General features: G+C 63.6%; 54 protein-coding genes and 1 pseudogene (1 of these 55 only partly in view). 23 read left to right on the top strand and 32 right to left on the bottom strand.

The annotated features are described in order from the left end of the window. Window positions 1–198: 198 nt before the first annotated feature. The 11 genes and pseudogenes from N0B28_RS14335 to N0B28_RS14390 form a co-directional block, all read right to left on the bottom strand. Window positions 199–816 (bottom strand): hypothetical protein, encoded by a 618-nt coding sequence (locus N0B28_RS14335; protein ID WP_146095006.1) that lies wholly within the window; start codon window positions 814–816, stop codon window positions 199–201. 997 nt (window positions 817–1813) lie between these two features. After that, window positions 1814–2242 carry a DUF6756 family protein gene (locus N0B28_RS14340; protein ID WP_255001309.1) on the bottom strand — a complete coding sequence of 143 codons (429 nt, stop codon included), beginning with the start codon at window positions 2240–2242 and terminating at the stop codon, window positions 1814–1816. Window positions 2243–2399: 157 nt separating this feature from the next. Beyond that, window positions 2400–2621: a hypothetical protein gene (locus tag N0B28_RS14345; RefSeq protein WP_063611984.1), complete on the bottom strand. Its 222-nt coding sequence runs from the start codon at window positions 2619–2621 to the stop codon at window positions 2400–2402. A 67-nt stretch (window positions 2622–2688) separates the two neighbouring features. Next, the gene (locus N0B28_RS14350) at window positions 2689–3192 is read right to left on the bottom strand and encodes a hypothetical protein (RefSeq protein WP_275726970.1); all 504 of its coding nucleotides are present in this window, start codon (window positions 3190–3192) and stop codon (window positions 2689–2691) included. Between the two features lie 556 nt (window positions 3193–3748). Beyond that, entirely contained in the window at window positions 3749–4174 is a 426-nt protein-coding gene (locus tag N0B28_RS14360; RefSeq protein WP_058540068.1) for a hypothetical protein, read from the bottom strand. A gap of 326 nt (window positions 4175–4500) precedes the next feature. Continuing rightward, a pseudogene (locus N0B28_RS14365) lies at window positions 4501–5385 on the bottom strand (RHS repeat-associated core domain-containing protein); the annotation flags it as partial. A gap of 97 nt (window positions 5386–5482) precedes the next feature. Next, a complete protein-coding gene (locus tag N0B28_RS14370) occupies window positions 5483–6100 on the bottom strand; it encodes a hypothetical protein (protein WP_146095004.1) in 618 nt (205 codons plus the stop codon). Window positions 6101–6108: 8 nt separating this feature from the next. Further along, a complete protein-coding gene (locus N0B28_RS14375; RefSeq protein WP_275726972.1) occupies window positions 6109–10755 on the bottom strand; it encodes an RHS repeat-associated core domain-containing protein in 4647 nt (1548 codons plus the stop codon). A gap of 117 nt (window positions 10756–10872) precedes the next feature. Next, window positions 10873–11061 carry a hypothetical protein gene (locus tag N0B28_RS14380; RefSeq protein ID WP_275726974.1) on the bottom strand — a complete coding sequence of 63 codons (189 nt, stop codon included), beginning with the start codon at window positions 11059–11061 and terminating at the stop codon, window positions 10873–10875. 37 nt (window positions 11062–11098) lie between these two features. Beyond that, entirely contained in the window at window positions 11099–11710 is a 612-nt protein-coding gene (locus N0B28_RS14385; protein ID WP_275726977.1) for a hypothetical protein, read from the bottom strand. Between the two features lie 271 nt (window positions 11711–11981). Further along, entirely contained in the window at window positions 11982–12557 is a 576-nt protein-coding gene (locus N0B28_RS14390) for a hypothetical protein (protein WP_275726979.1), read from the bottom strand. A 325-nt stretch (window positions 12558–12882) separates the two neighbouring features. Here N0B28_RS14390 and N0B28_RS14395 point away from each other — a divergent pair, with 325 nt between their 5' ends. The 5 genes from N0B28_RS14395 (at window position 12883) to N0B28_RS14415 (ending at window position 19167) form a co-directional block, all read left to right on the top strand. Continuing rightward, window positions 12883–13191 carry a DUF3077 domain-containing protein gene (locus tag N0B28_RS14395; RefSeq protein WP_100634002.1) on the top strand — a complete coding sequence of 103 codons (309 nt, stop codon included), beginning with the start codon at window positions 12883–12885 and terminating at the stop codon, window positions 13189–13191. 150 nt (window positions 13192–13341) lie between these two features. Continuing rightward, window positions 13342–13872, top strand: a complete 531-nt coding sequence (locus tag N0B28_RS14400; protein ID WP_116055391.1) for a sigma-70 family RNA polymerase sigma factor — start codon at window positions 13342–13344, stop codon at window positions 13870–13872. After that, window positions 13869–14849, top strand: a complete 981-nt coding sequence (locus N0B28_RS14405) for a FecR family protein (RefSeq protein ID WP_275726983.1) — start codon at window positions 13869–13871, stop codon at window positions 14847–14849. Before N0B28_RS14400 ends, N0B28_RS14405 begins: the two co-directional genes overlap by 4 nt. 97 nt (window positions 14850–14946) lie before the next feature. Further along, the gene (locus N0B28_RS14410) at window positions 14947–17412 is read left to right on the top strand and encodes a TonB-dependent siderophore receptor (protein WP_082405741.1); all 2466 of its coding nucleotides are present in this window, start codon (window positions 14947–14949) and stop codon (window positions 17410–17412) included. Between the two features lie 1593 nt (window positions 17413–19005). Beyond that, a complete protein-coding gene (locus N0B28_RS14415; protein ID WP_078480115.1) occupies window positions 19006–19167 on the top strand; it encodes a DUF2986 domain-containing protein in 162 nt (53 codons plus the stop codon). A gap of 10 nt (window positions 19168–19177) precedes the next feature. Here N0B28_RS14415 and gcvA read toward each other — a convergent pair whose 3' ends face one another. Continuing rightward, window positions 19178–20065 carry a transcriptional regulator GcvA gene (gene gcvA / locus N0B28_RS14420; RefSeq protein WP_274096376.1) on the bottom strand — a complete coding sequence of 296 codons (888 nt, stop codon included), beginning with the start codon at window positions 20063–20065 and terminating at the stop codon, window positions 19178–19180. 129 nt (window positions 20066–20194) lie between these two features. Between gcvA and N0B28_RS14425 the strand changes: the two genes are divergently transcribed. Continuing rightward, window positions 20195–20830 (top strand): glutathione S-transferase family protein, encoded by a 636-nt coding sequence (locus N0B28_RS14425; protein ID WP_275726991.1) that lies wholly within the window; start codon window positions 20195–20197, stop codon window positions 20828–20830. Between the two features lie 22 nt (window positions 20831–20852). Further along, a complete protein-coding gene (locus N0B28_RS14430) occupies window positions 20853–21899 on the top strand; it encodes an LLM class oxidoreductase (protein ID WP_275726994.1) in 1047 nt (348 codons plus the stop codon). A gap of 3 nt (window positions 21900–21902) precedes the next feature. Here the strand turns inward: N0B28_RS14430 and N0B28_RS14435 are convergent, their stop codons facing one another. The 3 genes from N0B28_RS14435 to N0B28_RS14445 form a co-directional block, all read right to left on the bottom strand. Further along, window positions 21903–22553, bottom strand: a complete 651-nt coding sequence (locus tag N0B28_RS14435) for a hypothetical protein (RefSeq protein WP_275726996.1) — start codon at window positions 22551–22553, stop codon at window positions 21903–21905. Between the two features lie 42 nt (window positions 22554–22595). After that, window positions 22596–23327, bottom strand: coding sequence for a carbon-nitrogen hydrolase family protein (locus N0B28_RS14440; RefSeq protein ID WP_275726999.1), 732 nt, complete (start codon window positions 23325–23327; stop codon window positions 22596–22598). A gap of 138 nt (window positions 23328–23465) precedes the next feature. Then, entirely contained in the window at window positions 23466–23948 is a 483-nt protein-coding gene (locus N0B28_RS14445; RefSeq protein WP_043860522.1) for an Lrp/AsnC family transcriptional regulator, read from the bottom strand. 130 nt (window positions 23949–24078) lie between these two features. Here N0B28_RS14445 and N0B28_RS14450 point away from each other — a divergent pair, with 130 nt between their 5' ends. Beyond that, window positions 24079–25539 carry a transporter gene (locus N0B28_RS14450; RefSeq protein ID WP_275727005.1) on the top strand — a complete coding sequence of 487 codons (1461 nt, stop codon included), beginning with the start codon at window positions 24079–24081 and terminating at the stop codon, window positions 25537–25539. Here the strand turns inward: N0B28_RS14450 and N0B28_RS14455 are convergent, their stop codons facing one another. Then, window positions 25540–26349 (bottom strand): sulfite exporter TauE/SafE family protein, encoded by an 810-nt coding sequence (locus tag N0B28_RS14455; RefSeq protein WP_058540707.1) that lies wholly within the window; start codon window positions 26347–26349, stop codon window positions 25540–25542. Window positions 26350–26454: 105 nt separating this feature from the next. On the opposite strand from N0B28_RS14455, the gene N0B28_RS14460 reads away from it, so the two are divergent. Then, the gene (locus N0B28_RS14460) at window positions 26455–27252 is read left to right on the top strand and encodes a helix-turn-helix transcriptional regulator (protein WP_275727008.1); all 798 of its coding nucleotides are present in this window, start codon (window positions 26455–26457) and stop codon (window positions 27250–27252) included. A gap of 1 nt (window position 27253) precedes the next feature. Here N0B28_RS14460 and N0B28_RS14465 read toward each other — a convergent pair whose 3' ends face one another. Beyond that, window positions 27254–28138: a DMT family transporter gene (locus tag N0B28_RS14465; RefSeq protein WP_104573111.1), complete on the bottom strand. Its 885-nt coding sequence runs from the start codon at window positions 28136–28138 to the stop codon at window positions 27254–27256. A gap of 123 nt (window positions 28139–28261) precedes the next feature. On the opposite strand from N0B28_RS14465, the gene N0B28_RS14470 reads away from it, so the two are divergent. Next, the gene (locus tag N0B28_RS14470; RefSeq protein ID WP_054915334.1) at window positions 28262–28825 is read left to right on the top strand and encodes a helix-turn-helix domain-containing protein; all 564 of its coding nucleotides are present in this window, start codon (window positions 28262–28264) and stop codon (window positions 28823–28825) included. A gap of 38 nt (window positions 28826–28863) precedes the next feature. Beyond that, complete coding sequence (locus N0B28_RS14475) at window positions 28864–29361, top strand: hypothetical protein (RefSeq protein ID WP_043860528.1); 498 nt, start codon at window positions 28864–28866, stop codon at window positions 29359–29361. A 21-nt stretch (window positions 29362–29382) separates the two neighbouring features. Here the strand turns inward: N0B28_RS14475 and N0B28_RS14480 are convergent, their stop codons facing one another. Both N0B28_RS14480 and N0B28_RS14485 read right to left on the bottom strand, forming a co-directional pair. Further along, window positions 29383–29865, bottom strand: coding sequence for a MaoC family dehydratase (locus N0B28_RS14480; RefSeq protein ID WP_054915335.1), 483 nt, complete (start codon window positions 29863–29865; stop codon window positions 29383–29385). Window positions 29866–29901: 36 nt separating this feature from the next. Further along, entirely contained in the window at window positions 29902–30519 is a 618-nt protein-coding gene (locus tag N0B28_RS14485) for a LysE family translocator (RefSeq protein WP_043860545.1), read from the bottom strand. A 148-nt stretch (window positions 30520–30667) separates the two neighbouring features. On the opposite strand from N0B28_RS14485, the gene N0B28_RS14490 reads away from it, so the two are divergent. Beyond that, entirely contained in the window at window positions 30668–31120 is a 453-nt protein-coding gene (locus tag N0B28_RS14490; protein WP_043860530.1) for an Lrp/AsnC family transcriptional regulator, read from the top strand. 102 nt (window positions 31121–31222) lie between these two features. Then, window positions 31223–31843, top strand: a complete 621-nt coding sequence (locus N0B28_RS14495; protein WP_229589228.1) for an AraC family transcriptional regulator — start codon at window positions 31223–31225, stop codon at window positions 31841–31843. On the opposite strand, the gene N0B28_RS14500 is transcribed toward N0B28_RS14495, so the two are convergent. The 4 genes from N0B28_RS14500 to N0B28_RS14515 form a co-directional block, all read right to left on the bottom strand. Continuing rightward, complete coding sequence (locus tag N0B28_RS14500) at window positions 31826–32719, bottom strand: sterol desaturase family protein (RefSeq protein WP_078480122.1); 894 nt, start codon at window positions 32717–32719, stop codon at window positions 31826–31828. The genes N0B28_RS14495 and N0B28_RS14500 overlap by 18 nt on opposite strands. Window positions 32720–32817: 98 nt before the next feature. Then, window positions 32818–33348, bottom strand: coding sequence for a glyoxalase superfamily protein (locus N0B28_RS14505; RefSeq protein WP_275727025.1), 531 nt, complete (start codon window positions 33346–33348; stop codon window positions 32818–32820). A 178-nt stretch (window positions 33349–33526) separates the two neighbouring features. Continuing rightward, window positions 33527–34372: a TIGR03915 family putative DNA repair protein gene (locus N0B28_RS14510; RefSeq protein WP_123752525.1), complete on the bottom strand. Its 846-nt coding sequence runs from the start codon at window positions 34370–34372 to the stop codon at window positions 33527–33529. Next, the gene (locus tag N0B28_RS14515) at window positions 34369–35589 is read right to left on the bottom strand and encodes a putative DNA modification/repair radical SAM protein (RefSeq protein WP_054915341.1); all 1221 of its coding nucleotides are present in this window, start codon (window positions 35587–35589) and stop codon (window positions 34369–34371) included. The genes N0B28_RS14510 and N0B28_RS14515 overlap by 4 nt, the downstream gene beginning before the upstream one ends. A gap of 280 nt (window positions 35590–35869) precedes the next feature. On the opposite strand from N0B28_RS14515, the gene mrdA reads away from it, so the two are divergent. Beyond that, complete coding sequence (gene mrdA / locus N0B28_RS14520) at window positions 35870–37762, top strand: penicillin-binding protein 2 (protein ID WP_196932401.1); 1893 nt, start codon at window positions 35870–35872, stop codon at window positions 37760–37762. Between the two features lie 101 nt (window positions 37763–37863). Beyond that, entirely contained in the window at window positions 37864–38934 is a 1071-nt protein-coding gene (locus N0B28_RS14525) for a pyruvate dehydrogenase (RefSeq protein ID WP_275727033.1), read from the top strand. Here the strand turns inward: N0B28_RS14525 and N0B28_RS14530 are convergent. Beyond that, entirely contained in the window at window positions 38923–39369 is a 447-nt protein-coding gene (locus N0B28_RS14530; protein WP_043860537.1) for a MarR family transcriptional regulator, read from the bottom strand. The two genes, N0B28_RS14525 and N0B28_RS14530, sit on opposite strands and share 12 nt — an antisense overlap. A gap of 131 nt (window positions 39370–39500) precedes the next feature. Here N0B28_RS14530 and aceE point away from each other — a divergent pair, with 131 nt between their 5' ends. After that, window positions 39501–42173 (top strand): pyruvate dehydrogenase (acetyl-transferring), homodimeric type, encoded by a 2673-nt coding sequence (aceE, locus tag N0B28_RS14535; RefSeq protein ID WP_275727037.1) that lies wholly within the window; start codon window positions 39501–39503, stop codon window positions 42171–42173. 107 nt (window positions 42174–42280) lie between these two features. Here aceE and N0B28_RS14540 read toward each other — a convergent pair whose 3' ends face one another. Beyond that, window positions 42281–42598 (bottom strand): DUF2388 domain-containing protein, encoded by a 318-nt coding sequence (locus N0B28_RS14540; RefSeq protein ID WP_043860539.1) that lies wholly within the window; start codon window positions 42596–42598, stop codon window positions 42281–42283. 154 nt (window positions 42599–42752) lie between these two features. Here N0B28_RS14540 and N0B28_RS14545 point away from each other — a divergent pair, with 154 nt between their 5' ends. The 3 genes from N0B28_RS14545 to N0B28_RS14555 are packed head-to-tail and all read left to right on the top strand — an operon-like array spanning window position 42753 to window position 45652. Beyond that, window positions 42753–43811, top strand: coding sequence for an NAD(P)-dependent alcohol dehydrogenase (locus N0B28_RS14545; protein WP_058540721.1), 1059 nt, complete (start codon window positions 42753–42755; stop codon window positions 43809–43811). Between the two features lie 37 nt (window positions 43812–43848). Then, complete coding sequence (locus N0B28_RS14550; RefSeq protein ID WP_043860541.1) at window positions 43849–44472, top strand: glutathione S-transferase; 624 nt, start codon at window positions 43849–43851, stop codon at window positions 44470–44472. Next, window positions 44450–45652 carry an MFS transporter gene (locus N0B28_RS14555; RefSeq protein WP_078480128.1) on the top strand — a complete coding sequence of 401 codons (1203 nt, stop codon included), beginning with the start codon at window positions 44450–44452 and terminating at the stop codon, window positions 45650–45652. Before N0B28_RS14550 ends, N0B28_RS14555 begins: the two co-directional genes overlap by 23 nt. Before the next feature lie 279 nt (window positions 45653–45931). Here N0B28_RS14555 and N0B28_RS14560 read toward each other — a convergent pair whose 3' ends face one another. After that, the gene (locus tag N0B28_RS14560) at window positions 45932–46822 is read right to left on the bottom strand and encodes a DMT family transporter (protein ID WP_054915345.1); all 891 of its coding nucleotides are present in this window, start codon (window positions 46820–46822) and stop codon (window positions 45932–45934) included. A 105-nt stretch (window positions 46823–46927) separates the two neighbouring features. Here N0B28_RS14560 and N0B28_RS14565 point away from each other — a divergent pair, with 105 nt between their 5' ends. Further along, window positions 46928–48259 carry a PLP-dependent aminotransferase family protein gene (locus tag N0B28_RS14565; protein ID WP_054915346.1) on the top strand — a complete coding sequence of 444 codons (1332 nt, stop codon included), beginning with the start codon at window positions 46928–46930 and terminating at the stop codon, window positions 48257–48259. 10 nt (window positions 48260–48269) lie between these two features. On the opposite strand, the gene N0B28_RS14570 is transcribed toward N0B28_RS14565, so the two are convergent. From N0B28_RS14570 to N0B28_RS14580, 3 genes are all read right to left on the bottom strand, one after another. Beyond that, a complete protein-coding gene (locus N0B28_RS14570) occupies window positions 48270–50558 on the bottom strand; it encodes a TonB-dependent receptor (protein ID WP_275727044.1) in 2289 nt (762 codons plus the stop codon). An 81-nt stretch (window positions 50559–50639) separates the two neighbouring features. After that, window positions 50640–51758: an aryl-sulfate sulfotransferase gene (locus tag N0B28_RS14575; protein ID WP_043860506.1), complete on the bottom strand. Its 1119-nt coding sequence runs from the start codon at window positions 51756–51758 to the stop codon at window positions 50640–50642. Between the two features lie 66 nt (window positions 51759–51824). After that, entirely contained in the window at window positions 51825–52814 is a 990-nt protein-coding gene (locus tag N0B28_RS14580) for an ABC transporter substrate-binding protein (RefSeq protein WP_058540693.1), read from the bottom strand. A gap of 46 nt (window positions 52815–52860) precedes the next feature. On the opposite strand from N0B28_RS14580, the gene N0B28_RS14585 reads away from it, so the two are divergent. Both N0B28_RS14585 and N0B28_RS14590 read left to right on the top strand, forming a co-directional pair. Further along, on the top strand, window positions 52861–53988 hold the full coding sequence (locus N0B28_RS14585) for a helix-turn-helix domain-containing protein (protein ID WP_236171670.1): 1128 nt from the start codon (window positions 52861–52863) through the stop codon (window positions 53986–53988). 27 nt (window positions 53989–54015) lie between these two features. Next, window positions 54016–54492 (top strand): hypothetical protein, encoded by a 477-nt coding sequence (locus N0B28_RS14590; RefSeq protein WP_043860504.1) that lies wholly within the window; start codon window positions 54016–54018, stop codon window positions 54490–54492. 140 nt (window positions 54493–54632) lie between these two features. On the opposite strand, the gene N0B28_RS14595 is transcribed toward N0B28_RS14590, so the two are convergent. Beyond that, window positions 54633–55103: a hypothetical protein gene (locus tag N0B28_RS14595; RefSeq protein WP_054915351.1), complete on the bottom strand. Its 471-nt coding sequence runs from the start codon at window positions 55101–55103 to the stop codon at window positions 54633–54635. 113 nt (window positions 55104–55216) lie between these two features. Here N0B28_RS14595 and N0B28_RS14600 point away from each other — a divergent pair, with 113 nt between their 5' ends. Next, window positions 55217–55519, top strand: coding sequence for a hypothetical protein (locus N0B28_RS14600; RefSeq protein WP_275727047.1), 303 nt, complete (start codon window positions 55217–55219; stop codon window positions 55517–55519). On the opposite strand, the gene N0B28_RS14605 is transcribed toward N0B28_RS14600, so the two are convergent. After that, window positions 55516–55845, bottom strand: a complete 330-nt coding sequence (locus N0B28_RS14605) for a hypothetical protein (protein ID WP_043860501.1) — start codon at window positions 55843–55845, stop codon at window positions 55516–55518. The genes N0B28_RS14600 and N0B28_RS14605 overlap by 4 nt on opposite strands. A 72-nt stretch (window positions 55846–55917) precedes the next feature. Next, on the bottom strand, window positions 55918–56227 hold the final stretch of the coding sequence (locus tag N0B28_RS14610; protein ID WP_275727048.1) for a DUF72 domain-containing protein. It continues 416 nt past the right edge of the window; the window shows 310 of its 726 coding nt (coding positions 417–726); the start codon falls outside the window, past its right edge; it ends in the stop codon at window positions 55918–55920.

A 56227-nucleotide genomic window follows, 5' to 3' on the forward strand; every position in this document is an offset into this window, starting at 1 on the left:
CCAGTCCTACCTGCTTCGCCCAAGCCGACCACTCCTCATGCACCTCACCAGCGTGCTCGCCGCATTGACCGCCTGGATCAGCTTGCTATTGCCGGCATAGGCAAAGCGCTCGGTCTGCGGCTGGACACCCAGGCTGGCGGTACGTCCGGCCAGCCGTCCCATGGGGTCAAAACGTAGTTCATCACAACGATGGCCGCCCTACCAACAGGGCATTTCTCGCATATTTTCGATGAACACTAGGCGCCCTTCATCGCCTACTAAGTTTTCTAACTTAGTCAAGAAACCATCCATGTCTTGGGAGATCAAATAAAATGCCCCCCAGCCATGCTCTTGCGCACATTGAGAAATCCCAAAATATGCGCAAGAAGATAGCAGACTTTCATACAATGGTTCTTCAATCCAGCTGTCATCTTGCAGGAAGTGTGACAACTCAGAAGGCTTTGGCTTTTCAGTGTGCCTATAGCGGGAAAGAATGCTGTATTTTTTCATGGCTAGCACATGGCGCTCATGCGAGGCAACTAAACTGCTAAATGCGCCACCTTTATCTTTGAAGAAAAAATTCGGCATGCCTCCCTTGGGGAATACTCCTGGATGATCAACACTGCCTGAGCCGCGTAAGCAGTAACACTCTCCTAACAATTCATCTAAAATACTTTCAGCTACCTGATTCACATCGAACCCCAGCTTACCATTCGGATCACGCGCCATTACAGCAGAAAGCTCATCATTACCATTTGCCGGTAGTGAAGATATACGCTCATTGGCGTATTTTTTTAGATACTTAAATTCCGATCTGCAAATCAAAACTTCGAACATCCCAGCTACCCCGGATAAGTAAATACTATGACTTCGCCTTTCTTGTTTTTCGCGTGCACATGCGGCCCGTCGTGATGAGCAGGAAATCCTTCGCCTACCATATGAGGGTGCCCGTCTGGGTGATCAAAAACTAGCGGCTTAGCGCCTTCTTCCTTCCGTCCTAGCGTACTTCCTCTAGCGCACAGACATGCGTAATTTTTCCCCCTGCTTTCAGAATTAAGCTCGGCAACTAGAATATCCTGCCTATCGAGGCAAACATAAAATTGACCTGAAAACTCATGCGCCTTGTAGATTTAACACAAATAGTCGATGCCCGTCACGGCATGATCATTATTAGCGAGCGCGAATGGTTCATGTCCTGCTCAAGTTCACTTCATCCCTGCTGGTTATTCAGCTACGGCCCTCATTGAAATTTCACCTTCGACATGCTCCACCCGACTAGCCCTATTTCTGTTTATTTATCCACTCAGACATCTTCTCATGAATTCTACGAAGAATATCTGTGCTGCCAAAAATACAAAAACTTTGTGAGTTGTCGGATTTTCTATCCAGCAATGTAGTTTCGACTATCTCGCTTGCAGTGCCTTTAACCAGAAATGTTTTTTTGCTGTCTCCCTGAACGCCGCATGGGCATGCTTTGTCTATAAATTTTTCGGCTCGTTTGAATGTGTCCTCCCTAACTTTGAGATGCCTCTTTGCTTAGCTTGTCTTTCAATTCTGTGATTTTCAACTTTGCGCCCTCTGCTGTGAGTGGATTTTCTTTGTTCCAACTCACCGACTCTTCAAGGTTTTTCCTTGTGCTTGAATACGTCCCCTGTGTGCGGCCAAGCCTAAAGGATCAATCCATCCGACTGGGCTAACGACGTAACTATAGAGGTTCAGGCCGCCGTAATAGCTAATATCCAGAATGTGCCGCTTTGAGTATTTTTCTCGTTACGACCTCATTAAATAGATCGAAATTTCCTAAGCTCAACCACTAAATATAAATACACCTCAACTATAAACTCCCCCCTCTACAAACCAAGATCTCACCATGATCATTCTCAGCCAACATCCAAGAAATATTTTCATCGACCACGTAATACTCAAAAAAACGACAACTTTCAATAATGTCCTGAACTTTATTCAATGGAATAAAAAATACAAATTTTTCCTTGTTATCATCATCCACCACAAACCAAACTTTATCATTACCCGCGGGAAATATTTCAAGCAAGTTTTGATAGCCAGAATTGTCCGGAAAGCTATACACTTCCGGCTTACTGACCAGTGATAACCACCAAGCCCTAGGGGTTCCTGAGATGAATCTCTTTTCAATCAAAGAAGTAACTCTTTCTTTATCTTCGATTTCGTTAGGACTCAGCCCCTCTGAAACCAATGCAGCAGACAACTCTGACCTCAAATTTATTTCTTCACTCTCACACATAACTTTACCTACTTCTTATCAGGCCGGTGAGGATGTAGCTCCAGCCGGACAACATATTTTGCAAATCCTCAAAAGTGCTGTATTGCAGCGCACTCAAAACACCAGATGCTGTATGCATGCACTTTTAACAGAGTCTAGTCGCCCCCCAATAAACGCCTTAGCCCAACCAATCAACAACCCAACCCGACTCTGCAAAGTACTTTATCAAACTCTCTTTCGACTCAATCCAGTCATCAAACCCCACGCTGAAATCATATTTATTTGAGGTTAATACATAATAACCGTCCGTATCACCCAAATCAAAAATCACCTTAACATACAACCCCGCATCGTGACCGCTGACAACTTTACCGACTACGCCTAGAGGTGGCATCTTCATCATCACTCGCAAGTAAGTAACTTGCCCTCATTACACATAACGGGCGAGCAGAATCATCCCTGCCTGCCTAGTGCGGTTTTAGACTGAAATCTACTTGAGGCTCGTTATTTTCTTCGGATGAAAGCCCTATGGTAACGAATATCTCCCCCGTATCTTCAGCCAATATATATCGTGCCAAGGCATGCTCCGCGCCAAATTCTTTCAAAATCTTAGAGTTCCAGCTTTCAGATACTATTACAGCAACCTCCATGGTCTGATCAAACGAAAGCTTGTCGAATACGCCCGTTATCTCTAGCAGGTTCACCCAGAACTGAGTTTTACCAGGCGTGCTTTTCACATCTAAATGTTGTTGGTATAGCTCGGCATCAAACAACTCAACAACAAAAACCTTGCCATCTAGCATTTTGAACGCCGGCCATATAAGTCTAGCGAACCAAAGAATAAAATCGCCTGCAAGCTCGTGCGACTTATAAATTGAACACAAATAATCAACGCCCGTCACAACATGATCATTATTCGCTAACGCAAATGATTTATAATCATATGATTTGAAATGGTTTGACTCATTCACCTTTTGGAACCTCATGTGGGAGAGGTGCTAATACACGCCCCTGGTGGATAAGAACCCTACCATCTGGCGTGGACTCTTTTTTGCTTATTTAATATTCGGCCTAGGAATATTTCCGTGGTCTTTTCCCGACACACGGTACTGCTTCCACGTACCATCCCCATAGTGTGTCGTTTACTGGCCATCAGTCCGCAACTTGACTAACTCTATGATCAACATCAGGGCATAACTATCTCAACGTTGCACGCGGTGTTTTTTCGTTTACTGCAACCGCCCGACTAACTATTGGATGCTCGTTGCGCTACAACTTGATTAGCACCTCTCTCCCGACGTCTTCATTGCAATGCCATGTCTCGTATTGCAATGTTTACTGGCGGAGAAAAAACCCAATAACATCATGAGAAATTGTATTGCTTTGCGTGATGTACTTGTCATGATTTATCCTTTCGGCCCTTTGTGCTTCTCCTTCATTACATCGCCATATTCATTGAGGATTGCTCACCTGGCGGCTGCATTTCTTTTAGAAAATGCCAACTCCTAATGGAAACTTCCACACGCTCTATTTAGTATTGATTGAAGATTTGATTTTTTTCCTAGAAGCCTCCATATCATCAAAAACCGAGTCGACAATAGAAATTCCTTCTTCAGCAAGGAACCTATCGACTTCACGATCAATAACCCCTAAAAAAACACGATAACTAGCTTCGGCAAAAAAACGCCCCTGATAAAAAACAGAAAGCACTTCTCCTTTAATCTTAAATAATAACGCAAAAGATGAATCAACTCCGATAAATTCAAAAGACCTTGTGTTTTTCAATTCCACCAAGCCATCAATTAAGGAAGTAATTGACAAATATATCATCATCCGAAGTCTTGAATCTTCCTTGGAGTCTATACCTTGATCGCCAGAGGAAAGCCTCATATCCCCCATGTCAAATCCTTCTGGCTCACCGTCCTCCTCGGATCTCGAAATGTAGAACTCCATAACTATTAGCCTCCTCTAACAGGGGAAACCGTAATTGTCCTATTTCCATCATGAGAGTCGAATACACCACGAACCCGGTCGGTGCGACCATTTATTTTTATGCGCTTCTCATAGATTTGCATTCTGCTACTAGGATCAGAAACTCCGTTACCCTTTTTCACAAGACACTCACATGCCGTCTGAATTTGTTCTTGCGTTGTCCCCTCAGGAAACAGGTCGCCATGGCCCCCTGGATGGGTGCCACTCACATGCCGCTCATCAATATGTTGCCAGCCTTCTTTTCGATTGCCAGGATCAATACGAGGTTTAGCTACTTTTCGCCCCGCCAAACCCAATGGATCAACGCAATCCGTCGGATTTAGTGCGTATTGGTACAGGTTCAACCCACCCGAATAACTAATCGGGTCCTTGCTAACAAACCGTCCAATCCCAGGATCATAGTACCGATACTGGTTGTAATGCAGCCCAGTCTCCCGGTCGTGATACTGGCCCTGAAACCGTAGCGGGTTACTCAGCCCTACCTGCCTTGCCCAGCCCGACCGCTCCTCATGCACCTCCCCCACGCCTTGTACTGCCCCGCCCACGCCACCTCACCCTTGTGGTCGGTCAGCTCCATCGGCGTGCCGAGGTGATCGCACTGGTACCACGCAATCGCATCAAACGCCTGCGGCTGCATGTGCGTGTGCCACAACGGGTCCTGGTCGAAGTCGTAACTGCGCTGGCTCCAGTCCGGCTGCTTGTGCAGCCGCACCGGCCCCCTGCGCAGGGCTTGGGCCACCGGCACAAAGCTGCCCGGCTCATACAGGTAATGCACCGTGCGGCCCGTATCGCCTTCATCACGCGGCGGGGAGCTTTCCCACGCCAGTGTGTAGCCGTCCCAGCCAAACAGCGTGAAGCCACAGTCCAGCTCACGCTGGCGCTTGGCCCGTTCAAGCTGATTCCAGCCCGTGCCGGCCTGCGGCTTGTTCGAATAATGCGCAACCGAGTGTTTGTGCAATCGCCGCCAGAGGGCGTCATAGCTGTACTCGACCTTGAGCTTGTCGTCACTGTGGCTATCGTGGATATCGGTCAGTTGCCCGGCAGCATCGGGCTAACCGTCCGGCCGGGTTCCGGGCCTGGGTCTGCATCAGCCTGTTGCCCTGATGGCGCACCACTTCACGGTGCAGGTCATCGCACTCGTAGCTGAGTATTTCGTGATGGTCGAGCTTCATGACCGTGCGATCGTAGGCAAGCTCTCGGACTGCGACTAATCAGTCAGGTGAGTCGTACGTTCGGCCAGCCACGCAGGTCAATATTGCGTTGACCGCACTACCAACAAGGCATATCCCGCATATTTTCGATAAACACTAGACGCCCATGATCACCCACCAAGCGTTCTAATCTGTTAAGAAAATAATCTATATCATGGGAAATCAAATCAAACGCCCCCCACCCGTGCTCTTCCGAGTGCTGTAAAATCCCAAAGTACTCGCACGAAGACAGCAAGTGTTTATATAGTTCATTTTCGAGGCGACCACCATCCCTCATAAACTCAGCCAGCATGGAAGGCAGAGGCACTTCAATATGCTTATGCCGGGAAATGATATTATATTTTTTTAAACTCAATACATAACGCTCATGCTCCACCAACAAACCATTGAACGCACCACCTTTATCTTTGAAAAAATAATCTGGCATTCCACCCTCACGCCGTTCTCCTGGGTGGAAAATAGTGTCAGGAGCATCAAGGCAATAGCACTCGCAAAGTAACGCTTTCAGGATACTTCGCGCCGCTGGACTAACGTTAAACCCCAACAACCCATTTGTACCACGAGCCATAACAGCAGCAAACTCATCCTCATCACTCGCTGGCAAAGAAGATATAAGATCACTGCCTCCTTTCTTGAAATATTTGAATTTCGACCTGTGAACCAAGATATCCAACATTTTCCCAATCACCCTGGATAAGTAATCACTAATGTTTCGCCTTTTTTGTTTCTTGCGTGCACGTGCGGCCCATTATGATGCTCAGGAAATACTTCCCCCACCATGTGAGGGTGCCCATCTGGGTGATCAAAAACTAGCGAAGTATCATTTCCTCTTCGCCCAAGCATACTTCCTCTAGCGCACAGGCAAGCATAATTTTTTCCTTTACTCTCATCCCTAAGGATATCTGTAGTGATTTCCTTACCTCCTCGACCAACCCTCGGAACTTGAGCATGCTGCTGTGCAAGCCTCAACGCATGCGCACGGCTTCTCGCAGCAACAACTTTCTCCAGTCCGAGTGGGTCCGTCCATTCGACAGGGTTTGCTGCATACAGGTAAAGATTTAATCCACCCGAATAACTAATCGGGTCGTTGCTAACAAATCGCCCAACCCCCGGATCATAGTACCGATACCGGTTGTAGTGCAGGCCAGTCTCCCGGTCGTGATACTGCCCCTGAAACCGTATTGGGTTACTTAGCCCAACCTGCCTTGCCCAGCCCGAGCGCTCCTCACGCACCTCCCCCCACGCCTTGTACTGCCCCGCCCACGCCATCTCGCCATTGTGGTCGGTCAGCTCCATTGGCGTGCCCAGGTGATCGCACTGGTACCACGCAATCGCATCAAACGCCTGCGGCGGCATGTGCGTTTGCCACAACGGGTCCTGGTCGAAGTCGTAACTGCGCTGGCTCCAGTCCGGCTGCTTGTGCAGCCGCACCGGCCCCCTGCGCAGGGCCTGGGCCACCGGCACAAAGCTGCCCGGCTCATACAGGTAATGCACCGTACGGCCCGTATCGCCTTCATCACGCGGCGGGGAGCTTTCCCACGCCAGTGTGTCGCCGTCCCAGCCAAACAGCGTGAAGCCACAGTCCAGCTCACGCTGGCGCTTGGCCCGTTCAAGTTGATTCCAGCCCGTGCCGGCCTGCGGCTTGTTCGAGTAATGCGCAACCGAGTGTTTGTGCAATCGCCGGCCGAGGGCGTCATAGCTGTACTCGACCTTGAGTTTGTCGTCGCTGTAGCTCTGCAGCCGGTCGAACAGGTCCCAGGTGAACTGCGCACGCACGCCGTTGTGCAGCCGTTCGGCGAGGTTGCCGCGCACGTCGTAGGTGTAATGGGTGCCGGCGTATTCGCGCAGCAGGTTGTCCATCAACCTGTTGCGTTTGGGGGCCTGGTCCAGAGGGCGGTTGAGCTGCTGCGTCTTCTCGTCCAGCAGGTTACCGGCCGGGTCAAACGCGAATGTCTCCACCCCCAGGCGACTGGTGGCCTGCAACAGGCGACCGACAGGGTCGTACTGGTAGGCCAACTGACCACGTCGGCTGTCGTGAATGTCGGTGAGTTGCCCGGCGCCATCGTACTGGTACTGACGCTTGAGCAACGTGGACTTGCCGTCGTGGCTGCCTAGCAGTTGCTCCTGCAGCCGTCCGGCCGGGTCCCAGGCCTGGGTCTGCATCAGCTTGTTGCCCTGACGGCGCGCCACTTCACGGTGCAGGTCATCGCGCTCGTAGCTGAGCATGTCGTGCTGGTCGAGCTTCATGCCCAGCAGGTGGCCGCTGCCGTAGGTCAGCCAGCTGACCGTGTGGCCATCGGGGCGCACGGTCGCGATGCGCTGGTTGAGCACGTCGTACTCGTGCGTCCACACCGCCACCACCGGCTGCTGCAACCCCAGGTAATGCTGATGCTCGCGGGTCAGATTGCCCGCCTCGTCGTGGAACCACTGCAGCTGGCTTGCCGCGTTGATCGCCTGGATCAGCCTGCCGTTGCCGTCATAGGCAAAGCGCTCGGTCTGGGACTGATCACCCAGCCTGGCGGTACGCTCGGCCAGCCGACCCATGGGGTCGAAACGCAGGTCGATGCGGCGCTGGCCGACCTGGGTCGAGGCCAGGCGACCGCTGTACGGGTCGTATTGATAGCGGGTGGTCAGGCCATCGAAGCCGGTCTCCTGCAACAGGCGACCGACCGGGTCGTACACGAAGCTCGCCTGGCTGGTGTTTTCGTTTTCCAGGCCGATCAGGCGGCCCAGTTTGTCCCAGCGGTAGCGCAGGGTGTGCTCGTTGGCGTCGACGCGCTCGGCCAGAAGCCCGGCGCCGGAATAGGTCCAGGTGGTGCAGCGGTCGAGCGCGTCGAGGTACGCCAGCAGACGGCCTTCGGCATCACGTTCGAAGCGCTCTTCGGTGTTGTCGGGGTGGGTGACCCTGGACAGTTGCCCGGCCTTGTACTCATAGGCGGTCGAGTTGCCCGCTGCGTCGGCGAACTGCACCAGCTGGCCGAAGTCGTTGTAGGCCCACTGGCTGGCTTTGCCGGAGCAGTCGGTGTACTCGAGCAACTGCCCGGCGTCGTTGTAGGCCAGCGCCTTCTGGTTGCCGTTGGCGTCCTTGATCGCACTTACCAGGCCGCTTGGGGTGTAGGCAAATTCGGTCTTGTTGCCCAGCGGGTCGACCGTCTCTACCAGGTTGCCGCGCTCGTCGTAGTCGCGCAGCCAAAGGCCACCCTCGGCATCGCGGATCTTAATCAGCTGGTCATGGTCGTCGTAGGCGTAATGCAGCGTGCTGTGGTCGGGACGGATGTGCTGCAGCAGGTTGCTGCGCTCATCAAAGCTGTAGCGGTCCTGGCTACCGTCGGGGTGCACGTGGCGGATGATGTTCTTGCGTGCATCACGGAACAGCCATTGCTCGCGGCCATCGGGATGTACGACGCGGTAGGTATAGCCAAGGGCGTCGTAGTAGTACCAGGTTTCCTGGCCGTGGGCGTCGGTGACGTAGGTCAGGCGGATGTTCGGGTCCCACGCCAGACGGGTCTCGAAGCTGCCGTCATCCGCCCATTCATGAATCGCCTTGGCGTGCGGGCCTGTGCCATCCCACTCGAGGTTGAGGCCACGGCCGGTGCGGTCGGTGTAACGGGTGATCAGATGATGCTGATACTCATAGTGCCAGGCGGCACCGTTTTCATCCTGAGCCGCTACCAGGTCACCCGCGCCGTCGTAGTGATAGGCGCACAGTTGGCGCAGCGGCTTGCCATCGACCACCTGCCACACGCCCTGGATATGCCCCTGCTCATCCAGCAGGGTGCCCAGTTGCAGGTGCACCTTGCTCGGGTCGTCGTTCTGGTAGGTGTTGATATCGGACAGCACCGGCTGGCCGTTGTGGCGATGCTCGTAATGCAGCATGGCACCGGCACCGCTGCGCAGGCGAATGTGGGTCAGGTAAAAGCGCTTGCCGACCTGGGCATAGGTTTCGAACCGCTCCTGGCCCCGCACCAGGGTCAGCTGCTGTGCACGGGTGCGCTTGAGGGTCAGGTATTCGATGGGGTCGTGGTGCCAGGTGTCGACCTCGAGCCACGGGAAGTCGTGGCTGCGTCCATCGCTGTCATGCAGCACCAGCCTCTTGTCGACCACATCGATGCAGGTGGTGAACTCGGTGATCCAGCGTGCGCCTATGGTGCCGCTATCCAGCGCGTCGAGCCGCGAGTTGTAGACCCGGGTCCAATCCACCGGGAACGGGCCGGACAACGCGAAGTCCTGATGAACGACGGTCTCGTCGCCGAGCACATGGCCGATGCTGTGGCCGGTACAGGGACAGATACCATTCTTGTCGGTATTGGGGGCCTTTTTGGCCCTGACCTGGCGGCTGACCACCTCGGTCGGGCCTTCACTGTGTATGTGCCGCGCCTGCTGGGTGACCCCGGGGCGAATGCTGGTGGCAACGCCGCGCCTGGCGGGGTGTGCCAGCACGGTTTCCAGCAGGCGGCTCAGCAGCCAGGCAATGCTGTTTTGCATGCCAGGGGCGCCCAGGGCTTCGAGGCGATCCGGCACCGACGCGGCCAACCCGTCGAGCGTGTGCACCAGCGGGCGCAGCAGGCTTTCCAGCGCCTCGCCGAAGTGGCTGGCGACATGGTTGTAGGCCGCCTTGAGGTTGCCCTCGGAGGCATTGGCCAAGGCCGACAGCGCCAGGCGCCAGGCGTCAGTGCTCAGCAGCGAGTCGTACAGCGCCGCCTGGGTCATCTGGGTGCGTGACAACTGGTGGCTGGCTGCGGCGTCGAGTTGGCCCCGGGCAGCGGCTTCTATGGTCCTGGCCAGCGTGGTGAACAACAGGCGCGCGGTGTCGGCGGCCTCGCCGAGCATGGCCGGCAACTGGGCCAGCGCCTCGCGTACGTAGTGTTCCAGGGCGCCGCGGATGTTGGCATGCAGGTGGCCGTCGATGATCTCCAGGATCACCGCGCCGATGTTCGCCCCCGGGCGACGGCGCAGGGTCTGGCGGGTCAATTGCAGCACCGGGCGCAGCACCATGCGCGCCTTGGCCAGGCCTGGGGGAAACGGCACTACGCCGATCAGGTTGATGCCCAGGCTGACCCAGTCGAGCGGGTCGCGGGACGGGCTTTCCAGCAGCGTGAGGATGTCGATCAGTACATCCACACCGGCCAGGGCATTACAGACCACCGGCACATTTTCGCCGGCCTGGCGCAGCAGTTGCAGGTTCACCAGGCCGTAGGTGACCTCGCGCAGCCAGTGGTTTACAGAGGCGGCAGCAGCGCCGAGGTCTTCACTGAGCAGGGTTTCGAGAGGCGCAATCGCAATCTGGATCTCACGCTCGCTGGGCGTGGACGCTGTGGGGGAAGCAGACATCGGGGATAGCCTTCCTAGGCAGGGGCGAAGCGCCCTGGGTGGTCCATGAAGGCAAAAGGGTACGAGGGCAAGGAATTCTCAGATATGGAGAAACTTCCTGGAGTTGTGTGGGATGTGTCACATAAAGATGTAGATGCCACGAAAATACACCGGCACCGGCAGGCGGTCGAAGCCGCGCACGAACACTACCTGCTTGGCGCGACCGCCGATGTAGTCATCTACTTCCCATTGACTTGCGTTGCCTACCTCCAATGTTTGGAACTTATGTGGCAACTGCTGACAGCTCGAGAACGCATTTATCGTCACTTCAGTTTTCTACAAAACCAAGCTCCTCATTGCGCGGCTAGGTGCGGTTCCGATCTGACACCACGTCCACATACCAGTGGCTTCCGTTGGGGACCTCCAACGTCACAGGCACATTGGGCAACAGTGGCCTCATTGTATAATGAGGCTTGAAGGGGGCTTTCTTCGTAGAATTGTCTGAGTTGAGCCATTCCATAATGACAACGTCGGTAGAGTCCAGCTCAATCAGATAGAACTTAAAATCTGAATTATTTGTTAATTTGAATCGAAGAGTTTCTGGCCCTTCAGGCGGCACAGTTAAGGAGTCGGCGGTCGTCGCTATAAACCTTCCGCCGAAGTAGAGATTGAAGTCATAAATGGTTTGGGGCGATGTTAATGGGGATTTTGTACCCGTGGTGGGGTCGTTGACTTTTTTGTAGTGGAAATAATTGATCTTACCCTCCATTTCATTTTGGAGGTGCACGTTGAAGTATGTTGCACTCATGATCGATGCTCCCAGGATAGCCACGCGGCTTTGTGTTCCTGGATAGCTTGCTACGTCATTTTGCTTGTCACAACTGTCAACTTTGCCAGTTGCATCGAGCGGATCCAGCCTTGCTGCCTGAGCAATAATGCACAAGCATCCGGCTCCCGCTTCAGGGGGGGTGCGCATACAGGTGTAGAGCGTGTAGAAGCCCCGCGCCCAACCCGCTAACCTTGCGAGCTCGCAGGCAATCCAGCGAACGGTCCTCGAGCACTGCTACTGCGCCACCCGAACATCAGATGGCAGCTCCACTCAAAAAGGGAGGGTGTTGCAACGGCAATCACCCTCCTCTGTTCAACGCATGCACTACTTAAAAATGCTGACGACGCGAGAGCTGAACTAGGGTCACTTGAGTTCTGTACAGCACCCAAGCTCCCCGTTGCGCTGCCAGGGGAAAAGGTCAGTCTTCGTTTTTTGCTTCGCTCACCGCCCATACGCTTCCTTCGATTACCGCCACACTAGTTGACCTTCCTGGACGTAGCAGCCATGCGTACCATTTAGAGGGGTCGCCACGGCGAGGTTCGTAGTCGATCCAGCGCCGTAGTACCCCCCCTGGAAACCGCTTCGGTCCTGTATTCACCCCCCCAACCATTTGGTTGTATCTATCGATTATTAACTCGCGCTGAGATTGAACGTCTTCCTCACTTTCGTCCCCCGGAATGTCCTCCAGCGCGGCTATTACCCAGTCGGGATAAGGGGGCTCACCGTATACGCGGAGCAACCCGACAGGAAAACCTGAATTATTTGTAAATCTGAATCGAAGAAGTTTTGGATCTTCAAGCTGCGTTTGGTAGGACTCGGCGGTCGTCGCTATAAACTTTCCGCCGGGGTAGAGATTGAAGTCATAAGTAGTTTGGGGCGATGTTAATGCGGATTTTGTACCCGAGGCGGGGTCGCCGAACTTTTGGTAGTGGAAATAATTGATCTTACCTTCCATTTCGTTTTGGAGTTGTACGCTGAAGGATGTTGCACTCATGATCGATGCTCCCAGGAAAGGCACTCGGCTATGTGCTCCTGGATAGCGTGCTACGTCATTTTGCTTGTCACAACGGTCAACTTTGCCAGTTGCATCGAGCGGATCCAGCCTTGCTGCCTGAGCAATAATGCACAAGCATCCGGCTCCCGCTTCATGGGGGGTGCGCATACCGCTGTAGAACGCCTTGAATCCCCACCCCAACCCCGCTAATCTTGCGACGTCGCTGTCAATCCAGCGACCGGGCGTCGCGGCCCGCTAATGCAAAAGGCGCAACTGCGCCACCTGAACATCAGATGGCGGTTCCACTCAAAAAGGGAGCTGCACAATGGTCAAAACCGTCTCCAATCCCCCGCTTACTACTCAACCCCGCAAACGCATCTACACCGCCTTCGGCTGTTGCAACGGCAATCACCCGCCCCTGTTTTCAGTCTGCGAAGGCATCGAGCTGGAAGACGCCCTGGTTCACCTGTCGCTCCAGATCCAATGCGCCAAGGACACCACCGCCCAAGCCTGCGAACGCGCCGACGAGCAGTTCAAGACGCTGCTGATCGCCGCACAGCAATCGCTGGAAATGAGCACCGTACTGATCGACACCGTGCTGGACGGCATGGAAGCAAACGCGACACCCGAGTAACGACGCAACACACGGGCCGCACACGCGGCCTACCGAGCTCGCTCCGCCCACCAAAACCCCACCTGCCCCCCCACATCACGCACTCTCCCCTTGCTGTCCACGGCCCTCTGGCACTAGGATGCGACAAATTCTCAAATGCACCTGGCTATCATGCTGAGGTTTTCCGTGTCGTCGCCATCCACTTCCCGCACCCCTCATGCCGATGTTCGTGCGCTGTACATCAACCATCACGCCTGGTTGCTGGGCTGGTTGCGCAAGCGCATGCGCCACGGCGACCACGCGGCGGACCTGGCCCACGACATCTTCGTGCACATCCTCGGCAAGCCGGAGCAGCTGCAGCAGTTGCGTCAGCCGCGTGCCTGGTTGAGCACCGTGGCCCACGGGCTGCTGGTGGATCGCGTGCGCCGCCAGCGGGTCGAGCGGGCGTATCTGGAGGCCATCGCACACCTGCCCGAAGCCGAGGTGCCGTCGCCCGAGTCGCAGCTGATACTGCTGGAAACCCTGACCCGTGTGGACGCCCTGCTCAACGGCCTGCCGCCCAAGGTGCGCATGGCCTTTCTGCTGTCGCGCCTGGAGGGCCTGAGCTACAAGGAGATCGCCGAGCGCCTGGCGGTAAGCCTGAGTTCGGTGGAGAAGTACATGGCCAGCGCCATTCGCCATTGCTACCTGGCCCAGCGATGAGCCGCCCGCCATTGCCCGAACTGCCCGACAACGTGCTGGACCAGGCCATCGGCTGGCTGGTGCGCATCGAGTCCGACGGCGCCAACCCGCAACTGCTGGAGGCCTGCCAACGCTGGCGTCAGGCGCACGCGCTGCATGAGGTGGCCTGGCAAGCGCTGCAGAAAAGCGATGCCACCTTCCAGGGCCTGGCCGCACTGCCCGGCTCGGTGGCGCGGGACACGCTGCAACGCCTGCAAGGCGGTCGTCACAGCCGACGCCAGGCGCTCAAGCTGCTGGGCGTGGGGCTGCTGGCCAGCGGCGTTACCGGCTGGTCGATGCGTGACAGCACGCTGGTGCCCTGGGGCGCGGACTACGCCACCGAGGTGGGCGAGCGCCGTCAGTTCGTGCTGGATGACGGCACCCACCTGCAACTGAACACAGCCAGTGCAGTGGACGTGCAGTTCACCGCCCAGCGCCGGTTGATCGTGCTGCGGCGCGGCGAAATCTTTATCGACACCGGCAAGGACGCCGCCACGGCGGGCGGGCGTCGCAGCTTCTGGGTCAGCACGCGGCATGCACAGTTGCAGGCCATCGGTACGGCCTTTGCGGTGCGTGATGAAGCCAGCGGCACGCGGTTGCGGGTCGAGGATGGGGTGGTGGCGATTCAGGGCAAGGGCCAGCCGGTGATGGTTGCCGCCGGGGAGCAATACCTGATCGATGCAAACGGCAGCCAGCGGGTCGAAACCAGCCCCCTCAATGCCAGCGCCTGGGCGCGCGGGCAACTGGTGGCCAAGCGCATGCAACTGCGCGAGCTGACCGCAGAACTGGCGCGCTATCGCCACGGCTGGCTGCGCTGCGACCCGGCCATCGCGCACCTGGAGGTGTCGGGCGTGTTCCAGCTCGATGACATCGACCAGGCCCTCAGCGCCCTGAGCGATTCGCTGCCGGTGCGGGTGGAACGCTTTACCCCGTTATGGACCCGTATCGTCGCCCGGTAAGGCTGATGAGAATAAATCTCAAAAACTTTTACGGGTTTTGCCACCCTCTTCGACAGACAGGCAATACACCTCGTCATTCGAAAGGAGCACGCTGTCCATGTCTTCTGCTTTTATCCCCACCCGGCCTTTGCAACGCAGCGTGCTGGCACTGACCCTGCGCAGTATGTTGCTGGCCGGTGCCACCAGCGTGTCGCTGGCCAGTGCGGCCGCGCAGGCCGCCGAGGCAAGCAGCCGCCACTACGAGCTGGCGGCAGGCCCGCTGGAAGAGTCGCTCAACAGCTTTGCCCAGGTGGCCGGCATCAGCCTGCCGTTCGACCCGGCGCTGGTGCAGGGCAAGCGCGCCCCGGCACTGCGTGGGGACTATGCCGTGCAGGATGGCCTCGAACGCCTGCTGGCCGGCAGCGGCCTCACGGTTACCCGCACCGCAAGCGGCAATTACCTGCTGATTGCCCGTAGCCAAAGCGCAGATGCCCTGGAACTGGGCGCCACCACCATCAGCGGCCTGGGCCTGGGCTCGACCACCGAGCACAGCGGTTCGTACACCACCGGCGCCATGCAGACCGCCACCAAGCTGCCGCTGTCGCTGCGCGAAACACCGCAGTCGGTCACGGTGATTACCCGCCAGCGCATGGACGACCAGGGCATGCGCAGCCTCGACGACGTGGTGCAGGCCACGCCCGGGCTGCGCCTGTCGGCCGCGCGCCCGGCCAACAGCGAGTTCTTCGCCCGCGGCTTCCCCATCACCAACCTGATGTTCGACGGCCTGCCCACCACCTACAACGCAGACTGGGTGGCCACCGCCGACCTCGCCCCCTATGACCGCGTCGAAGTGGTGCGCGGCGCCACCGGCATGATGCAAGGGGCCGGCAACCCGTCGGCCGCCATCAACATGGTGCGCAAGCGCCCTACCCAGGCGTTCCAGGCCAGCGTGACCGGCAGCGCCGGCAGCTGGGACAACTACCGCAGCGAGCTGGATGTGTCCGGCCCGCTGAACGACAGCGCCAGCGTGCGTGGCCGCATCGTCGGCGCGTACAACGACAAGGGCAGCTATCAGGATTACGCCGGGCGCGAGCGCGGGGTGTTCTACGGCATCAGCGAGTTCGACCTCACCGACAGCACCACCCTGACCGTGGGCGCGTCCGACCAGAACGACAATAACAACATCAACTGGGGCGGCCTGCCGGTGAACCCCGATGGCAGCCACATGGGCTTTTCTCGCTCCAAGACCTTCGGCTACAGCTGGTCGCACCAGGACGTCGAGAACAAGACGGTGTTCGTCGAGCTCGACCAGCGCTTCGACAACGACTGGCGCCTTCACCTGGGCGCGTCGAAAAACTGGTCCGAATTCAAGATGATGGGCGGCGTGCTGGAGCGCAACAACGACGCCACCTACCGCCAGCGCATCTTCAACCAGAACCGCGACTTCGATCAGTCCACCTACGATGTCTACGCCACAGGCCCGTTCACACTGCTGGGGCGCGAGCATGAACTGGTGGTCGGCGCCAGCAAGCGCCAGCTCAAGACCGAAGCCACCGGCGGCACGGTGTTCGTCGATGTGCCGGACATCAACCGCTTCAACCCGGGCGGGCTGGCCAGACCGAACGTGCCGGACATCTACTCCATCGACGACAAGGTCGATCAGGAAGGCCTCTACCTCACCACGCGCTGGAACCTGGCCGACCCGCTGAAGGTGATACTCGGTGCGCGCCTGGACTGGTACGACGCCACGGCCATCTATGACCAGATCAACGACCAGTACTACACCTCGGGCAAGACCAAGGTGGTGCGCAACGTCACCCGTTATGCCGGGGTTATCTACGACCTGGACGACAACCATTCGGTGTATGCCAGCTACACCGATATCTTTCAGCCGCAGACCGAGAAGGACGGCCAAGGCAAAGGCATCGAGCCTATTACCGGCGAAAACTACGAAGTGGGTATCAAGGGTGAGTACTTTGGCGGCGCGCTGAATGCCAGTGCTTCGCTGTTCCAGATCGACCAGCTCAACCGCGCGGCCGAGGTGGCGGATGCAAGCCTGTGCAAGGTCATCCCGGTGGGTAGCTACGGATGCTATGAAGCGGCCGGCAAGGTGCGCAGCCAGGGCATCGAGTTCGAGATCAATGGTGCGCTGACGCCCAACTGGCAAGTGGGCGCCGGCTATACGTTCGCCCAGGCCAAGTACGAGAAGGATGCCGACAAGGCCAAGGAAGGCCGGCTGTTCGACACCGACCTGCCGCGTCATATGTTCAAGGCCAGTACCACGTACCAGTTGCAGGGTGATCTGAAGCAGTGGCGTGTGGGGGCCAACCTCTATAGCCAGAGCGCGACCTTCAACAAGGGCAGCAATGTGTTCGGCAACTACCATGTCGAGCAGGAGGCGTATGCGCTGGTCGGGTTGATGGCGGGTTACCAGGTCAACAAGCATCTGGACACGCAGTTGAACATCAACAACGTGTTCGACAAGAAGTACTACCAGGGCATCGCCAGCAACTCCACGTGGAGCCCATATGACGTGTTTGGCGACCCGCGCAACTTGATGGTTACGGCGAAGTACAGCTTCTGATGATGCGCCGGGGTCAGCGTGATTGCCGGCATATGCAGATTGACTGATGCACCGTGCATTCAGGCGTTGCGACCGCTTCGCGGGTCAAGCCCGCTCCCACGCCCTGCGGGCAGAAGCGGATTATGCATGGCTCGATGATCTGTTTCGGGCCGCCAGGCCGTGGGAGCGGGCCTTGCCCCGCGATCTGGTGCGCAGCGCCAGTAAAACCTGCACATGCGGTTCGCCTGACACACCGCCTACTCAGGCCTTGCGACCGCTTTGCGCTCGTTCGCCGGCAACGCCGGCTCCTACACCCTGCGGGCAGACTCCGCCTCTGGCCGCCAGGCCGTAGGAGCGGGCCTTGCCCCGCGATCTGGTGCGCAGCGCCAGTAAAACCTGCACATGCAGTTCGCCTGATACACCGCGCACTCAGGCGTTGCGACCGCGTTGCGCTCGATTCGCGGGTCAAGGCCCGCGATCTGGTGCGTAGCGCCAGTAAAACCTGCACATGCGGTCTGCCTGATACACCGCGCCCTCAGGCGTTGCGACCGCTTTGCGCTCGTTCGCCGGCAACGCCGGCTCCTACGGCCTGCGGGCAGACTCCGCTTCTGGCCGCCAGGCCGTGGGAGCGGGCTTGACCCGCGATCTGGCGCGCAGCGCCAGCAAAACCTGCACATGCAGTTTGCCTGATACACCGCGTACTCAGGCCTTGCGACCGCTTCGCGCTCGTTCGCCGGCAACGCCGGCTCCTACACCCTGCGCAGACTCCGCTTCTGGCCGCCAGGCCGTGGGAGCGGGCTTGACCCGCGATCTGGCGCGCAGCGCCAGCAAAACCTGCACATGCAGTTTGCCTGATACACCGCGTACTCAGGCCTTGCGACCGCTTCGCGTTCGTTCGCCGGCAACGCCGGCTCCTACACCCTGCGCAGACTCCGCTTCTGGCCGCCAGGCCGTGGGAGCGGGCTTGACCCGCGATCTGGCGCGCAGCGCCAGCAAAACCTGCACATGCAGTTCGCGTGATATACCGTGCATGTAGGCCTCGGGCAGACTCCGCCTCTGGCCGCCAGGCCGTGGGAGCGGGCCTTGCCCCGCGATCTAGTGCGCAGCGCCAGTAAAACCTGCACATGCAGTTTGCCTAATACACCGCGCACTCAGGCGTTGCGACCGCTTCGCGCTCGTTCGCCGGCAACGCCGGCTCCTACGCCCTTCGGGCAGACTCCGCCTCTGGCCGCCAGGCCGTAGGAGCGGACCTTGACCCGCGATCTGGTGCGCAGCACCAGCAAAACCTGTGCACGCGGTTCGCCTGACACACCGCGCATTCAGGCTTTACGACCGCTTCGCGCTCGTTCGCCGGCAACGCCGGCTCCTACGCCCTTCGGGCAGACTCCGCCTCTGGCCGCCAGGCCGTAGGAGCGGGCCTTGACCCGCGATCTGGTGCGCAGCACCAGCAAAACCTGTGCACGCGCCCTCAAAGCCTCCCCACGCACAACGCTCACGCTTGCAGCGCAACCTTTAGTAAACTCGCCCCACCGGCAATACCGGCAAGGCTCTGCAGACACCTGCAACCTCCCCGCCATCGCACCGCTTTCAAGCATCTACAGGCCCAGCAGAACCATGAACCGCCAAAAGAAGATCAAGCAGATACTCAAGGCCAACGCCAAGAAGGCCAGCGCCAAGCTGGCCCCCAAAAGCAAACCCAAATACATCTGCAAGGCCGACCGACTGAAGCTGGCTGCAGAAGCCGCCGAAACCCCGACCCCCGCCGCCGAAGGCTGAGCCACACCTGTCACGCAGCGCCCGCCTGCTGCGTTATCCACTCGATGAACGCCTGCACCTGCGCCCGCTTCAAGGCCTCTTTGCGCGTTACCAGGTAGTACGCAAATCGCGACGGCCACGGCCTGTCCAGCGCCACCACCAGCCTGCCGTTGTGCAGATCTTCCTGGGCATGGTTGTCCTGCACCAGGGCAATGCCCTGCCCGCTCGCCGCCGCGCGCAGCAGCAACAGGTCTTCATCGTAACTGGCACCGCGCTGGCTACGGCTGTCAGCCTCCACGCCATGCGCTTGCAGCCACAGCGGCCAATCCGCTCGCTCGGTGTCGTGCAGCAACGGGTAGTTCAGGCAATCCTGCGGGCTGTTGATCGGCGGCCCCTCGGCCAGCAGCCGAGGGCTGGCCACCGGTAGCAGCACCGGCGCCATCAGCGGGATCGACTCCAGCCCCGGGTACTGGCCCAGGCCATGGCGCAGCGCAATGTCGATGCGCTCGCGCTGAAAGTCCACCAGCCTTGCCGACGCCTCCACCCGCACTTCGATGTCAGGATGCCGGGCACTGAAGTCACCCAGGCGCGGCACCAGCCAGGTGGACGCGAACGACGGCACGGTGCTGATGGTAAGCGTTTGCTCGTGGGTGAACGACTCAAGTTCGAGTAGCGCGTTCTCGATCTGCCCAAAGCCCCGCGACAACCCGGGGAAAAGACGTGCGCCGGCATCGCTGAGCTGCACCCCATGCCGCCCCCGCACCAGCAGCGTGACGCCCAGGCGGTCTTCCAGCTGGCGGATCTGCTGGCTGATGGCGCCGGGGGTGACGCCCATGTGCTCGGCCGCCGCCTTGAGGCTGCACAGCCGTGCAGCTTCGGTAAAGGCGCGCAGCGCCAGCAAGGGTAGAACGGCGCCCATGGCGTATTCCTTGGTTTAGAAAATCTAACGTCAAAGCGCAGGACTAATCGTTTTTGTCCCAGGCAATCACTCACTAGCATGGCACCCACACCACGCAACAAGCATTAGTCTGCCTGAGGTATGTGCCCTGTGTCCGATCCTGATCTGATTCTCTACACCGACAGTTCGCCAAACGGCTTCAAGATCACCATCGCCCTGGAAGAAATGGGCCTGCCCTACAACCTGCGCCATGTGCGCATCGATGAGGGCGAGCACCAGCGGCCCGAGTTTCTTGCGCTCAACCCGCACGGTCGCATTCCGGTGCTGATCGACCGCGCCACCGGCATCACCCTGTTCGAGTCCGCCGCCATCCTGCTGTACCTGGCGGACAAGAGCGGCCAGTTGCTTGGCCACGACGCTCCCGAGCGCTGGGCATGCATCACCTGGCTGATGTTTCACAGCGCCAGCATGGGGCCGTTGCTGGGCCAGCGCGTGCACTTCGAATGCTTCGACAGCGTGCCCAACCCTGCCGCCATCCAGCGTTACAGGACCCTCACCGAAGCCACCTTCGTCACCCTCGATCAGCACCTGGCAAACCAGCCGTGGCTGGGTGGCGCCACCTATTCGATTGCAGACATCGCCACCTTCGCCTGGCTGCATATCGCGCAGCTGGTGGGCTTCGACTTCAGCCAGCAGCCCTGGTTGAGCCAATGGTACGCGCAGGTAGAGCAGCGCCCTGCGGTACAACGCGGCATCCGCCTGCCCGCCCCTGCCACCGGCCCATGACCCCCAACACCAAGGAACAGGCATGAACACCATGACCCACCCCACTGCACCCGCCGTCACCTGCGGCGCGAACGCCGAAGCCTTCGCCCACCACCCCGGCTACCGGCGCATGTTCGCCGCCGATCACCTGACACTGGGCATCTTTCTGCCACTGCGCTTCTACCAGGGCGACATGGCGGTGCTTCACGCCCAGGCGCAGCATGTGAGCGAGATCGAGCGCCTGGGCTTTGCTGCCGTATGGGTGCGCGACGTGCCCTTGTTCGACCCGGCCTTCGGCGATGCCGGCCAGGTGTTCGACCCCTTCGTGTACCTGGGCTACCTGGCCGCCCATACCCGGCACATCGCGCTGGTCACCGGCAGCGCCATCTTCACCTTGCGCCACCCCATCGACCTGGCCAAGTCTGCCGCCAGCCTCGATCGCCTGTCGGGCGGCCGGTTGGTGATGGGCATCGCGTCGGGGGACAGGGCCGTGGAGTTCCCGGCCTACGGCCTGGCCCATGACCAGCGCGGTGAGCGCTTTGCCCACAGCGTGGACTACTTTCGGCAATTGCTGGCGCAGGGCCCTGCGACCCTCCGCTCGCCGCTGGGCCAGATGAACGGCACGCAGTTGCTGCCACAACCGGTCACCGGGCGCATTCCGCTGATCGTGACGGGGTCGTCGCGTCAATCCCTGCAGTGGCTGGGTGAGCAGGCCGATGGCTGGCTGACCTACCCGGACGCCACCCACACGGCGCAGGGCCCACTTCGCCTGGCAGAGAAGGTTCGGGCGTGGCGCTCGCAGATCCCCAACGGCGGGTTTCGCCCGCACATGACCAACGAGTGGATCGACCTGGACGAAGACCCCGACTTCCCGCGCACGCCGTTGCAAGGTGGGTATGTGCTCAAGACCGGGCGCAACGGGCTGATCGCGTTGCTTGGCGAATGGAAGGCAGCGGGCGTCAATCATGCGGCGCTGGGCATTCAGATGGCCCGGCGGCCGGTTGACGAGGTCATTCAGGAATTGGCCGAAGAAGTGTTGCCGCTGTTCCCCACCTTGCAAGGGCCAGCGCCGCTGGCCCAGGGGTGGTAGCACTTATCCGGCGCAGGGGTAGCCCGTTTCGACAGCCGAGGCCACCGCCTCGGCAAAGTCCAGGTCCGGGTTGAGCGCGGCCACCAGGTCGGCGGTCAACGGGGTGTGGTCGTAGAGTTGCTGCACCGCCGCCAATGGCACGGCCTGTTCGTAGTACCACTGGGCAAACTCCACGTAGCCACTGGCCGGTTCGATCAGCAGCGCCAGAAACTCCACCGAGCCATCGTCGAGGTAGTGCGTTTTGACGTTCGGCGCTGCCACCTTCTGCCAGGCCGCGTCGTCAGGGCTTCTCCAGTAGCAGTAGCTCAGCCAGTCCATGCTGAAGGCCGCTTCGTTGAGAAAGGCGGCAAAGGCCGGCGGCACTTGTTGCTGTACGGCCTCGACGAGACGGCTGTCGCCGGCTAACGGGGATTCATGCGCAATCCCCTTGATGGCCGCGCCGAACGGCCCGAAGTGCACAAACCATTCATCGCCCGAGCCATTGCGCATCGACGCCATTTCCTCACCGTCGAACCAGCTCGCGTTGTAGCTGAAATAGCGGTACTCCCATTCGGGGGAGACGATGGCATCGAGCATGGCCAGGGCCTTGGCGCGCTGGCGCAGCGTGGCGATGTCCGGGAGTGTTGCGGGGTCAAGGGGAATCAAGGCGGGCATGAGTGCTTCCGAAGGTCGACGAATTGGGGTGGCGATGGTGATTCAAGCCAGGCTGACAGTGCCCGCTTCTCCCGTGCGTGTGTCATATGCGACCAGGGCTTGCCGGGTGGCGTCGGCAGTGCAGACGCGCTCGCCATTCGGGTTCCAGACCGCGGACTGGCCTGCACCGATGAAGTTGTCGGCGGGGCCTACGCAGTTGGCCATGATCACGGTCATGCCATGCTTGCGGGCCATTGCCGGGTAATGGTTGCAGGCCAGGTCCACGCCCTTCTGCGACTTGGCCACGCTGGCCAGGTACACCTGGGCACCTGCCGCGGCGGCCTGGTCTGCATGGGCGGGTTGCAAGGATTCATAGCAGATCGCGGGCACCAGAACATGCCCGCCCTGGCGGAACACCTGCTGCTGGGTACCAGGCGTGAAGAATGGCAGTTCGTCGGCGTGCAGAAGCTGCTTGGAATACACCACACGTGGCAGCCCTGGCTGGAAGGCGATCATGCTGATCTGGGTGCCCTTCCTCCCCTGGGTTGGCGCACCCACGGCGATGAGCAGGGTGTAGCGATCGCTCAAGGCCTGGAACGCATCGAGGCGGCTGTCGGTGGGCGCCATCGCCAGGCCACCGGCCAGTTCGGGTTCGTAGCCGGTCAGCGAAAGTTCGGGGAAGACCACCGCATCGGCTCCCTGGCTTGCAGCGGCGTGGATAGCGTCGATGTGTTGGGCGAGGTTCTTTTCGACATCGCCCGGGGTGGCCGAGATTTGCGCAGCGATAAGCTTCATTCGAGTCTCATGTCCCTTTGTCGACGCGGGCCTATGCTGCACCAACATCGTTACCTTGGAAAGTGTGCGGTGTTTCAGGCTGATCGCGTCGCAGGTTCTGCTGGCGCTGCGCGCCAGATCGCGGGGCAAGGCCCGCTCCTACAGGCTGGGCACCTGCAACCCGACCTTCACCCGGTCCAGCGCCACAATGGTCTTGAACCAGGTGACATTGGCGTTCTCGGCAAACAACCGCCGCGCCAACGCCTGGTACTCCTGCATGCTGGCCACGGTCAGCACCAGCACGAAATCCACCTCGCCAGTGACGTAGTAGCACTGCTGCACTTCAGGCACCGCAAAGTGCGCCTTCATGGCCTCCAGCGCATCGAGGCTGGTGCGCTCGGCCATCACCTCCACGATGATGGTGATCGGCCGACCCACCGCAGTAGGGTCGACGACGGCGACATTGGCGGTGATGACGCCCCGCTCCTCCATGCGCTTGATGCGCCGTTGCACCGCCGCCGTGGACAGGTTGACCTGCTCGGCCACCAACCGTAGCGGCACGGTGTTGTCGCGCTGCACCAGGTCAAGAATGGCGCGGTCGAACTTGTCCAGCGGCTCAGCCGCTACATCGTGAATGGCCATGGAAACCCTGCGAGAAATTTTCTCGAAAACTACCAGAAATCCGCGCCCCTTTATCTGACGGCGAGAAATATTATCGAGCCCCAGCCTGCAGCCGCAGCCCTGGTCGGGACTCACACAGGATATTGCTCGCATGCTCGCACTGTTTCATCTGTCGCCCGTGCTGCTGGTCACGGCCATGCTGGTGGTGCTGCGCCGCCCACCCGTGCACGCCGCCATCGCCGGTACGCTGCTGGTAATGGTGCTGTGGCTGGTCGGTGCTGCCGATACGTGGCGCCTGGGCAGCCTGGTGGCGGCCGCCCAGGACACTGCCGTGCTGTTTGCCAGCACCGCGTTCGTGATCGTACCGGGGCTGGCCTTCGTGATCTTCATCGAGCGCATGGGCGTGAACCTGGCATTCAGCCAGTGGGTACGCTCGCTCGGGCTCGGGCGCGGCGACCAGGTGGTGTTCATCGTGCTCGGGCTGGCCCCGTTGCTCGAAGCCATGACCGGCTTTGGCGTGTCGTTGATCGCCACCGTGCCGCTGCTGCTCAGCCTGTTCGACCGCCGGGTGGCGCTGCGTATCGCGTTGGCCGGCATGGCGATCATGCCGTGGGGCACGCTGGGCCTGGCATCGGTGATCGGCGCTTCCCTGGCCCAGCTGGATGCTGCGGCGCTGGCAGCCACTTCGGCGCTGACCAGCGCACCGGTGTTTCTCGCGCTCGGGGCGATGGCGCTGTACCTGGCCGAGGTTCGCACCTTGCGCGAATGGATGGTGCTGGGCGCTGGCTGGCTGGTATTCGTGGGGGTGCTCTATAGCAGCAGCCGCGGGTTGGGGCCGGAGGTAGCCGGCGTGGCGGCGGGCCTGGTGAGCGCAGCCGTCGTACTGGCCAGCGGGCTGTGGCGCCTGCACAACCACGGCGGCACACGCGGGGCGCGACAATGGCCGCGCCAGGCGTGGCCTTACCTGGTGCTGATCACCAGCATCGTCGCGCTCAAGGCGCTGTGGGCCATCACCGGCTGGCAGAACCTGTGGGTCGTCCAGGGCGCCCAGGTCACCTGGAAGCCGCTTGCCTCGCCGGGCGTGGCACTGATCCTGGTGCTGGTGGGCCTGGGGTTTCACGCGCGAAGCGCACCGTCCCTGCCGGTGCCGGGCACCCGCATCGGCACCGCACTGCTGGCCCGGGCGAAGCGGCCCCTGCTGACGATCTTCTTTTTTCTCGCCATGTCGCAGTTGATGGTCAAGGCCGGCTTTCTGGCGGGCCTGATGCAGCTGCTGACCGGCCTGGCACCGGCCGCCGCCTCGTTGCTGGTCGCCCTGCTGGGCGGGTTGTCCGGCTACATGACCGGCTCGAACGTGGGCGGCAATGCGATCTTCATGCCCGCCATCGCCATGCTGCCCGAACACGGCCGCCTGTTGCTCGCGGCGGTGCAGAACAGCGCGGCGGGGCATGCGGCGCTGGGCTCGCTGTCGATCGTGATGCTGATCCTGGGCCTGGCCAGAACCAGCACCAGTGAAGAAGGCGAACTGGTGCGCTTCGGCTTTGCGCTGGTGTGCCTCAACACGGCACTGGTCGCGCTGGCTGCGGGGTTACTGAGCGTCTGGCTGGGCTAGTCAGGCAACCACCATCACCACCAGCACCACCCCCAGCAGGGCCAGGTAGCACTTCACATGCAGCGCGTCGGGCATGCGCCCGATCCACGGCGCGGCCAGGCGAATGCCGCACCACGAGCCAAGCACCAGCACGGCCAGGGCACGCACGTCGATATAGCCGGCAAACCAGGGCCCGAGCACTTCGGTGCGCCACGCAAGCACGGCGTAGGCGGCAGTACCGGCAATCGCCATCGGCAGCGACAGCGGGTTGGCCGACGCCGTCGCCACGGCCATGCTCGCCCCACGCCTGCGCATCAGCGGCACGCTCATCACGCTGCCGCCTACACCCAGGAATGCGGCCACGGCGCCCATGCCGACACCGATCACGGCGCTGGCTCGACGGCCCAGCGGGCGCATGCCATCGCTTGTGCTCACGGTAAACCCCGGGCGCAACACGGCATCAAGAATGGTCAGGCCAAGGTAGCCGATGAACAGCCAGCGTATCCACGCCCCTTGCACCTGCGTGGCGGCCCATGCGCCCAGCACTGCACCCAGCGCAACGTAACCCAGCAACGGCCGCACCACCGGCCACTGCAAGGTGCGCGCACGGGCATGGCGCAAGGTCGAAAGGCCTGCGCCGAAGATCATCGCCGCCGTGGAGGTGGCCACGGCGATATGCATCGCGGCCTCGCCGATGGCCGACCCCGGCGCATGGCTCACACTGATAAGGGTGAACAGCAGCGGCACCGCCACAAAGCCGCCACCAAAGCCGAACAGCACAGTCGTCACACCAGCTACCACACCGAACGCACACAGCAGAAACCAGAACATGCATCGCTTCCAACACAAGGGGGAAGCCACACGTTAACGCCCAGACATGTGGCCAGCCCTCGCGAATTGGCCAATAATCCTCGCGTTCCGGCCAAGGTGCTTCACATGCTCAATATTCCGCTCGCCAGCGTCGACGCCGTCGCCCGCCCGGTGCTCGCCATCGGTACCGACTACCCGCCCGACACACTGCTGCCCACCCATGTGCATCGGCGCGCACAGTTTCTGTATGGCATGAGTGGCCTGATGGAGGTCCAAACCCAGGACGGCAGCTGGGTGATTCCGCCCGGTAGCGGGGTGTGGATACCCGCCGGCAAGCCGCACCAGGTGCTGATGCGCGGGGTGAGCACCCGCAGCCTGTACATAAAGCCGGCGCAGCCGGTGCGTGATACCGCGCAGTGCCAGGCCCTGGTGGTCTCGCCCCTGCTCCATCACCTGTTGCTGGCCACGGCGCACGTACCCGCACTGTATGAAACACACGGTCGCGACGGGCATCTGATTCAGTTGGTACTGCACGAGCTGCGCAGCGCGCCGAGCCTGGCGCTGTTCGCACCCTTGCCAAACGACCCGCGGCTGGCCGAACTATGTCGCAACTTCCTGCGCCAACCCCGCATCGACACCAGCGCCGAGTCCTGGGCAAGTGCCCTGCATTGCAGTGCAAGAACCTTCAGCCGCCTGTTCCGCCAGCAAACCGGGCTTTCATTCGGCACCTGGCGCCAGCAGGCCTGCCTGATGGCTGCCGTCACCCGCCTGGCGGCCGGCGCCTCGGTCACACGGGTCGCGCTGGAGCTGGGCTACGACAGCCCCAGCGCCTTTTCCAGCATGTTCCACCGTCAATTGGGCGCCCCGCCCAGTGTTTACCTGGCCACGCTCGACCAGTGCGGCCCAGGGCACGCGGTGGTCTAACTCAGGTATTCAGGGCCGGCTTTGAGCCCAGGCGCCAGCCCAGGTTCATGCCGGCCGCCGCCAGCAATATGGCCAGCGCCCCGGCTGCCTGCAGCCCGCTGAGGGGGTGATCGAAGGCCAGCCAGTCGACCAGGATGGCCACCGCCGGGTACAGAAACGACAGGGCGCCGATCAGCGCCGTGGGCAGTTTCTGGATGGCGCCGTACAGCAGGGTCGACATCAGCCCGGTATGCACCGCGCCAATGGTCAGCAGGTAGGCCCAGGCCTGGGGCTGCGCGGTCATGTCCGGCACCTGCGCCCAGGGCCAGAGCATGGCCGCGCCCACCAGCAGCTGCACCAGCACGATCAGGTGCGGCGGCACGCCCTGCAGGCGCTTGGCGATGATCGCCGCAATCGCGTACAGCAAGGCCGACGCCAGCGCGAGCATCACACCTATCAGGTAGTTTTCCCCGGCCGCCCCCGTCTTGGCCGTCACAATCAGCAGCATGCCGACAAACGCCAGGCCCAACCAGCCGGCACCACTGGCCGAAATCCGCTCGCCGAACAGCAGCACGCCCAGCCCCACCAGCATGAAGGGTTGCGTGTGGTAGACCACCGTGGCCACCGCGATGGAGGCCTGGCTGTAGGCGCTGAACAGCAGCAGCCAGTTGCAGGCCAGCGCAACGCCACCCAGCAGCATCCACCCCCACTGCGCGCGGGTCGGGCGCAGCGTGCCAAACACCCCCAGCGCCCAGCACGCCAGGGCCATCACGGCGGCGCCGAACAGGCAGCGCCAGAACACCATCGACGAAGGTGACTGGCCCGACTGCACCACGAACCAGCCAACAGTGCCAGAAATGCACATGGCGGTAACCATTTCGAGGGTGCCGCGTGAACGTGCATTCATGGCGCGCGGTGTCCCGTCGAGGTAAAAACAGAAAGCTGTGTCATCGAACAAAATCCATCAAAACGAACAAGTGGGTGCCATAATGTCCGCCGCCCTCTCTCCCAGTCAACTCATAACGAACAAATGACCATTATATCGAACGATGCGCCGATCATGATTCTGGCCCAGGCCATCAGGCGCGAGCGCTTGCAGTCGGGGATGTCCGTCAGCGATCTGGCGCGCCGCGCCGGCGTGGCCAAATCCACGCTGTCGCAGCTGGAGTCCGGCCTTGGCAACCCCAGCATCGAGACCCTGTGGGCGCTGGCCACGGCACTGGGCATTCAGGTCACGCGGTTCTTCGAGCAGCCGGCGCAGACGGTCACGGTGATTCGCGCAGGCGAAGGTGCGGCGCTCAAGGCCGACGACGCCGACTACGCGGCGACCCTGCTCGCCGACTGCCCGCCCGGCATACGCCGGGACCTGTACCGCGTGCATGCCCAGCCCGGGCAGCCGCACCATTCCCAGGCGCACCCGGCGGGCACTTTCGAGCATGTATTCGTGTGCCAGGGGGCCGCCAGCGCAGGCCCGGCCAGTGCACCGGTGCTGTTGCATGCCGGCGACTACCTGCGCTACCCGGCCAACCAGCCCCATGTGTTCGAAGCCTTGGAGCCCGATACCGTTGCTGTCATGCTGATCGAGCACAGCTGAAGCAACTGCCTGCCCTATCCCTCAGGACCCCCACCCCCATGACCAACCACAGAATCGAGCTGTCAAACGGATGGATCGCCGAGTTTGCCAACCAGGGCGAGTTCCGCATGGATGCCGAAGGCTGGAACCTGGTGCTGCACGGGCCGCAGGGGCAATCCATCCAGTACTTCAACGACCAGATCGTGCTGGTGAACGATGACGACGGCACGCAGGCCAAGGCGTGCCTGCAGCTGTCGGAGGATGGCGTCTACGGTTACCTGAGCACCTCGGTGGGCACCGGCTGGGTGATCGACTTTGCCCGCGGCATGCTTGCCCCGCACCGGGTGGATATTCGTCACTATCACGACGGCTACGACGAGAGCATCGCATTGACCGAGCAGCCGGCCTTCCAGCGTGCACGCCAGTACATTCAGGTGAAGGGGCGATTCGTGTACCTCACCTTCCCGTTCATCCGCGAAGCGGAGTTCCCCAAGGTGTGGGAGCAGTACGTGGCGATCCGTCGGCGCCAGCTGGACGAGCTGTACTTTCGCAATTGAACCCTGCCGCGTGCCGGCGCCCTAGGCACCTGCCGCAGCCAGGTTGCCGGGGTCGCCCTCGGCCAACAGCTGCGCCATGCGTTCACGCGCCGCTGCGTTCGGCAACACCCCGGTGGTCATGCCTTCCAGCACGGTTTCGCCCTGCGCGTTGACGATGCTCAACTGCGCCCGCGCATGCCCGCGCTCGTCCTTGTCCACGATCAGCCAGTGGCAGGTGATTGCATCGCCGGCATACACCGGCCGCTTGAACTCGAAGCTCATGCTGGTCGCCAGCCAGCCGATCTGCCCGCCGATCTCGGTCACCAGGCTGGCCGTCAGCAGGCCATGGGAAATGATCGACCTGAACCTGCGCAGTTCGGCCGAGGCGGCATCGTAGTGCACGGGGTTGTAGTCCCGCGAAAGCTGCGCAAAGCAGCGGATGTCCTCATCGGTGAAGCACCGGGTCACGCTCAGTTGCGCCCCCACCTCCAGGCCCTGTACGGCCCGTGCTCTCAAGCTCTTCATGGCACTCCCCCTGTTCGATTGCCGCGTACATTCTGCCTACCTGGGTAGCTGCCCGCCCAGCAGCACCAGCGCGATGATGACCATCGCAGCCCCCGACACCCGGCTGACCCACAGCGCCGCCGCAGGCCGCGCGCCCAGCACGGCCTGCGATCCAAAGCCCACCAGCAGGTAGATCACCCCGCAGCTGAGCGCATGCACCAGCCCCAGCGCCACGATCTGCAGCGGTACCGGCCACGGCGCCGTGGCGTCGGTGAACTGTGGCAGCAATGCCAGAAACAGCAGGAACACCTTGGGGTTCAGGCCGCTCACACACAGGCCCTTCACCGCCCAGCGCTGCCACGCACCGGCAACCTGCACCTGGTCCGCCTGGGGCACAGTCGGGTGCCGCAGCATGCCGATGCCCAACCATAACAGATACCCGGCTCCCGCCACTGTCAGCACCGACAGCGCAAACGGATGCCCCGCCACCAGCGTGCCCACCCCGGCGGCGACGATCAGTGTCGCGATCAGATGCCCCGACAACAGCCCGGCCACGGCGGGCAATACCACCCGCCCCTTCAGCCCGGCCGATATCGCATAGGCCCAGTCCGCACCCGGCGTGATGATGAACAACATCGACACCGCCCAGAACGCCACGAAAACACTCAGGGTCATGGCGCTACCCACGCCAGGGGTTGATCCACGGTTGGCTGCATCGTGCTGCTCCACAAGCAAATTGATGCAGGGAACAATAATGAAATCTTGCTAGAATTTTCTTTCGAAGATAATCGCGACATAGGCCAATAGGGGAAGATCCTTCCAGATGGACCGCATCGACCGGAACATTCTTGCCGAACTGCAAAAAGACGGGCGCCTTTCGATCACCGAACTGGCCGAGCGGGTGGGGTTGAGCCTCTCCCCCTGCCACCGGCGGGTGCGTGCCCTGGAAGAATCGGGGGTGCTGCTGGGCTATCGGGCGAAACTGGACCCCATTGCCCTGGGCCTGACCTTTTCCGCCATGGTCTTCGTCACCCTTCGCGAGGGCGATCGCACGGCGGTCGAGGCGTTCGAGAACGCGCTGGTGGCGTTGCCACAGGTGGTGGATGCGCAGCGCCTGTTCGGCGAGCCGGACTACCTGCTGCACGTGATCACCCAGGACCTGCCGGCCTTCCAGCGGCTCTATGATGAAAGCCTGTCGTCGCTGCCCAACGTGCAGCGGCTCACCTCCACCCTGGTGATGAAGCGCGTGGTGCAGGACCGGCCCTTGCCGTTGTAACCTCGCCGCCCGCCTTCACCCCCACTCAGGAGCACCACTATCCACCGCGCACCCAACGAACCCTGGCAAGGCGACCTGTGGCTGGCCACCGACTACTGCCTGGTGGCCGGGCAGGTCGGGCAAACCCAGGCCCACGCCCACTATGCCCACCAGGTGCTGATCGCCTGCGCTGCCCCGGTGCAGGCGTCGATCCAGGGCCAGGTCGAGTGCGGGCCGCTGCTGCTCATTGCCTCCGGCCAGCCGCATGCGATTCTCAGCGAGCAACCGGCGATCACGCTGTTTGCCGAGCCATTGGCTTTCGAACTGCCGGTGCTGCGCCAGCTCTGCGAAGACGCCGGCGCAGACCTGGAAGGCCTGAACCAACGCTTGCGCGCCCTGCCCCGGCGCCCTTTGCATCCGCGCCTGGCCACCGCCTTGCAACGGGTACGTGCACTGGATGAAAACACCCTGCCCGCCGCGCAGCTGGCCAGTGAGGCGGCGCTGTCGCTCAGCCAGCTGGAGCGCCTGTTCAGCGGTCAACTGGGGCTGTCGGTGCGCCGCCTGGTGTTGTGGCAACGCCTGCGCGTGGCCTTGCAGCTGGCACTGGGCGGTAGCAGCCTGACCGAGGCAGCCACCTGCGCAGGCTTTGCCGACTCGGCCCACCTGTCACGCAGCGTGCGCCAGCAGTTCGGCATCCGTGCCGACCGTACCCTGCGCCACCTGCGCCTAAGGCTGCTGGACTAGCGCACGGCTCAGGGCATCGGGCAGTACGGCAGGTGGATGCTCGGGCTGGTCGCGGCGAAAGGGTTGGCGCAATTGCGCGCCGTAGCCCACCGGGTAGTCCGGAAAGTCGCCGATACCCAGGTCGTCGTCCGCCAGGTGATAGTGCGGCAGGTGCAAGGCGGTACCCAGCAGGCGGTCCCAAACGCTGAAGAACAGCGCGAAGTTCACATCCCCCGTGGTGCCGTACTTGAGGTGATGCAGCCGGTGCACCGGCGCCCAGGCAAACACATGGCGCAGCCAGCCGATGCGCATGTCGACGTTGCTGTGCTGCAACAGCAGCTGGATGGATATGCTGAACGCCAGCAAGGCCGCCACATCCAGCGGCAACCCGCACAGCAGCAAGGGCAAGGTGCCGCCCAGCGCTTCGAGCATCTGGTGCAGCGGGTGCTTCATCAGCCCGTTGAAGCCGTACATTCGGGTCACGCTGTGATGCACGGCGTGCAGGCGCCACAGCAACGGCAGGCGGTGGCTGGCGTAATGCACCAGGGTGATGCCCAGGTCTGCCACCGGCAACGCCAGCAACAGCTGCAGCGCCAGCGGCCAGTCGCTCGGCCACAGGCCGGTATCGGGCAGCACCAGGGCAATCAGGGGGATGGCGGCAATGCCGGCCGCGTTGAGCGCCTCGTTCACCCCCGCGTGAATCACGTCCCGGGTGCCATCGCCCTGGCTTACATTCCAACGCTCGCGATAGGGCCACAGCCGCTCGCACAGCAGCGACACGCCAATCGCCAGCAACAGCAGAACCGGCAACCAGCCAAGGCTTGCGCCCTCGTCCAGCAGCCACACGGCCGAGCCGACGAATCCAAGGAAAAATACAGGGGCGTACAGGGTTCGCATCGTGAAACTCCAGGCAGGTCAGAGCCTGGAGTTTCGTGTAGCCGCAGCCTGCTCCGCTTGAACAAACGGCGCATCTTCAGCCTGGGGGGAAAGGCCGGTCAGCCCTGGCAGAAGCGAATGCGATTGCCGAACGGGTCGTACACCTCAAGCACCTTGCCCCAGCCCTGCTCGACGATGTCCGGGCGGCCATAGCCGTAGCGCTTGTCAAGCAGCTCGTCGCGCAATTGCTCGATGTTGTGCATGGGGATGAACACCGTCGAGCCAGGGCTCGCGTCGCCGTGGTGCTCGGACAGGTGCAGTTGCAGCCCATTGCGTACGATGCCCAGGTACAGCGGTAGGTCGGCTTCGAAGCGGTGTTCGAACTCCACGCTGAAGCCCAGGAAGTCGAGGTAGAACTCGCGCGCCTTGGCTTCGTCGAACATGCGCAGGATGGGGATAGGCTTGTCGAAGCTCACTTCGCTTGCAGGGGTGGCGGGGGCAAGCAGGGCCGAGGCGGTGTTCCAGTCCTTGTAGCCCAACTGCTGCGCCACCAGCTCCAGTGCGCCGGAGTGGGTCAGCGGCGGGTTCTGCGCCTGCAGGGCGGTACGCAGACGCTTGGCCATCTGTTTGGCCTGTTCGATCGAGATCATCATGTGCTCCTGGTGCCGAGGCAGTGTGGGGCTCGCGTTGCCAGGCCTCGACGTTCAAGAGAATGATCGCGTCAGGGGTAACTGCAATGCTTTCACCTTTCCCAACGGGAGCGAGCGGCGGGCAGCATCGGCCCGCGCCGATCATACACAGCCAGGGTGGCACATGGAAAGGCGGCCCTCAGCGCGTTGGCGAATCCCCGCGCCCGATGCGCTTGCCGCCCTGCTGCCCCACCTCCTGCGCCTGGCCGTCGCGCTGCTTGCCCTGGCGCGCCTGGCCCACCAGCCGCGCGATCAGCGGGCCTTCGGGCAGATGACGCCAGAAGCGCCCCGGCATGTGCTGGCGCATGGCGTCGGGGTTGACCCGTGCCGGGTTGAAGGTGTGCCGGTAATAGGTGCGCCACAGCTCGGCGCCAGGGTCGTCGGCGTGGCAGGCCCACTGGCGCCATTGCTCGGGGCAGTGCCGTCGGTAGTCCAGGGTGCTGCCATCGAAACGGATGCCATCGCGTGGCGTCGCGATCAGCCAGCGCTGGCGGCCCAGCCGGTCGGCAAAGTGGGCGCTGGCGCTTTGCAGAATGTCGTGGGCCGGTTCATGGAAGGCCACCAGGTCCAGTTGCAGTTGCTCGGCCAGTGCCGCCGGCAATGGCACGAAGCGCACGAAGGCATGCAGGTGATGGGCCTCGCGGCTGACCTGCTTGATGCGCCGCTGCAGCTCGCTGCCCAGCCGGTCGCCCGCCAGCATGGCGGTGCGGTCGCCATGGGCCACGCGCCACAGCACTTCATACAGCAGGTTCCAGCGCTGCTCGCCACGGTAGCGGGCGGCCTGCTCAAGTTGATCCAGCAAGGCGGCCGGCACCCGTGTGCGAAACGGCCCGGGGCCCTGCGGCAACACCGCCGGCACCGCCAGCAGATCGTGCACCGGGCCGTGGGCCCACACCACCTCGGTGGGGTCGATGCCGTGGCCCAGCAGCACGCGGGCCTGGTCGCGCCAGGTGTCGAAGTGCTCGTCGCAGTCCAGCGCGATCATCCCCACAACCCCATCTGCACCGGTGCCTGCGGCTCGCGCAGGCGTTCGCGCAGCAGGCCGCTGCGGGTTTCCGACTGGGGCGGGCGGTAGTCGCTGGTGACGATGAACGGGCGCGCCTTGTCCAGCACGCAGCGCAGCTGGATCAGGTCGTCATAGCGAATGCGCCGTTCACGGCGCAGCGCCACCAGGCGTTGCACGCTGCGCAGCCCGATGCCGGGAATGCGCGCCAGCAGCGCCGGCTCGGCGCGGTTCACATCCAGCGGAAACACCTCGCGGTTGGCCAGGGCCCAGGCCAGCTTGGGGTCGATGTCCAGCGCCAGGTTGCCCGCGCCGCCCAGCAGTTCGCCGGCCTTGTAGCCATAGCCGCGCATGAGAAAGTCCGCCTGGTACAGGCGGTGCTCGCGCAGCAGCGGCGGCGCGGCCAGGGGTACGCTGGTGGGGCTGTCGGGGATCGGGCTGAACGCCGAGTAGTACACACGCCGAAGGCCATAGCCCTGGTACAGCGATTCGGCATTGCCCAGGATGGTGTGGTCGTCGGTGGCATCGGCGCCCACGATCATCTGGGTGCTCTGCCCGGCAGGGGTGAAGCGCGGTGCGTTGACTTCACCGGCCACCGCCTGCTGGCCGTGGTGGATGGTGCCCATGGCCTGGCGAATGGTACGCACCTGCTTCTCCGGCGCCAGGCGCTGCAGGCTGGCTTCGGTGGGCAGCTCGATGTTCACGCTGAGGCGGTCGGCCAGCCGCCCGGCCTGCTCGATCAGCAGCGGGTCGGCGTCGGGGATGGTCTTGAGGTGGATGTAGCCGCGAAAGTTGTGCTCTTCGCGCAGCAGCTGCGCCACGCGAATCAACTGTTCCATGGTGTAGTCGGCGGAGCGGATGATGCCCGAGCTGAGGAACAGCCCGCTGATGCAGTTGCGCCGGTAGAAATCCAGGGTCAGGCGCACCACCTCCTCAGGCGTGAAGCGTGCCCGCGGCACGTTGCTGGAGCGGCGGTTGACGCAGTACTGGCAGTCGTACAGGCAGAAGTTGGTCAGCAGCACCTTGAGCAGCGACACGCAGCGCCCGTCGGGGGTGTAGCTGTGGCAGATGCCCATGCCATCGGTGGCGCCCAGGCCGTCGCGACCGCGCGAGCTGCGCTTGGGGGCGCCGCTGCTGGCGCACGAGGCGTCGTACTTGGCGGCATCGGCCAGGATGCCGAGCTTGGCGATGAGCTGCATGGGGTCCACCTCGATACTGATTATCCATACAGTATTCGCAGATCGCCACGCATGCAAGCGTAGCCTGTCGACCGGGCCGCTGCGGCCTTCATGAAAAAATCTTCATGAACGCTGCGCCCCGCTAACCGGGGAACCTCGGCGCACCCTCGCCCGCCTGCGGACAACCGGCCTTGAGGCACCGCAGCAGCTTGCGTAGGATCGCCGTTCATTCAAGCCATCGCGCCCGTTCACTGCCTGCTCCCAGGCCGGTGATGTATCCGTTTTCCGCAAGAGCCTGCACATGCCCCAGCCTATCCCCCTCAAGGACCACGAGAAAGAAACGCACCTGGTCAACCGCAGGCTGATCGCGTGTGCGCTGCTGGTACTGGTGCTGGTGGCGGTGCTGGTGGGGCGGCTGTACGTGCTGCAGGTGGTGCAGCACGACTACCATGCCGCCGTGTCGCAGAACAACCGCGTGCACGTGCTGCCCATCGCCCCCGAGCGCGGGCTGATCTACGACCGCAACGGCGAGGTGCTGGCCGACAACAAGCCCAGCTTCAACCTCACCATGACCCGCGAGCGTGCTGGCGACACGCCCAGGGTGCTCGACAGCCTGGTGCAGATCCTGGGCCTGGGCGAGGAGGACCGCCAGGGCTTCGAGAAGGACCTGCGCCGTGGCCGCAAGCCGTTCGAGCCGGTGACGCTGATGTTCGGCCTGAGCGAAGAGCAGATCGCCCTGATCGCGGTCAACCAGTTCCGTCTGCCGGGGCTGGACGTGGAGCCGCAGTTCATTCGTGAATACCCCATGGGCGCGCACTTTGCCCACTCGGTGGGCTACGTGGGGCGCATCAACGAGAAAGAAGCCAAGAACCTCGATGCCACCGAGTACCGTGGCACCCAGTCCATCGGCAAGACCGGCATCGAGCACTTCTACGAGGCCCAGCTGCACGGCCAGGTGGGCTACGAAGAGGTCGAGACCAACGCCCAGGGCCGCATCATGCGCGTGCTGCGCCACCACGACCCGGTGCCCGGCAAGAACATCACCCTGAGCCTGGACGCGCACCTGCAGCTGGCCGCCGAAAAGGCCCTGGGCGATCGCCGTGGTTCGGTGGTGGCGCTGGACCCGGCCACCGGCGAGGTGCTGGCGATGGTCAGCAACCCCAGCTTCGATCCCAACCTGTTCGTCAAGGGCATCAGCTTCAGGCAGTACGCCGAGCTGCGCGATTCCATCGACCGGCCGCTGTTCAACCGCGTGCTGCGCGGCCTGTACGCCCCGGGCTCGACGATCAAGCCCGAGGTGGCCATCGCCGGCCTCGACAGCGGCGTGATCACCCCGGCCAGCCGGGTGTTCGACCCCGGCTACTACGAGCTGCCCAACTACGACCACAAGTACCGCAACTGGAACCGCAGCGGCGACGGCTGGGTGGACATGTACAGCGCCATCATGCGTTCCAACGACACCTACTTCTACGACCTGGCGCACAAGCTGGGGGTCGAGCGCCTGCACGACTACATGAGCGAATTCGGCCTGGGCCAGAAGGTCTCGCTGGACATGTTCGAAGAGTCACCCGGCCTGATGCCCTCACCCGCCTGGAAGCGCGCCAACCGGCGCCAGGCCTGGTACCCCGGCGAAACCCTGATCCTGGGCATCGGCCAGGGCTACATGCAGGTCACCCCGCTGCAACTGGCGCAGGCCACCAGCCTGCTGGCCAGCAAGGGCGTGTGGCACCGCCCGCACCTGGCCATGAGCATCGGCGACGAGCCGCCGGTAGACCCCAACCCCATGCCCGACATCGTGCTGCATGACCGCCACGCCTGGGACCAGGTCAACCAGGGCATGCAGATGGTCATGCACGCCCCGCGCGGCATCGCCCGCGCCGCCGCTGCCGGGGCGCAGTACCGCATCGCCGGCAAGAGCGGCACCGCGCAGGTGGTGGCGATCAAGCAGGGGGAACGCTACAACCGCGACAAGACCCTGGAGCGCCACCGCGACAACGCGTTGTTCGTGGGCTTTGCCCCCGCCGACCACCCGAGCATCGCCATCGCGGTGATGATCGAGAACGGCGAGGCCGGTGGGCGCGTGGCCGGGCCGGTGGTCCGGGAAATCATGGACGCCTACCTGCTGGACGAACAAGGCCACCTCAAGCCCCAGTACGCCGGCAACGCAGCCGCCGCCGCGGTGCCCCATACCTGAAAGCGCAGCGCCCTGATCGTGTCGACAGCATCTGATTGCATTTGCAATCAGATTGCAGTATCCCTTGCGCTTCTGCCAAGGACCGATCATGGAGCTGCCCCGTGGATTCACTGCCTGCCATCCCCCCTGCCCGACTGGCCGCCCACGCCTGCATTCGCAGCATCGAGGCCGGCCTGCCGTCGACCGGCGCAGCGTCGCACTCGCCACTGTTGCAGATTTTGCAGACCGTGCACCGCATCGAGCACGACCCGGCCGTGGCGGGCAACCTGTGGGTGATCAATGATCGCGCCGACAGCGCGAGCGAGGTGGTCAGCCCCTGGGGCATCTGGTTTCGCCAGCAGGCGCCCAGCCGCGAACGCCCGCTGATCTACCTCACCCAGTCGCCGAGCTCGGCCCGCGTGTCGATGCTGGCCGAGCAGATCGGCCACCGCGGCATCGTGTTCAACGACCTGGAATCGGCCGCCTCGCGCTGGCCCAAGGGCGCGCACCCGTGGCTGCCGTTGTGGCTGTCGGCCAACGCCCAGTGCCGCCCGTACGACCCCGCCAGCGCTGCCGAGGCCCAGGCCATCCTGCTGGCGGCGCTGGACGAGCTGTACGTACAGGGGCGCCACGGCTTCTACTACATGACCCTGCACGATCAGCCGCCGGCAGCCGATGAACCGGCACACGACGATTGCAGCGATGCATTCCTGGGCATGTACCCGTTGCAGCCCACCAGCGCTGCCCGCTCCCAGGTACGCCTGCTGGGCGCCGGCGCCATGCTCCGGGAGGTACGCGCCGCCGCGGTGCTGCTCGACACGCACTGGGGCATCGCCAGCCAGTTGTGGAGTTGCCCCAGCTACACGCGCCTGGCCCGTGACAGCGACGATGCCGCACGCTGGAACCGCCTGCACCCCGAGGCCGCGCCACGCAAGAGCTACCTGCAGTACTGCCTGATGTCGGCCAGCACGCCGGTGATCGCCGTGACTGGCTATGCCCAGCACATCGCCGACCAGCTTGCCCCGCATGTCACGGCGCCCTTCACCGCACTGGGCGCCGACAGCCTGGCGCCGGGCAACTGCCTGGATCGGCGCTGGATAACCTTCAGCGCGTTGCAGGCACTGGCCGGCCAGGGCCTGTTCGACACCCAGGCGCTACCCGCCGCACAGGCCCGGCTGGGCCTAGGCGAATGACGCCCGGGCCTTGAAGCTCGACTGTTCCAGCGCCTGGGCGAACAGCGCCTGTTGCTCGGGCGTGAACTGGCTCAGAAACAGCTCGTCCACTGCCTGCTTGTACACCGCCCACATGCGCTTGCGCAGCGCCTTGCCGCTGTCGGTGATACACGCCAGGGCGCCGCGCCCGTCGCCCGCGACCTTCTTGCGCAACACATGCCCTTCGGCCTCCAGGCGGTCGACCAGTCGGGTCAGGTTGTAACGCTCGATGGCCATCACATCGGCCAGCTCGTGCATGCGCCGGCAGCCATCGGGGCCGCTCTCGATGCCCCACAGCGCGTCATACCAGGCGTACACGGGCAGGCCCTGGTCGGCCAGGCGGCGTTCGATTTCGCGAATCAGGTTGCGGTGGGCGCGAATGAAGCTGAACCAGAGGTCAGCGGTGGGTGCAGCCATGAGGGTTCCTCGGGTCAAAGTTATTGCATTTGCAATCATACGGGGCGCATGCCTAGAATCAATTGCAAATGCAACTACTACCAGGCAGGCCTGCCGGCACTGCCCGCCACAACCCCGCAGGAGGATTACCGATGCAACAGCAGCCCCCTCTGTTGAACGACCCAGATCCCGAGCAGACCCAGGAATGGCTTGAGTCCCTGGCCACCGTTGTCGAGGTGGAGGGGCGCTCGCGTGCGCACTTCCTGATCGACCAGATGCTGGACCTGGACGTGTCGCTGCACGGCGACTTTCGTGGCCGCGTCAACACCCCCTACGTCAACACCATCGGCCCCGAGCGCGAACTGCCCTACCCCGGCGACCTGGCCACCGAGCAGCGCCTGAATGCCTATATCCGCTGGAACGCACTGGCCATGGTGCTGCGCGCCGGCAAGCATTCGGGGGTGGGCGGGCATATCGCCACCTACGCCTCGGCGGCGGTGCTGTATGACGTGGGCTTCGATCATTTCTTTCGCGGGCGCACCGCGCAGTTTGCCGGCGACATGGTGTACATCCAGGGCCACTCGGCGCCGGGTATCTATGGCCGGGCCTACCTCGAAGGGCGCCTGAGCGAAGCGCAGCTGGACAACTTTCGCCGCGAGACCGACCGCGATGGCGTGTCGTCCTACCCGCACCCGCGGCTGATGCCCGAGTTCTGGCAGTTTCCCACCGTGTCCATGGGCCTGGGGCCGATCACCGCGGCCTACCAGGCGCGCTTCATGCGCTACCTCGAAGACCGCGACCTCACCCCACGCCAGGGCCGCAAGGTGTGGGCGTTTCTCGGTGACGGCGAAATGGATCAGCCCGAGTCGCTGGCGGCCATCTCGCTGGCCGGGCGCGAAAAACTCGACAACCTGATCTTCGTGGTCAACTGCAACCTGCAGCGCCTGGACGGCCCGGTACGTGGCAACGCCAAGGTGATCCAGGAATTCGAGAGCCTGTACCGTGCTGCCGGCTGGAACGTGATCAAGGTGGTGTGGGGCAGCGGCTGGGATGCGCTGCTGGCCAGGGACAGCAGCGGCATCCTGCGCCAGCGCATGATGGAGTGCGTGGACGGCGAGTATCAGACCTACAAGTCGCAGAACGGCGCCTACGTGCGCGAGCACTTCTTCGGCAAGTACCCGGAACTGCTGGCGATGGTCAGCGACCTGAGCGATGACGACATCTGGAAGCTGGCTCGCGGCGGGCACGACCCGGTCAAGGTGTACAACGCCTACGCGGCGGCCGTGCGTCACACGGGGCGGCCAACGGTGATCCTGGCCAAGACCGTCAAGGGCTTCGGCATGGGCGAAGCCGGCGAAGGCCAGAACATCAACCACCAGTTGAAGAAGATGGGCGACGAGGCGGTCAAGGCCTTCCGCGACCGCTTCGGCCTGGACCTGAGTGATGAGCGCCTCGGCGAGATCCCCTACCTCAAGCCCGCCCCCGACAGCGCCGATGCGCGCTACCTGCAGGTGGCCCGTGATCGCCTGGGCGGGCATGTGCCGGCGCGCCAGGCCAGGGTCGAGCCGTTGCAGGTACCGGCCCTGGAGGCCTTCGACAGCCAGCTCAAGGGCACCGGTGACCGTGCCATCTCCACCACCATGGCGTTCGTGCGCATTCTCGGCACCCTGCTCAAGGACCCGCAGGTCGGCCGCCTCGTCGTACCGATCGTGCCCGACGAATCACGCACCTTCGGCATGGAGGGGCTATTCCGCCAGATCGGCATCCACTCCCATGTGGGCCAGCTGTACACGCCGCAGGATGCCGGCACGCTCAGCTACTACAAGGAGAGCACCGACGGCCAGATCATGCAGGAAGGGCTCAACGAGTCCGGTGCCACCTCGTCGTGGATTGCCGCCAGCACCGCCTACGCCAACCATGGCGTGATGACCCTGCCGTTCTACATCTTCTATTCGATGTTCGGCTTCCAGCGAGTGGGCGACCTGCTGTGGGCGGCGGGCGATGCGCGCGCACGGGGGTTTCTGCTGGGCGCCACCAGCGGGCGTACCACGTTGATGGGCGAAGGCTTGCAGCATGACGACGGGCACAGCCACGTGATGTCGGCCACCGTGCCCTGCTGCGTCTCCTACGACCCCACCTATGCCTACGAGCTGGCGGTAATCATCCAGGACGGCATGCGCCGCATGTATGCCGAGCAGGAGGACGTGTACTACTACATCACCGTGCTCAACGAGAACTACGCCCACCCCGCCATGCCCGAAGGCGCAGAGCAAGGCATTCTCAAGGGGCTGTACCGCCTGCCGGTGGAAAAACCGCTGCAGGGCGAGCGGCATGTGCAGCTGATGGGCAGCGGCTCGATACTGAACGAGGTGCTGGCGGCGGCGGAGATTCTGCAGCGCGATTTCGGCGTCAGCAGCGAGGTGTGGAGCGCCACCAGCCTGACCGAGGTTCGGCGCGAGGCGCAGGCGGTGGAGCGCTGGAACCTGCTGCACCCGCTGCAGGCGCCGAAGACGCCGTACATCGAAACGCTGCTGCAGGGGCATGCGGGGCCGGTGGTGGTGGCCACGGACTACATGAAGATCCATGCCGACCAGATCCGGCCGTGGGTGAGCGGAAGGCGTTTCGTGGCCTTGGGTACCGACGGCTTCGGCCAGTCGGACACCCGCGAGGCGCTGCGCCGGCATTTCGAGGTGGACCGCCAGTTCATCGTGCTGGCGGCGCTGAATGCGCTGGCGGCGGACGGGGTGATCGAGCGCGAGGTGGTGGCCGGCGCGATCGAAGCGCTGGGCATCGACCCTGGCAAGGTTGATCCGGCTTCAGTCTGATAGATCGCGGCGTGTCCATCGCGGGTCAAGCCCGCTCCCACAAAGGCCATGAAGATCCCTGTGGGAGCGGGCTTGACCCGCGATGGGCTCGCCTTGCCTGCGGCGCCTTACTGCCCCGCCCCCAGCTCATCCTGGGTCAGTATCGCCTTGGCCAGGTCTTCGTCACTGGCCTGCAACCCAGGGTTCTGCTGACGGATACGCTGCAGCATCGACTCCAGGTACACACCGCGAATTTCGCCGCCGCTGGCGATGAACGTCGAAGCATCATCGCGCGCCGGAATCACCAGCTTGTCGTCCTTGAAGGTCGAGTACAACGAGGCGGAAACCCCGGCGGAGGTGGCGACATCGCGACCATCCACACGGGCCAGGGCCGTGCCCAAAGGCAGGCAGAGCACAAGGGAAGAAACCAGCAGTAAACGGCGCATGACGATGCCTCCGTGATGGGGGGAACCTACATTCATTAGGATAGGCCCCCCAGGCCAAGAGTTCCCGCCAATATCCCTACCCGCCCAACGAAGCCCGCCATGCTGGCTATATTGAAACCCTGGTCCCCATTCCCGAGCGTGACGAGAGGTGAACATGTACACCATTGGCTATGCAGCGCAGCACCGCGAAGCACCGCTGGCACCCTTCAAGTTCGAACGCCGCGCCCTGCGCCCCAACGACGTGGCGATGCAGATCCTGTACTGCGGCGTATGCCACTCCGACCTGCACCAGGCCCGCGACGACTGGGGTTTCAGCCGCTACCCGATCGTGCCAGGCCACGAGATCGTCGGGCGCGTGACCGAGGTGGGCAGCCAGGTCACCCGCTACAAGGTCGGTGACGCCGTGGCGGTGGGCTGCATGGTCGACTCCTGCCAGCAGTGCGACCAGTGCCGCAAGGGCGAGGAACAGCTGTGCCGCGAGAACAACACGCAAACCTACAACAGCCTGGACCGCATCACCCGCGAACCCACCTACGGCGGCTATTCCAAGCACCTTGTAGTGCGCGAGGAGTTCGTGCTGCGCGTGCCCGACGGCCTGGACCTGGCCAAGGCCGCGCCGCTGCTGTGCGCCGGCATCACCACCTATTCGCCGCTGCGCACCTGGAATGCCGGGCCCGGCAGCCGCGTCGCGGTCATCGGCCTGGGCGGGCTGGGGCACATGGCCGTGAAGCTGGCGGCGGGCCTGGGTGCCGACGTCACGGTGCTCAGCCGCACCCCCGACAAACTCGATGATGCGCGGGCGCTGGGCGCCGACAAGCTGCTGGTGTCGTCCGACGCCAAGGCCATGGCCGCCGCGCGCTCCAGCTTCGACCTGATCATCGACACGGTGCCGGTGCGCCATGACGTGTCGCCCTACATGTCGCTGCTGGACGTGGACGGCACCCTGGTGATCGTCGGCCAGGTGGGGCCGATCGACGAACAACTGACCGTGCCGTTCATCCTCGGCCGGCGGCGCCTGGCCGGCTCGCCGATTGGCGGGATTGCGCAAACCCAGGAGATGCTCGACTTCTGCGCGAAGAAGAACATTCTGCCGGAGTGTGAAATGATCCGCATGGACCAGATCAACGAGGCGTTCGAACGCATGCAGCGCTCCGATGTGCGCTACCGCTTCGTGATCGACATGGCCTCGCTCGACGACACCACCGGCGCCTGACGCGCCTCACTCCCCTACCGAACCACAAGGGCCTCCCATGCTGCAGATACTCGGCAAAGCTTCCTCCATCAATGTACGCAAGGTGCTATGGGCCTGCACCGAGCTGGGTATCGCCTTCGAGCGCGAGGACTGGGGCTCGGGCTTCAGGTCCACCTTCAGCCCGCAGTTCCTGGCCCTCAACCCCAACGCCATGGTGCCGGTGATCAAGGACGGCGACTTCGTGCTGTGGGAGTCCAACAGCATCCTGCGCTACCTGGCCAACCAGTACCACGGGCAGCACCTCTACCCCGCCGAGCCCCGGGTGCGCGCACGGGTGGACCAGTGGATGGACTGGCAGGCCACCGACCTCAACAAGTCCTGGACCTACCCCTTCCTGTCGCTGGTGCGCCATTCCCCCGACCATCAGGACCCCGAGGCACTGGCGGCGGCATGCAGGCAGTGGACCACCAACCTGCAGATCCTCGACCGCCAGCTCGAATCGACCGGCGCCTACGTCAGTGGCCAGGACTTTTCACTGGCGGACATCGCCATCGGCCTGTCGGTCAATCGCTGGTTCGAAACCCCGCTGGAGCATCCGGATTTTGCAGCGGTTCGGGCATACTACGAGCGTCTGACCGAACGCGAAGGGTTTGTCATCCATGGAAGAAACGGTACCCCGTAACGCCACCGTCACCACCGAAACCTCGGTGCGCCGCCGCTCGCTGCTGGCCGGCTGCAGCGCCCACGCGGTGCACGACGGGCTCACCGACGTGATCTACGTGCTGCTGCCGCTGTGGCAGGCGCAGTTCGGCCTCAGCCTGGCCCAGGTGGGCCTGTTGCGCGGGGCCTATTCCGGGATGATGGCCGGTTTTCAGCTGCTGGCCAGCCGCGCGGCCCGGCGCTTTGGCCGCGAGCGCCTGCTGGTGGGCGGCACGCTGCTGGCCGGCGTGGCCTACCTGGTCGCCGGCCAGGCCACCGGCCTGGGTGTGCTGCTGGTGGCGCTGATGCTGGGCGGGCTGGGCGCCAGTACCCAGCACCCGCTGGCCTCCTCGATGATCACCGACAGCCACGCGGCGGGCGGCGGGGTCAAGCAGGCGCTGTCGCACTACAACTTCGCGGGCGATATCGGCAAGGCGGTCATTCCGGGCCTGATGGGCGTGCTGCTGGTGGCCGTCAGCTGGCGTACCGGTGCAACGCTGCTGGGCGTGCTGGGTGTGGCTGCGGCGGTGTTGCTGTGGTGGCTGATCCCCTCCCGAGCCCAGGCCCTGGCGGCGGGCGGCAAGGCGCCGAAGTTGGCCACCGGAAACGGCTCGCCGGGCGGCCTGCGTGCCCTGCTGATGCTGGGCATGCTCGACAGCGCGGTGCGCATGGGGTTTCTGACCTTCCTGCCGTTTCTGCTCAGGCTCAAGGGCGCCGGCACCGCCGGTATCGGCCTGGCGCTGACGCTGCTGTTCGTGGGCGGGGCCTTCGGCAAGCTGCTGTGCGGCTACCTGGGCGCACGCATCGGCCTGCTGAAAACCGTCTCGCTCACCGAAGCGGGGACTGCGCTGTTGATCGTGCTGGCGGTGGTGCTGCCGTATTCGGCCACGCTGGTGATGCTGCCGTTGCTGGGCCTGGCGCTGAACGGCACCTCGTCGGTGCTGTATGGCGTGGTGCCGGAGCTGGCGGCTGCCGGCAAGCACGAGCAGGCCTTCGCGCTGTTCTACACCGGCACCATCGGTGGCGGCGCGCTGGCACCGGTGGTGTTCGGGCGGCTGGGGGACGTTACCGGGGTGCCCACGGCGGTGGTGGTGCTGGCGGCCACGCTGCTGCTCACGCTGCCGCTGGCGTGGCGGGTGAACAAGGGCTTGGTGGCAGAATAGAAAAGAAGGCGCGGGAGTCTCGGCGCCTTCCTGGTTTTGTGCGGGGTGTGGCGGGGGTTACAGGGGGGAGATGGTACCCAGTGCTCCGATTGCGAAGGCCAATACCAGAAAGCCGAATACAAAAATTGCCATCTTGCCCATGGGAGCTCCTAACTGAGGGGGTGCGGCTGTCGAAGGCCACATTGTCTGCCCCCTTCTGATCTGGAAACAGATGCAGCTAGCGAGGCAAAAAGCGGATCAGATGAGTTCGGCTCAAAAGCCCAGGCTGGGCGCAACCGTCTACCGCGCCCACCGCCTCGCCCCCGCCACACACAGGATCACCCCCACCGTCACCCCCAGCATCCCCGGGCTGACCTGCTCGCCCAGCAACCCCGCCGCCAAGGCCAGGCCAAAGAACGGCTGCAGCAGCTGCAACTGCCCCACCGCCGCAATCCCGCCCTGGGCCAGGCCGCGGTACCAGAACACAAAACCGATCAGCATGCTGAACAGCGACACATACCCCAGGCTCACCCACGCCGGCAGGCTGATACCCGCAAACGTCGACGGCGCCAGGTACCAGGTCAGCACCAGCATCACCGGCAACGACACCAGCAGCGCCCAGCAGATCACCTGCCAACCGCCCAGCGCCCGCGACAACCGCGCCCCCTCGGCATAACCCAGGCCGCACACCACCACCGCCAGCAGCATCAGCAGGTCACCCTGGGGCGACGCCGCCAAGCCCTGCGACAACGCAAAGCCCACCACCATCAAGCACCCCAGCACCGAAAACAGCCAGAACACCGGGCGCGGGCGCTCGCCCCCGCGCAGCACGCCAAACACCGCGGTGGCCAGCGGCAGCATGCCGATGAACACGATCGAATGCGCCGAGGTCACGTACTGCAGGGCCAGCGCGGTCAGCAGCGGAAACCCCACCACCACCCCAAGCGACACCACGATCAAGGGCATTACCTGAGCCCGGGTCGGGCGCGGTTGCCTGAGCAGCATCAGCAAGGCCAGCGCCAGTACACCGGCAATGGCGGCACGCGCCACGGTGAGGAACACCGGGTCGAATTCCAGCACCGCCAGGCGCGTGGCCGGCAAGGAGCCACTGAAAATCACCACGCCGATCAGGCCGTTGATCCAGCCACGGGTGGCGTCGTCCAGGGTACGAGGTTTGAGAGTCTGTTCCATTGAAGTCACGCTCGACAGGTTGCAGGGGTAAGGGCACGCTTGCCAAAAACCATGCTAGGGCCGACGATCAGCACAATCAAAAAATCGTCATGGATACATCTGCACATGCCTCGCTCGCGCTACAAGGCCCTGGTCGATACCTTTGCCGCAGACATTCGTGACGGCAGGCTCGCCCCTGGCACCCGCCTGCCCACCCACCGTCACCTGGCCGCGACCCATGGCCTGGCCCTGGTCACCGCGTCACGGGTATATGCCGAACTCGAGCAGATGGGCCTGGTGAGCGGCGAGACCGGGCGCGGCACCTTCGTGCGCGAAACCTCGCTGCCGCCCGACCTGGGCGTCGACCAGCAGGTGGTGGCCGCCGGCATGGCCGACCTGAACTTCAACTACCCGGCATTGCCCGGCCAGGCCGACCTGCTGCGCAGCGGCTTGCGCCAGCTGGCACTGAGCGGCGACCTGGAGGCGCTGCTGCGCTACCAGCCCCATGCCGGGCGCGCCCATGAACGCGCCTGCATCGCCCGGCACCTGCTCGGTTGCGGGCTAGAGGTGAATCCAGAGCAGGTACTGATCGTCAGCGGCGCCCAGCACGGGTTGGCCGTGGTGCTGATGGCCCTGCTGCAGCCCGGCGACGTGATCGCGGTCGACGCCCTCACCTACTCCGGGTTCAAGGTGCTGGCCGAGGCGTTGCGCCTCGAGATGCTGCCGATTCCGGTCACGCCCCACGGGCCGGACCTCGGCGCCCTGCAGCGGCTGTGCCGCAGCCGCCCGGTACGCGCGGTGTACAGCATGCCCACGCTGCACAACCCGCTGGGCTGGGTGATGAGCCTGGAGCAGCGCGAACAACTGGTGTCGATTGCCCGCACCCACAACCTGCACCTGATCGAGGACGCCGCCTACGCCTTCCTGGCCGACGACGCGCCGCCGCCCCTGGCCCAGCTGGCACCGGAGCGCACGCTGTACGTGTCAGGCCTGTCGAAGAACATCGCCACCGGCCTGCGCGTGGGCTTCATTGCCGCGCCGCCGCACCAGGTTGCCGCGCTGGAGCGCTCCATTCGCGCCACCACCTGGAATACCCCCGGGGTGATGACCGCCATTGCCTGCGCCTGGATCGAGGACGGCACGGTGGAGCGCCTGGAAGCCGAGAAGCGCGCCGATGCCCAGGCCAGGCAGGCCATCGCCCGCGAAGTACTGGCGGGCATGCCTTGCGTCACCCACCCCACTTCGTATTTTCTGTGGCTACCGCTGGCCGATGACGCCCGCGCCGAACAGATCGCCGCCGCCCTGATGCGCGAACAGGTGGCGGTGTCCACCGCACAGCCGTTCGCCACCACCAGTCACGTGCCGCGTGCACTCAGGCTGGCGCTGGGCTCGGTGGACCTGGACACGCTGCGCGCGGCGCTGGCGAAGGTACGCTGGGTGGTGCAGGCGTACTCCTGAAGCCCACGCCTCAGAAGTCGTAGCGTGCACTCATGCCCAGGGTGCGCGGCGTACCCAGCACCCCGGTGTAGGCGCCGTTGGGCGAGTTCCACAGGGTGGTGTAGTAGGTCTTGTCGAAGGCGTTCTTCAGCCACAGCGACACGTCCCACTGGCCCTGGCCCCAGTCGCCGCGCACCCCCGCCGACAGGTTGACCAGCGCATACCCCGGCAACTGCGCCAGGCGCGAATCGTCCACCGTGCCCACCGCCTGCGAGCGCCAGGCGTAGTTGCCGTTCACGTAGGGTTGCAGGCCGTTGTCCAGGTCCCACTGGTAGCTGGCGCTGGTGTTGGCAATCCATTTGGCCGCGCCCACCACGTTATGCCCGCTGAGGTCGCAGGCGGCCGGGGCGCCGGGGCGCAAGGCCACCTCCGCCGGGCATGGGGCGTTGTCGTAGGACAGGTAGCGCACATCATTCCACGAGCCGTTCAGGCTCAGCGTCAGGCCACGGCTCACCCGCCAGGTACTGTCCAGCTCAAGGCCACGGCTGCGCACGCTGCCGGCGTTGGTCAGGTAGCTGGTGAGGTTGGCGTCGTCGTAGGCGTTGGTCTGGTAGCCGTGCACAATCGTCCAGAACAGGTTGGCATTGAGTTGCAGGCGCTGGTCCAGCAGGGTGGTCTTGATGCCCAGTTCGGCGTCGTTGGCCCGTTCGCTGCCGATCAGCAGCGAGTCGGCGCCGGCCACCGGGGCGCTGGCCACGCTGAGGTTGACCCCGCCGGACTTCTCCCCGTGGGACAACGAGCCATACGCCAGTACCTGGTCGTTAACCCGCCAGGCCAGGCTGGCCAGCGCCGACGGGCTGAAGCTGTAGAGGCTCAGGTCGCCCGAATCATAGGCGCCGACACGCCCCTGCCTTACCGCTGCCGCCGCACCCGTCACGCTCGCGCCGCCCACCGGGGCATCGCGCGTCACCCTGGCCTGCTTGCGCTCGTAGGTACCGCGCAGGCCCAGGCTCAGGTCCAGGCGCGGGGTCAGGTGCCAGGTGCCCTGGGCAAAGGTGGCGAAACTGTCGGTGTCGATGCTGCCGTGGCCCACGCTGTTCACATCGTTCAATGCGCCCTGCGGGGTGCCGTTCCAGGTGTCGGCCAGCGGCCCGTATTCGGTGAACACGCGGTTTCGCATCTGCTGGCCGAAGTAATAGCCGCCCACCACGTAATCGAACCGCTCACCCAGCGGCGAGGCCAGGCGCAGCTCTTGCGAATACTGCTTGTCGCGGGCCGACTGGCCGACGTTGTGCATCACGTCCACGTTCAGTTCGTCGTCGTTGCGCGGGGTGAAGTCCCACCAGCGGTAGGCGCTGATCGACGTCAGCGTGAAGCCATCGGCCAGCCCCCAGTTCGCCTCCAGCGAGGTGCCGCCCTGGAACACCGTGACACGCTGGTCGGCATCGAGGTTGACCCTGCGCCCGTCGACCAGCGTCGCGCCCACCGCCTGGGCCCGCTGTTCATAGCGGTTGACCCCGTTGATGGTCGGCCCGGTGCTGAACAGCGAGCGCGTGCCGGCGCTGGAGTGCTCCTCGTTGTAGTCGCCGATCCAGCGCAGGCTGAAGTCTTCCTGCGGCTTGAACAGCAACTGCCCGCGAAAGCCCTGGCGTCGGCCGCCGCCCAGGGTGTCGCCGTCGAACCGGTTCTCCACGTAGCCGTTCTCGTCGGTGCGGTAGGCCGCCACCCGCCCGGCCAGCGTGTCGGTCAACGGCCCCGACACACCGCCCTGCACCTGCCGGTAGCCGTCCTCGCCCAGCGACGTCGACACGTTGCCCTGCGGGGTGAAGGTGGGCTGGCGGGTGGCGATGTTGAGCACCCCGGCCGTGGTGTTCTTGCCGAACAGGGTGCCTTGCGGGCCGCGTAGCAAGGCGATCTGCTCGATGTCCAGCAGGTCGAACACGGCCATGCCGGGGCGGCCCAGGTAGACGTTGTCGAGGTAGATCCCGGCGCTGCCTTCCAGGCCGTCACTGGCCGGGTTGTTGCCCAGCCCGCGAATCGACAGGCTCGACTGGCGCGGGTTCATGAACGCCACGTTGACGCTGGGCATGGCCTGTTGCAGGTCCTGCAGGCGATACAGGCGCTGGGCCTCCAGGGCCTGGGCGCCCAGCACGCTCATGGGGGTGGGCACGTGCTGCGCCTCTTCGCTGCGCCGGCGCGCCTCGACCGTCACCGGGGCAAGGGTCGGGGCGTCGGTGGGGGTAGGTTCAGTGGCTGACGCAGGCAGTGACAGCAGGCCCAGTGCGGCCAGGCACAGGGGGCGTGGATAAGGCAGCTTCATCATCGATTCCTTTGGGGGTATGGCGGTACCTCGCTGCGCGTGGTGTGCGTGAGCGTGAGGGTGGGTGCTGGTGCGCTGTGTTCAGGCTTTCAGCCAGGGAATGTCGTCGCGCTGGTAACGGTGCGCGCGGAAGATCGCGTTGTTCTCGCCCGGCAGGTAGCGGCGCGAGGCCGCATCGGGGTAGGCGGCAAAATGCGGGTTGATGTACTCCCACACCACCTCGCCGGCCGGCGTCACTTCGAACAGGCGGCCGAAGTTGGCCTCGGTGATCAGCGTGTTGCCATTGTGCAGGCGCTGCGCACCGCCCATGAACGGGGTGAAGAAGGCGTAGCCGGGGGTATCGGCGTACTGCCATTCGATGCGCCGGGTCAGCGGGTCGATCTCCAGGATGCGCGAGTGCGGCATCGACACGTGTGGCCGCGAAATACCGTTGTCGAACACCAGGATGCGGCCGTTCTCCAGCTCGCTCGGGCAATGCTGCTGCGCCACCAGATCGTGGCCCAGACGCCACAGCACCTCGCCGCTGCCGCGCTGCACGGCGATCACCGACGACACGCTGCGCAGGCTGAGGATCACCTTGCCATCGCGACCCGGGGTCACCGCGTTGGTCATGGGCCAGTGGTAGCGCTCGAAGGTGTCGTGCAGCGGGTAGTCCTCGGGGCGCAGGTGCTCCCAGCTGCGCCACTCCCACACCACCTGGCCCTGGCGATCCACCTCCTTGACCACATCGGCATAGATCACCCCGCCCGCCGCCTCGCTGCCGGGAATACCGCCCACCACGCGGCTGGCCAGCTCGGGGCTCAGGGGCTCGACCGTGGTGTACAGCAGGTGGCCGTTGTCCAGCCACTGGGCATCGTGGTGGTGCAGCAGGTCGGTGTGCTGCCACACCACCTCGCCTTGCGCGGTGACTTCACTGAAGGCGCCGCCGTGCCATACCGACCAGCCGGGGAACAGCTCGGGGGAGTCGGGGTGGTTGCCGTTGTAGCCCAGGTTGCCGTTGGGCAGTATCACCGCGTCGCGACCGGGGCGCTGGGGCAGCTTCCAGCGATGTACCACTTCGCCGTCCAGGTCGATCAGGAACACGTTGCCGTCGGCGGTCTGCGGTGCGAACAGGGTGTAACCCCCGGCGCTGCGGGCGTGGTCCACGGCAACCAGGCCGGTCCTGTGGCGTTTGAGGGTCGGGGTGTGCAGGGCAGTCATGAGGTTTCTCCGGGTGAGTGGTGCCCTGCCGACGGCAGGTCGGCATGGCAGGTCGAGTTGAAGTGTTTAGTCAGGTTGTGGCAGCAAGCTGTTGAAACGGCTATCGAATACCTGTTCAACCCGCAGCGGTTTGGGGATCAGGCGCTCGGCGGCGAAGGCATCGGCCAGGCGTTGCTGCAAGGCGATGATCGAAGGGTCGATGGGCACATAGCGCAGGTGCTGGTGCGCCAGCATCTCGCGCACCAACTCAAGGGGCAGGCGCGTGCTGCCTGCCAGCGCCTGGGCCCAGGCATCCGGGTGGGCGGTGGCCCAGGCCTGCGCCCTGGCCAGGCGCACCATCAGCTCGCCCAGCTGTCGAGCACGCTGCGGGTCGGCCAGGGCCTGGCCGCTGGCGACCGTGAAGTTAAGGCCGGTCTCGGGCCAGGCCGAGCCGTCCACCAGCACCCGGGCGCCGTGGGCGGTGGCCTGCCCGACAAAGGGGTACCACACCGCCCAGGCGTCCAGATGGTCACTGGCAAAGGCGTTTTGCGCATCGATGGGGCTGGCATAGGCGATCTTCACCTCTCGAGGGCTCAGCCCGGCCTGGCGCAGCGCGGCCAGCAGCAGGTAGTGGCCGCTGGAGCCCTTGGCCACCGCCACGCGCCGGCCCTTGAGGTCGGCCACCTGTTGCACCGTCGAGCCTTGTGGCAGCAGCAGCGCATTGTTGTTCTGGGCGCCGTCGGCCACGCCGATGATACGGATGTCGAAACCACCGGCCTGGGCAAACACCGGCGGCGCATTGCCCACCACCCCCACATCCACCGCCCCGGCACTCAGCGCCTCGAGCAAGGCCGGGCCGGCCGGGAACGGGTGCCAGCTCAGGGGCAAGGTAGGAGTCTGGGCCTCCCCGGCGGCCTGCAGCAGGGTTTGTACCAGCCCGCTCTGGTCGCCGACCCGCAGCGCGGCAGGTGCGGCGCTGACGGCCTGGGCCAGCACCATGCCGGCGCACAGCGCCACGGCGCGCAAGGTGGTGCGGCGGGCGTGCAGGTGCTTGGCAGCAGCAGCGAATAACGGCATTGTCGTCCCCTTGTTTCGTGTTGAACCCAGTATGTCGAGGCCCCCCGTGCAACTCCATGCCAAACACCCCTCCTTTGCTGCCACGCCACCCGCGCCCCGCGCGGTGGTGGTGCTGGGTTTCGACGATGCGTTGCTGCTCAATGCGGCCGGCCCGCTGGAGGTGTTCGGCGCCGTGCCGCGCCTGCTGGCCGGCGCGTTCGCACAGCACCCGCCCTATCGCCTGGTACTGGCCTCGCCCGAGGGCGGCCTGATCAGCACGGTGTCGGGCATCGAGGTGATGACCCGTTCACTGGCGCAGCTGGACCTGGAGCTGCGCGACATCGACACCCTGATCGTGGCCGGCGGCCCTGGGGTGGCCGCACTGGAAGCAGACCCGCGCGCGTGCGACTGGCTGCGCCGGCGCCATGGGCAGATTCGCCGGCTGTGCTCGGTGGGCACCGGCACCTTCGCGCTGGCGGCTGCGGGCCTGCTCGATGGCCGTCGGGTGGTGACCCACTGGAAGTTCAATGACGAGTTGCAGGCGCGCTACCCCAGCGTGCAGTGCCAGCCCGACGCGCTGTACCTGAACGACGCCAACCTGTGGACCTGCGGCGGCGCCACGGCGGGCATCGACCTGGCGCTGGCACTGGTGGAGCAGGACCTGGGCCCCCACGCGGCCCTGGCGCTGGCACGCTACTTCACGGTGTTTCTGTGGCGCTCGGCCGGGCAACCGCAACTCAGTGCCTCGTTGCAGGCACAGTCCAACGCGCTGCGCACCGCACCGGATGTGCGCCTGGCCCGGCTGCATGCCTGGATCGCCGCCAATCTGGATGGCGACCTGCGGGTGGAGCGCCTGGCCGAGCAGTTCGGCATGAGCCCGCGGCATTTTGCCCGGGCCTATGTGGCGGCCACGGGTGACACGCCGGCCCAGGCGGTAGAGACATTGCGCCTTGAAGCGGCGTGCCGCCTGCTGGAGACCACCCGCGAGCCGATCAAGCGCATTGCCGAAACCGTCGGCTTCGGCCGCGAAGAACGCATGCGCCGGGTGTTTCAGAAAGAGCTGGGCACCAGCCCGCTGGGTTATCGTACCCAGGCCAGGGCCCCGCAACCGGGCGTGCCCGTGCCAGTGGCCGGCCAGACCGGCTACCGCCATGTGGAGCGGCCGGGCATCGCGCTGGAGCACCTGGCGCAGTAGGTTCGGATTGTCGAGAACGGAGTGATCATGAAAGTTCTGTATACCCTGCTTGCCCTGCTGGCGTTGAGCGGACTGGGTGGCACCGCCTATGCCAAGGCACCGGCCGCAGAGGCGGCGCGCGAGTTCGTGGTCAAGAGCCAGGCCGGGGCCAACCTGGGGCCGATTGCGCTGTCGGCGGCCATGCGCACCAACACCTACGGCCTGCTGACTGCGCAGGTCGGCAGCCAGCAAGCGGAAAAGAGCGTGACGGCGGCCATCAAGGGGTTGCTGCCCAAGTACCAGCCGCAGTGGGACCAGCACCTGGTCGAGGCCTACAGCCAGTCGTTCTCGGCGAAGGAGCTGGCGTCACTGGCCAGCGAAGGTCGCGAATCCAAGTATGCCGACAAGGTAATGAGCAAGCAGCCAGACATCGGCAAGGCCATGCAGGCCAGTGCCAGGCCGGTGCTGATCGAGCTGGTGACCGAGGCGTTGAAGGTGGCGGTGGCGGCGCATCCGGTGAAGTGAGGGGCGTAGTTGCCTGCTGGTGCTGCGCACCCGATCGCGGGTCAAGCCCGCTCCCACAGGTTTGCGCTGCTTCTGTGGGAGCGGGCTTGGCCCGCGATCCCAGTGCGCGGTTTCGTGAACGATGAACTCAGCGGGGATCTTCAACGCGCCTTCACCTCGGCCAGCGCCTCGCGCAGTGCCTGTGCATCGGCCAATTCCTGCTTGGCCGTCACGCGCCCGTGCTCCAGTTGCAGCAACAGCACCGTGCCCTCGGCGCCCGGGTAACGCGAGGCCACCCGCCCCTCGCGGTCCAGCAGCACGCGGTAGCTGTAGTCGCGCATGGCCGGGATGGCGAACAGCTTGGCGATCAGCGCCGGCATGCGCTGCACGTCGGCGACAAACACACCCTTGCGCGCCTCCAGGTAGCCCTTGGGCTGCCCCTCCAGCACCGCCTTGACCAGCTTGCCACCCTCCATGCTGCGCGCCACCAGCACCAGGGCAGTGTCGTCGTTGAGGGTATACGGCTGCTCGAACTGGTCGAGCAGGGTCCACGGGGCCACGCGCTCGCCCACCTCAAGCGCCTGGGCAACGATGGGCATCAGGCCCAGCAACAGCACGATCAGCACTCTCACACCACACCTCGTTCATTGGGCTTCGACAAGCCGGCGACTATAGCGCGACTCAGGCAGGCGAAGACATCGCCCGCGCCACCGCATAAAGTGACGCTTTTTTCCGGGAGGTATGGATGAACGCGCCCACTGACCACACCCTCACCGCCCGCGAGGTGTGCCAGCAGCTACGTGACGCCGCCCTGGGGCTGGCCAGCCTGCAGTGCCTGCAGGCGCAACCGGCCAGTGGCGTGATGCAGGTGCAGATCGACGGCTGGCAGTTGAGCCTGGATGTCGAACACGGCCACCTGCACCACTGCCAGCGCTGCCAGAGCCCGGATGGCCGGGTGTACGAGCCTGGCCTGCGCTACGGCACCTACCCGGTCTACCTGCTCAGCACCTGGGAACTGGCCCGGATCGAGCGCCTGCTCGGCGCCTAGCGCTGCGCCATGGCATGGCGCGCGCACTGTTCGTAGTAGGTCTGCTTGATGGCTGGCGGCTTGAGCCGCGAGCGGCTGTTGTAGGTCTGTTCGGTAATGCCCATGGCCGTCATGCGCATCCACGGCTTGGGGAACTTGCGCGATTGCAGACGCTTGCGCGCGGCATACAGCGTGACCCCGGACAGCTTGGACTGCTGCGCACCGGCGGCAATCTCCGAACCCCAGCTGCACACGAAGCGGTCATTCTTGTTCAGCGCCTTGGCGTGCGTCGCCAGCGAGAAGGTGGCCAGTGCGCACACGGCCACGGTCATCACGAAACCTCGCATGAAGTCATCCTAACCCGTTGAAAGGCGGCGAGTTTGCCAAGGATGAAAAGGCGTCGGGGCCAGCAAATTGCCTTATGTGTCCTCCAGCAGTTGCAGCAGGCCCAGTGCATCGCCTACCGCAGCGCCGCTGGCGGTGTTGTCGAAGATGCACCAGCACTCCACGCCGGTCTGCAGGGCCTGGCGTATGTCCTGGGCCAGCAGTGCCAGGCGTTCGTGCCCATAGGCGCTGTGATAGAGGCGTGGCGAGCCGTGCAGGCGCCAATAGCGCAAGCCGGCCCAGCCACCTGGCTGCACGGCACCGATGGGGCTGGGGTCGGCCCCCACCTGGGCAATGCGCCAGCGGTCGAGCAGCGCCCCGGCGTCGGCCCAGGAGGCATGGCGC

Source organism: Pseudomonas sp. SD17-1 (genome assembly GCF_029201585.1).
In the GTDB taxonomy this organism is placed as follows: domain Bacteria; phylum Pseudomonadota; class Gammaproteobacteria; order Pseudomonadales; family Pseudomonadaceae; genus Aquipseudomonas; species Aquipseudomonas palmensis.

Bases quoted from the DNA above. Each gene is read 5' to 3' on its own strand.
- N0B28_RS14470 (WP_054915334.1), top strand. From the start codon at position 28,262: ATGACCATTATATCGAACGATGCGCCGATCATGATTCTGGCCCAGGCC.
- N0B28_RS14540 (WP_043860539.1), bottom strand. From the start codon at position 42,598: ATGCGCCGTTTACTGCTGGTTTCTTCCCTTGTGCTCTGCCTGCCTTTG.
- N0B28_RS14475 (WP_043860528.1), top strand. From the start codon at position 28,864: ATGACCAACCACAGAATCGAGCTGTCAAACGGATGGATCGCCGAGTTT.
- N0B28_RS14390 (WP_275726979.1), bottom strand. From the start codon at position 12,557: ATGAGTGCAACATCCTTCAGCGTACAACTCCAAAACGAAATGGAAGGT.
- N0B28_RS14405 (WP_275726983.1), top strand. From the start codon at position 13,869: ATGAGCCGCCCGCCATTGCCCGAACTGCCCGACAACGTGCTGGACCAG.
- N0B28_RS14580 (WP_058540693.1), bottom strand. From the start codon at position 52,814: ATGCCGTTATTCGCTGCTGCTGCCAAGCACCTGCACGCCCGCCGCACC.
- N0B28_RS14445 (WP_043860522.1), bottom strand. From the start codon at position 23,948: ATGGCCATTCACGATGTAGCGGCTGAGCCGCTGGACAAGTTCGACCGC.
- N0B28_RS14550 (WP_043860541.1), top strand. From the start codon at position 43,849: ATGCTGCAGATACTCGGCAAAGCTTCCTCCATCAATGTACGCAAGGTG.
- N0B28_RS14460 (WP_275727008.1), top strand. From the start codon at position 26,455: ATGCTCAATATTCCGCTCGCCAGCGTCGACGCCGTCGCCCGCCCGGTG.
- N0B28_RS14400 (WP_116055391.1), top strand. From the start codon at position 13,342: ATGCTGAGGTTTTCCGTGTCGTCGCCATCCACTTCCCGCACCCCTCAT.
- N0B28_RS14530 (WP_043860537.1), bottom strand. From the start codon at position 39,369: ATGGCTGCACCCACCGCTGACCTCTGGTTCAGCTTCATTCGCGCCCAC.
- N0B28_RS14510 (WP_123752525.1), bottom strand. From the start codon at position 34,372: ATGATCGCGCTGGACTGCGACGAGCACTTCGACACCTGGCGCGACCAG.
- N0B28_RS14505 (WP_275727025.1), bottom strand. From the start codon at position 33,348: ATGATCTCGATCGAACAGGCCAAACAGATGGCCAAGCGTCTGCGTACC.
- N0B28_RS14450 (WP_275727005.1), top strand. From the start codon at position 24,079: ATGCTCGCACTGTTTCATCTGTCGCCCGTGCTGCTGGTCACGGCCATG.
- gcvA (WP_274096376.1), bottom strand. From the start codon at position 20,065: ATGGGCGCCGTTCTACCCTTGCTGGCGCTGCGCGCCTTTACCGAAGCT.
- N0B28_RS14480 (WP_054915335.1), bottom strand. From the start codon at position 29,865: ATGAAGAGCTTGAGAGCACGGGCCGTACAGGGCCTGGAGGTGGGGGCG.
- aceE (WP_275727037.1), top strand. From the start codon at position 39,501: ATGCAACAGCAGCCCCCTCTGTTGAACGACCCAGATCCCGAGCAGACC.
- N0B28_RS14570 (WP_275727044.1), bottom strand. From the start codon at position 50,558: ATGAAGCTGCCTTATCCACGCCCCCTGTGCCTGGCCGCACTGGGCCTG.
- N0B28_RS14385 (WP_275726977.1), bottom strand. From the start codon at position 11,710: ATGCGCACCCCCCCTGAAGCGGGAGCCGGATGCTTGTGCATTATTGCT.
- N0B28_RS14410 (WP_082405741.1), top strand. From the start codon at position 14,947: ATGTCTTCTGCTTTTATCCCCACCCGGCCTTTGCAACGCAGCGTGCTG.
- N0B28_RS14345 (WP_063611984.1), bottom strand. From the start codon at position 2,621: ATGAAGATGCCACCTCTAGGCGTAGTCGGTAAAGTTGTCAGCGGTCAC.
- N0B28_RS14565 (WP_054915346.1), top strand. From the start codon at position 46,928: ATGCCTCGCTCGCGCTACAAGGCCCTGGTCGATACCTTTGCCGCAGAC.
- N0B28_RS14490 (WP_043860530.1), top strand. From the start codon at position 30,668: ATGGACCGCATCGACCGGAACATTCTTGCCGAACTGCAAAAAGACGGG.
- N0B28_RS14335 (WP_146095006.1), bottom strand. From the start codon at position 816: ATGTTCGAAGTTTTGATTTGCAGATCGGAATTTAAGTATCTAAAAAAA.
- N0B28_RS14430 (WP_275726994.1), top strand. From the start codon at position 20,853: ATGAACACCATGACCCACCCCACTGCACCCGCCGTCACCTGCGGCGCG.
- N0B28_RS14515 (WP_054915341.1), bottom strand. From the start codon at position 35,589: ATGCAGCTCATCGCCAAGCTCGGCATCCTGGCCGATGCCGCCAAGTAC.
- N0B28_RS14555 (WP_078480128.1), top strand. From the start codon at position 44,450: ATGGAAGAAACGGTACCCCGTAACGCCACCGTCACCACCGAAACCTCG.
- N0B28_RS14465 (WP_104573111.1), bottom strand. From the start codon at position 28,138: ATGAATGCACGTTCACGCGGCACCCTCGAAATGGTTACCGCCATGTGC.
- N0B28_RS14605 (WP_043860501.1), bottom strand. From the start codon at position 55,845: ATGCGAGGTTTCGTGATGACCGTGGCCGTGTGCGCACTGGCCACCTTC.
- N0B28_RS14375 (WP_275726972.1), bottom strand. From the start codon at position 10,755: ATGTCTGCTTCCCCCACAGCGTCCACGCCCAGCGAGCGTGAGATCCAG.
- N0B28_RS14455 (WP_058540707.1), bottom strand. From the start codon at position 26,349: ATGTTCTGGTTTCTGCTGTGTGCGTTCGGTGTGGTAGCTGGTGTGACG.
- N0B28_RS14590 (WP_043860504.1), top strand. From the start codon at position 54,016: ATGAAAGTTCTGTATACCCTGCTTGCCCTGCTGGCGTTGAGCGGACTG.
- N0B28_RS14575 (WP_043860506.1), bottom strand. From the start codon at position 51,758: ATGACTGCCCTGCACACCCCGACCCTCAAACGCCACAGGACCGGCCTG.
- N0B28_RS14360 (WP_058540068.1), bottom strand. From the start codon at position 4,174: ATGGAGTTCTACATTTCGAGATCCGAGGAGGACGGTGAGCCAGAAGGA.
- mrdA (WP_196932401.1), top strand. From the start codon at position 35,870: ATGCCCCAGCCTATCCCCCTCAAGGACCACGAGAAAGAAACGCACCTG.
- N0B28_RS14545 (WP_058540721.1), top strand. From the start codon at position 42,753: ATGTACACCATTGGCTATGCAGCGCAGCACCGCGAAGCACCGCTGGCA.
- N0B28_RS14600 (WP_275727047.1), top strand. From the start codon at position 55,217: ATGAACGCGCCCACTGACCACACCCTCACCGCCCGCGAGGTGTGCCAG.
- N0B28_RS14435 (WP_275726996.1), bottom strand. From the start codon at position 22,553: ATGCCCGCCTTGATTCCCCTTGACCCCGCAACACTCCCGGACATCGCC.
- N0B28_RS14440 (WP_275726999.1), bottom strand. From the start codon at position 23,327: ATGAAGCTTATCGCTGCGCAAATCTCGGCCACCCCGGGCGATGTCGAA.
- N0B28_RS14415 (WP_078480115.1), top strand. From the start codon at position 19,006: ATGAACCGCCAAAAGAAGATCAAGCAGATACTCAAGGCCAACGCCAAG.
- N0B28_RS14340 (WP_255001309.1), bottom strand. From the start codon at position 2,242: ATGTGTGAGAGTGAAGAAATAAATTTGAGGTCAGAGTTGTCTGCTGCA.
- N0B28_RS14500 (WP_078480122.1), bottom strand. From the start codon at position 32,719: ATGCGAACCCTGTACGCCCCTGTATTTTTCCTTGGATTCGTCGGCTCG.
- N0B28_RS14485 (WP_043860545.1), bottom strand. From the start codon at position 30,519: ATGACCCTGAGTGTTTTCGTGGCGTTCTGGGCGGTGTCGATGTTGTTC.
- N0B28_RS14370 (WP_146095004.1), bottom strand. From the start codon at position 6,100: ATGTTGGATATCTTGGTTCACAGGTCGAAATTCAAATATTTCAAGAAA.
- N0B28_RS14560 (WP_054915345.1), bottom strand. From the start codon at position 46,822: ATGGAACAGACTCTCAAACCTCGTACCCTGGACGACGCCACCCGTGGC.
- N0B28_RS14395 (WP_100634002.1), top strand. From the start codon at position 12,883: ATGGTCAAAACCGTCTCCAATCCCCCGCTTACTACTCAACCCCGCAAA.